Source organism: Luteimonas endophytica, from assembly GCF_029887875.1.
GTDB classification, from domain to species: Bacteria; Pseudomonadota; Gammaproteobacteria; order Xanthomonadales; family Xanthomonadaceae; genus Luteimonas; species Luteimonas endophytica.
This window is the reverse complement of record NZ_JARXRM010000043.1, coordinates 200,181-257,851: the sequence shown is the minus strand read 5'-3', so window position 1 is coordinate 257,851 and position 57,671 is coordinate 200,181. Positions and strand designations below refer to the sequence as shown.

At 63.9% G+C, this 57,671-nt stretch carries 42 protein-coding genes, 1 tRNA gene and 1 pseudogene; 14 read left to right on the top strand and 30 right to left on the bottom strand.

All coding sequences use genetic code 11. From position 1 onward, the window contains the following. Positions 1-276: 276 nt before the first annotated feature. The 9 genes and pseudogenes from QFW77_RS14640 to QFW77_RS14600 all read right to left on the bottom strand — a co-directional run bounded on the left by QFW77_RS14640 (position 277) and on the right by QFW77_RS14600 (position 11,300). A complete protein-coding gene (locus QFW77_RS14640) occupies positions 277-1,329 on the bottom strand; it encodes a hypothetical protein (protein ID WP_280575513.1) in 1,053 nt (350 codons plus the stop codon). A gap of 158 nt (positions 1,330-1,487) precedes the next feature. Further along, entirely contained in the window at positions 1,488-1,664 is a 177-nt protein-coding gene (locus QFW77_RS14635; protein WP_280575512.1) for a JAB domain-containing protein, read from the bottom strand. A 12-nt stretch (positions 1,665-1,676) separates the two neighbouring features. After that, positions 1,677-2,669 (bottom strand): hypothetical protein, encoded by a 993-nt coding sequence (locus QFW77_RS14630; protein WP_280575511.1) that lies wholly within the window; start codon positions 2,667-2,669, stop codon positions 1,677-1,679. Positions 2,670-2,731: 62 nt separating this feature from the next. Then, positions 2,732-4,039 (bottom strand): S8 family serine peptidase, encoded by a 1,308-nt coding sequence (locus QFW77_RS14625; protein WP_280575509.1) that lies wholly within the window; start codon positions 4,037-4,039, stop codon positions 2,732-2,734. A 364-nt stretch (positions 4,040-4,403) separates the two neighbouring features. Beyond that, positions 4,404-6,200 carry an ATP-dependent nuclease gene (locus QFW77_RS14620; RefSeq protein ID WP_280575508.1) on the bottom strand — a complete coding sequence of 599 codons (1,797 nt, stop codon included), beginning with the start codon at positions 6,198-6,200 and terminating at the stop codon, positions 4,404-4,406. Between the two features lie 21 nt (positions 6,201-6,221). Next, positions 6,222-8,867 carry a DEAD/DEAH box helicase gene (locus QFW77_RS14615; protein ID WP_280575507.1) on the bottom strand — a complete coding sequence of 882 codons (2,646 nt, stop codon included), beginning with the start codon at positions 8,865-8,867 and terminating at the stop codon, positions 6,222-6,224. 2 nt (positions 8,868-8,869) lie between these two features. Continuing rightward, positions 8,870-10,411 (bottom strand): site-specific DNA-methyltransferase, encoded by a 1,542-nt coding sequence (locus tag QFW77_RS14610; RefSeq protein WP_280575506.1) that lies wholly within the window; start codon positions 10,409-10,411, stop codon positions 8,870-8,872. An 80-nt stretch (positions 10,412-10,491) separates the two neighbouring features. Continuing rightward, a pseudogene (gene radC / locus QFW77_RS14605) lies at positions 10,492-10,890 on the bottom strand (RadC family protein); the annotation flags it as partial. A 278-nt stretch (positions 10,891-11,168) separates the two neighbouring features. Then, a complete protein-coding gene (locus QFW77_RS14600) occupies positions 11,169-11,300 on the bottom strand; it encodes a hypothetical protein (RefSeq protein WP_280575504.1) in 132 nt (43 codons plus the stop codon). Positions 11,301-11,839: 539 nt separating this feature from the next. Between QFW77_RS14600 and QFW77_RS14595 the strand changes: the two genes are divergently transcribed. The 5 genes from QFW77_RS14595 (at position 11,840) to QFW77_RS14575 (ending at position 17,045) form a co-directional block, all read left to right on the top strand. Then, complete coding sequence (locus QFW77_RS14595) at positions 11,840-13,231, top strand: site-specific integrase (protein ID WP_280575503.1); 1,392 nt, start codon at positions 11,840-11,842, stop codon at positions 13,229-13,231. Between the two features lie 122 nt (positions 13,232-13,353). After that, the gene (locus QFW77_RS14590; protein WP_280575502.1) at positions 13,354-13,953 is read left to right on the top strand and encodes a hypothetical protein; all 600 of its coding nucleotides are present in this window, start codon (positions 13,354-13,356) and stop codon (positions 13,951-13,953) included. Further along, a complete protein-coding gene (locus QFW77_RS14585) occupies positions 13,943-15,301 on the top strand; it encodes a 7-cyano-7-deazaguanine synthase (protein ID WP_280575501.1) in 1,359 nt (452 codons plus the stop codon). The genes QFW77_RS14590 and QFW77_RS14585 overlap by 11 nt, the downstream gene beginning before the upstream one ends. Beyond that, on the top strand, positions 15,298-16,494 hold the full coding sequence (locus QFW77_RS14580) for an ImmA/IrrE family metallo-endopeptidase (RefSeq protein WP_280575500.1): 1,197 nt from the start codon (positions 15,298-15,300) through the stop codon (positions 16,492-16,494). Before QFW77_RS14585 ends, QFW77_RS14580 begins: the two co-directional genes overlap by 4 nt. Before the next feature lie 152 nt (positions 16,495-16,646). Beyond that, entirely contained in the window at positions 16,647-17,045 is a 399-nt protein-coding gene (locus QFW77_RS14575; protein ID WP_280575499.1) for a hypothetical protein, read from the top strand. Positions 17,046-17,076: 31 nt separating this feature from the next. Here QFW77_RS14575 and QFW77_RS14570 read toward each other — a convergent pair whose 3' ends face one another. Then, positions 17,077-17,883 (bottom strand): hypothetical protein, encoded by an 807-nt coding sequence (locus QFW77_RS14570; protein ID WP_280575497.1) that lies wholly within the window; start codon positions 17,881-17,883, stop codon positions 17,077-17,079. A 68-nt stretch (positions 17,884-17,951) separates the two neighbouring features. After that, entirely contained in the window at positions 17,952-23,540 is a 5,589-nt protein-coding gene (locus QFW77_RS14565; RefSeq protein WP_280575496.1) for a DUF3320 domain-containing protein, read from the bottom strand. A 127-nt stretch (positions 23,541-23,667) separates the two neighbouring features. Here QFW77_RS14565 and QFW77_RS14560 point away from each other — a divergent pair, with 127 nt between their 5' ends. The 5 genes from QFW77_RS14560 (at position 23,668) to QFW77_RS14540 (ending at position 31,382) form a co-directional block, all read left to right on the top strand. Further along, positions 23,668-24,426, top strand: coding sequence for an abortive infection family protein (locus QFW77_RS14560; RefSeq protein WP_280575495.1), 759 nt, complete (start codon positions 23,668-23,670; stop codon positions 24,424-24,426). A 59-nt stretch (positions 24,427-24,485) separates the two neighbouring features. Next, a complete protein-coding gene (locus tag QFW77_RS14555; RefSeq protein WP_280575494.1) occupies positions 24,486-26,051 on the top strand; it encodes a DUF4365 domain-containing protein in 1,566 nt (521 codons plus the stop codon). Positions 26,052-26,328: 277 nt separating this feature from the next. Beyond that, a complete protein-coding gene (locus tag QFW77_RS14550; RefSeq protein WP_331487961.1) occupies positions 26,329-29,277 on the top strand; it encodes a UvrD-helicase domain-containing protein in 2,949 nt (982 codons plus the stop codon). Positions 29,278-29,597: 320 nt separating this feature from the next. Next, positions 29,598-30,578, top strand: coding sequence for a hypothetical protein (locus tag QFW77_RS14545; RefSeq protein ID WP_280575493.1), 981 nt, complete (start codon positions 29,598-29,600; stop codon positions 30,576-30,578). A gap of 126 nt (positions 30,579-30,704) precedes the next feature. Continuing rightward, positions 30,705-31,382 carry a DUF6988 family protein gene (locus tag QFW77_RS14540; protein WP_280575492.1) on the top strand — a complete coding sequence of 226 codons (678 nt, stop codon included), beginning with the start codon at positions 30,705-30,707 and terminating at the stop codon, positions 31,380-31,382. Positions 31,383-31,455: 73 nt separating this feature from the next. Here QFW77_RS14540 and QFW77_RS14535 read toward each other — a convergent pair whose 3' ends face one another. The 4 genes from QFW77_RS14535 to QFW77_RS14520 form a co-directional block, all read right to left on the bottom strand. Beyond that, entirely contained in the window at positions 31,456-32,643 is a 1,188-nt protein-coding gene (locus QFW77_RS14535) for a phospholipase D-like domain-containing protein (RefSeq protein WP_280575491.1), read from the bottom strand. Between the two features lie 26 nt (positions 32,644-32,669). Then, the gene (locus QFW77_RS14530) at positions 32,670-33,230 is read right to left on the bottom strand and encodes a helix-turn-helix transcriptional regulator (RefSeq protein ID WP_280575490.1); all 561 of its coding nucleotides are present in this window, start codon (positions 33,228-33,230) and stop codon (positions 32,670-32,672) included. Positions 33,231-33,589: 359 nt separating this feature from the next. After that, positions 33,590-34,606 carry a hypothetical protein gene (locus QFW77_RS14525; protein WP_280575489.1) on the bottom strand — a complete coding sequence of 339 codons (1,017 nt, stop codon included), beginning with the start codon at positions 34,604-34,606 and terminating at the stop codon, positions 33,590-33,592. Between the two features lie 18 nt (positions 34,607-34,624). Beyond that, entirely contained in the window at positions 34,625-36,118 is a 1,494-nt protein-coding gene (locus QFW77_RS14520) for a site-specific integrase (RefSeq protein ID WP_280575488.1), read from the bottom strand. Positions 36,119-36,262: 144 nt separating this feature from the next. On the opposite strand from QFW77_RS14520, the gene mutS reads away from it, so the two are divergent. The 3 genes from mutS to katG all read left to right on the top strand — a co-directional run bounded on the left by mutS (position 36,263) and on the right by katG (position 44,657). Further along, positions 36,263-38,887, top strand: a complete 2,625-nt coding sequence (mutS, locus tag QFW77_RS14515; protein WP_280575486.1) for a DNA mismatch repair protein MutS — start codon at positions 36,263-36,265, stop codon at positions 38,885-38,887. 50 nt (positions 38,888-38,937) lie between these two features. Beyond that, on the top strand, positions 38,938-42,249 hold the full coding sequence (locus QFW77_RS14510) for an AAA family ATPase (RefSeq protein WP_280575484.1): 3,312 nt from the start codon (positions 38,938-38,940) through the stop codon (positions 42,247-42,249). A 140-nt stretch (positions 42,250-42,389) separates the two neighbouring features. Then, a complete protein-coding gene (katG, locus tag QFW77_RS14505; protein WP_280575483.1) occupies positions 42,390-44,657 on the top strand; it encodes a catalase/peroxidase HPI in 2,268 nt (755 codons plus the stop codon). A gap of 165 nt (positions 44,658-44,822) precedes the next feature. On the opposite strand, the gene QFW77_RS14500 is transcribed toward katG, so the two are convergent. The 10 genes from QFW77_RS14500 to ffh form a co-directional block, all read right to left on the bottom strand. Further along, positions 44,823-45,221 carry an RNA-binding S4 domain-containing protein gene (locus QFW77_RS14500; protein WP_280575482.1) on the bottom strand — a complete coding sequence of 133 codons (399 nt, stop codon included), beginning with the start codon at positions 45,219-45,221 and terminating at the stop codon, positions 44,823-44,825. 18 nt (positions 45,222-45,239) lie between these two features. Further along, positions 45,240-45,524 (bottom strand): hypothetical protein, encoded by a 285-nt coding sequence (locus QFW77_RS14495; protein ID WP_280575481.1) that lies wholly within the window; start codon positions 45,522-45,524, stop codon positions 45,240-45,242. Positions 45,525-45,679: 155 nt separating this feature from the next. Further along, positions 45,680-46,135: a 50S ribosomal protein L19 gene (gene rplS / locus QFW77_RS14490; protein WP_280575480.1), complete on the bottom strand. Its 456-nt coding sequence runs from the start codon at positions 46,133-46,135 to the stop codon at positions 45,680-45,682. A gap of 114 nt (positions 46,136-46,249) precedes the next feature. Continuing rightward, positions 46,250-47,023 (bottom strand): tRNA (guanosine(37)-N1)-methyltransferase TrmD, encoded by a 774-nt coding sequence (gene trmD, locus QFW77_RS14485; RefSeq protein WP_280575479.1) that lies wholly within the window; start codon positions 47,021-47,023, stop codon positions 46,250-46,252. Positions 47,024-47,156: 133 nt separating this feature from the next. After that, positions 47,157-47,672, bottom strand: coding sequence for a ribosome maturation factor RimM (gene rimM, locus QFW77_RS14480; RefSeq protein WP_280575478.1), 516 nt, complete (start codon positions 47,670-47,672; stop codon positions 47,157-47,159). A 35-nt stretch (positions 47,673-47,707) separates the two neighbouring features. Further along, positions 47,708-47,974 carry a 30S ribosomal protein S16 gene (rpsP, locus tag QFW77_RS14475; protein ID WP_180677000.1) on the bottom strand — a complete coding sequence of 89 codons (267 nt, stop codon included), beginning with the start codon at positions 47,972-47,974 and terminating at the stop codon, positions 47,708-47,710. 97 nt (positions 47,975-48,071) lie between these two features. Further along, on the bottom strand, positions 48,072-49,100 hold the full coding sequence (locus QFW77_RS14470; protein ID WP_280575477.1) for a M48 family metallopeptidase: 1,029 nt from the start codon (positions 49,098-49,100) through the stop codon (positions 48,072-48,074). A 2-nt stretch (positions 49,101-49,102) separates the two neighbouring features. Further along, positions 49,103-50,218, bottom strand: coding sequence for a YjgN family protein (locus QFW77_RS14465; RefSeq protein ID WP_280575476.1), 1,116 nt, complete (start codon positions 50,216-50,218; stop codon positions 49,103-49,105). Positions 50,219-50,361: 143 nt separating this feature from the next. Then, positions 50,362-51,162: an aminotransferase class IV gene (locus tag QFW77_RS14460; RefSeq protein ID WP_280575474.1), complete on the bottom strand. Its 801-nt coding sequence runs from the start codon at positions 51,160-51,162 to the stop codon at positions 50,362-50,364. 20 nt (positions 51,163-51,182) lie between these two features. Next, positions 51,183-52,553: a signal recognition particle protein gene (ffh, locus tag QFW77_RS14455; protein ID WP_280575473.1), complete on the bottom strand. Its 1,371-nt coding sequence runs from the start codon at positions 52,551-52,553 to the stop codon at positions 51,183-51,185. A 264-nt stretch (positions 52,554-52,817) separates the two neighbouring features. Between ffh and QFW77_RS14450 the strand changes: the two genes are divergently transcribed. Beyond that, positions 52,818-53,606, top strand: a complete 789-nt coding sequence (locus QFW77_RS14450; RefSeq protein WP_280575472.1) for a cytochrome C assembly family protein — start codon at positions 52,818-52,820, stop codon at positions 53,604-53,606. A 228-nt stretch (positions 53,607-53,834) separates the two neighbouring features. Here the strand turns inward: QFW77_RS14450 and radA are convergent, their stop codons facing one another. The 5 genes from radA to ispH all read right to left on the bottom strand — a co-directional run bounded on the left by radA (position 53,835) and on the right by ispH (position 57,299). Then, positions 53,835-55,247 carry a DNA repair protein RadA gene (radA, locus tag QFW77_RS14445; protein ID WP_280575471.1) on the bottom strand — a complete coding sequence of 471 codons (1,413 nt, stop codon included), beginning with the start codon at positions 55,245-55,247 and terminating at the stop codon, positions 53,835-53,837. A gap of 156 nt (positions 55,248-55,403) precedes the next feature. Next, positions 55,404-55,700, bottom strand: a complete 297-nt coding sequence (locus QFW77_RS14440) for a hypothetical protein (protein ID WP_280575470.1) — start codon at positions 55,698-55,700, stop codon at positions 55,404-55,406. A 186-nt stretch (positions 55,701-55,886) separates the two neighbouring features. Then, positions 55,887-56,150, bottom strand: coding sequence for a hypothetical protein (locus tag QFW77_RS14435; protein ID WP_280575469.1), 264 nt, complete (start codon positions 56,148-56,150; stop codon positions 55,887-55,889). 55 nt (positions 56,151-56,205) lie between these two features. Further along, a tRNA-Thr gene (locus QFW77_RS14430) sits at positions 56,206-56,281 on the bottom strand. Positions 56,282-56,348: 67 nt separating this feature from the next. Beyond that, positions 56,349-57,299, bottom strand: a complete 951-nt coding sequence (gene ispH / locus QFW77_RS14425) for a 4-hydroxy-3-methylbut-2-enyl diphosphate reductase (protein ID WP_280575468.1) — start codon at positions 57,297-57,299, stop codon at positions 56,349-56,351. Positions 57,300-57,671 lie beyond the last annotated feature (372 nt).

Genomic DNA, 57,671 nt, shown 5'->3' with positions numbered 1-57,671 from the left:
CGCCGCAGGGCAGATATGACAAGGGCCCCGGAAGGGCCCTTGGTCGCCCAGGGGGGCTGTTAGTCCCCGGACCCCCTTCACGGCGCCTCAGACATCCTGTCGATGGCGTTGTCCCGATCTGATTGTGCTGCTTGGGTGTCTGGCTAGGCGACGGACTTAGAGTGCCGATCGGCGAACGACAGCTCCATCGGAGCATCTAGGCGGCGCATGTAGGAATTTCCCCCGTAGGGGTGTCCGGGATCACGGCGGCGTTTGTCGTTCGGACGATCACCCAGTTCAATTGGCAGGGCCATCGACTTCCTCGGATACCAGATAGGAAGCCAGGTTCAGGATCGACACTGCCCGCAGGCTATTGATCTCTGTCCCGTAGTTCGGATCGATGCCATGGAGGACCGCGTGGCGGTTCAGGCCATGGAACCCAGGCGGCAACAGCTTCGTTCTGCGGGTCAGCGAGATATCGACATAGAACGCGGCCACGAAAATGGCGCGCATATCTTCCTCGGGTAGCTTCGACAACACCTCCACCAGGTTGACATCGCGGTTCCTCGAGAACAGTTGCCGCTGGGGATGTCGGTCGTGAATCACGCCATCGGCCTGGGCCAGTAGCGCCGGAATGCTCAAGGAATAGCGGCCCTCGCGGTGCGCCTGGAACGCATCTGCAATGATTGCGCGGCGCGTAGGATGCCTTGCGACCAGGGTTTGTTCGATCTCCTCCAAACGACTCTCGAAGTAGTCGATCAGCCATTGCTCTGCCTGTTGTTCCTCGCCCTCGTGGAATGCTGCGGCCAGGTCACGTCCCCAGGTGTGAGGCATCTCGGGATCTAGACACCAGCCCTGGTCCATGAGGACTGCCAGATGGGCTCGGGCCTCATCCGGCAGACCCCGTAGTTGCCTGGCGATGTCCTCGAACGTCGTAGACCACCGTCGCAGGCGTTCATCTTCCTCGGACTGAAATGCCTTGAGCCACGCCTGGGCACCACTGAAAGGTTCGAGTAGCGCCTTGACTTGCTCGCCGAGCGGGTCCCGTAGGTGTGCAACGTTGACCTGATCCTCAAAGGGTTTAAGCGCACCAGCGACCGCTCTTATCTGCTTAGCGAGCGCGTCTTGATCATGCTCATCCTTCAGCCATGCAGGCACTTGCTGGAGCGGATCCGCAAGCGCCTTTACCTGAGCCCGGAAGTCCTCTAGGGGATCCCGGCACAGGGCCGCGAGTTCCTCGTTGGCCTGCAGCAGTGGGCTTTGGAGGGACTTGAACTCACGCAAGGGGTCAACCAAGCGGGCAAGCCGCTCCATCTCCTCCAGCTGACGCTTCCAGTAATCGTCGTCCATGGCGCAATCCTAACCCGTTCAATAGTGTTAGTCGGACCACTGACGACGGCCGCTAGACTGCTCCCGTCCCTACGGGTAGCGCCACCATCCGATCGGGCTGGAGGCCCACCGCGGAGCGAAAAGCTCCGCGGCGGCACTGTGGCGGTAAAGCTGGGCCATTAGACCCAGCCTCGCGATGCCATGCTGGTGAAGCCTTCCGCGCTGATGACGATGTGATCGAGAACGCGAATGTCTACGAGGTCGAGTGCTTGCTTCAGGCGGTAACCGCCGGGCCGGCTGCCGATGGCACCAGATTGCCCGAAGGGTGTTGTGAAAGGCCGTGAGAGGCAGACCACGCCGTGCGGCTGCTACTCGTCGTCTTTCAACCCAATTTTCAACTGGAATGCTTCGCTCAAGGCCTCCGACATATCGCTGCCGCTGCTCTCCATGAACTCCGCAAAGCCTTTCAAGCCACGTGAGGGCTCACCGACCTCTCCTACCGAGAAGACCAGGGCTCGGACGGTCCGGGGCGGCATAGGCAAAACCGACGCTTCCGCCCATTGCGTATTCGTGATCGGAAAGTTCATCGAGCAGTTCGCGTCAGTCGGCGCGTTCCTTTCAATCATGCAAACATGGGAAAAGGCCTTCGTTTCCGGTGACAGCCATAGCGACCCCTCTCCATCCTGGTAGCTGATGGCTTGAATACGAAAGGTCGTGGATACAACGTAATCGCCGCTATGGTGTCTTGCTTTACGCTGCCCTAGGTGCGTAGCAACCGGAAGCACGCGGAGGTGCGTAGACTCGTCCCGCATCACGATCGCTGCCGTGAACCCGTCTTCCTCTGTGCCCGGAATACACTCTGCATGAGGGCGCCCGATTTTGTCGACATAAGACTTGCACTCTATCCGTTGCATAACCACACATGTCTGCGGGAACATTCCAGGCTCTTCTCCACTCCCCGGCGTGATTTGCTGCGAGTTTCCGACGTTGCTGGAACGGACCGGATGGTAGATTGGTGGTGTGCTGTAGCTGGCGGTGTGCTCTTCAATACGCTTCTTTAGCCTCTTGCTGATCCCGCTGGATACTCTTGAGAAGAGCCAATTAACTACGACGCCCCCTAAGGCTGTGACCAAGGGGGCAGCAGGGGGGCGAGCGGAAGTGCAGGTTGCCTGAACTGCCTGCTCAAAAGCTGTTCCTTCTACACCGACGAGCTCAACCTCGGAGTATTCCTTGAACTCCTGCACTCGAAGAACTGTAAAGGGAACACTCATAGGCTCTTCTTGTGGGCCAGCGTTTGCAGCGCCAACGACGAAAACTTGAATGGCTGTGGCACATGCAAGTGAAATTGTTGACCGGTTCATCTCCTATCCTCGTTGTCAAAGTTAGTAATGCGTTATGAGGACCACAATCGACTCTGGTATGCCTACTTCTTCAGCTCATCCAATATTCGCTGCAAGTCCGGCATGACGCCCACCCGGTCCACGGCTGGTCGATCCGTGGATGTGTTTAATTTGGCGTTGCTCAACAAAGCACGCATGTCATATGGGGCGATCAAGACCCCTCTAGCTGCTTTCGACCATGCCTGAACAAGCAATGCGGCACCCGCGACAAGTGGAGATGCCGCCGATGTTCCATTGAAGACTGCCGTGTATTCTGTTCTGCTCCTACCTAGCCAACCATCGCCGCAAGTTACGACGCTGTCACCCCAGCCGAAGCAATCAACGCGGCTTCCGTAGTTACTGAAACTACTGCGGCGGCGCGGCATGGATGAGGAGGCTGCTCCAACGAGTATCGCGCCGGAGTCGCGGAAACCGGCCGCCCCCTTGCTTAGAGGGTGCTGTCCCCTCTTGTTGGTGATCTTGTCCAGGTCGATACCACCGTTGCCTGCCGCCTCCACCACAATGACCCCGGCGTCAGACGCAGCCCGAATAGCATCGAATGCGGCGTCATAAACCTCGACTGGAACGTTGATGAAAGGCCCGTAGTCGGTTTGCGCCTCGATAAGCAGGACGTCTCCTGACTGCATCGACGCTGTTGCGCTTGCAATAGCGTCCGCAGTGTTGAAGTTTCCTTTATGATCTCGCCACTCCGATACAACACGTGTCTTGCAGCCTGGCGCAATCCCAATACATCCGCGGTCATTGTCCGTGGCGCAGATCTGCCCAAGAACAGCAGTTCCGTGGCCGTGGAACGTGTGGTTCAACCCCGATATTGTCTCGATGCTGCTTTTCTCCAGATCCTCGTGATCCAAGATCCATCCTTGTTCTAGATCCACGAAGCCGACTCCCGCGCCGTTTGTCATGGACCACGCGAAATGGGCATCGATCCCGATCTTCGCTGGATTCAAGTAGCGCTGTCTACTACTAAGCGGATCGTCCGCGGGCACGGCCGGCGGGTCATGAGGACCTGGAGCTATGTAAGCTGTTTCAACCTCAGGTAGAGCTTCAAGAGCTAACAATGCCTCTTCTATATCTACCTCTGATGGAACATCTACACTGTAGTATCGAGTCAACCTAGACTGAGCTGAAGAGATCCTTTTTTCTCCGTTGTCTTGCATCAGACCTAGCGTATGTGCGCTCGGCAGGTAGGCTTCTAGGTTCCATGGCGCGATGGGGCTTGCGGTCTTGCTGTTGAGCAAGAAGGCTGCTGCCTTCATTTGAGGAGAGACCCTCACCACTATCTTTTGTGCGTGGCGAAGATCGTGGCGGGGATCCTGGTTAGCACTGGACATCGTCCCTTCTCTCCTGGGGCGTGCTAGGGCAATGACTTTGAGCCAGGCCCGGGATCCGCCGGCTTTTCGATCTACAACGCAGCTCCGCTCTGCTAGCGGCCACGGGCTATTGTCCGGCGGTTTGCATATCTGCGTGATCGAGGCAGCCCAAGGCTCAGGTCACCCGTATCCGGCGACCAGGGGGACGTGATCGATGGCCGTAACGTAGCTCAACACGGCGCTCGTTCACTTGCTCTCATTCCTCAGCACCCACTGCCTCTTCATAGCCATCTGCACAATGGCGGACACGGGCGTGGACTGGCTGCACTTCCGACAACCAGCCGAACCGGTGATGGGCCAGAAACGCGAAGCGTGCATCCTTGGGTTATACGAGGTCATCGTATACGTTGTCGCCGGCAACCTCAGCTTCGATCAGCCATTGGACAAGCGACCGAACACCTTCTGCATCTGCACAAGCGACATCAATGCCGTCGCGCGCCATTCGCACCTGCAGGTCCATCCACGCGGATTCATCCTTTGCTGTAATTCCCAAATGAGCCTCTATCGCGCCCCGGCTCCACAACCATACGCGCTGCTGCTTAAGCTTACGAACCAGTCCCGCAACATGGGGGATGGCCTCTGCATCCGCTGCCATGATTGCGTAGGCCTCCGAAGCAGAAACCACAGCCCTCTTGGATGTCGGTAGCTGGGACTGCGGGTTCAAGGTAATACGCCCTTCCTCTCCCAATCTTGCAAGCACCGCCTTGCATGCAGCGATATCGGGATCGCCCCTTTCAATAAGCCCATACTCGGCGGCATGATTGAACGCAAAATCTAGATCCACAATGGCTACCGCAGGTAGCCCAAGCGCCTCAAGGATGTCCATTGATTTCTTGGTGTTGGAAACACCTCCGAGCGCGACAACTGCGATTGATGCTTGACCAAGCGTCTTGCCGGCAAGGGCCCTGAAAATCTCCGGTAGGAGCCGGCTCTCCGTCCTGCCTTCTGCCAACACCACACGATCTGCGAAAAGCACCTGTGCAGAATTGGTGAGACTGAAGATGTGATGCAGCTGGTGGGTGCCATCCTCAACCAACTGCTTCACCACATGCTGGAGCCGAGGTCGCGCCTTGGTTCCTTCGCCAGGACGCTTGGTCATTAACAAGGCGTTTTCGGCATCTCTGGCTAGCACCATCTGCGCAGAATGCGTGGAGAAGATGACTTGGTATCCGGCACTCGATAGCGAGCGAAGAGCCTCTCTGACCTGCTCGACGGCGAACGGATGCATGAACAGCTCTGGCTCATCGACCAGCAGAAGGGTAGCACCACCCGCGACTGCCTCCCCACGCTTCAGGTCCGCAAGATGGCGAACCATGGCCATCTGGATGGCTCGCTGGGCACCATGTCCGTAAAAACCGAATGATCGTCCAGCCCCCTCTCCTTCGTAGACCTTGACCGTCCCGGACTTGATCAGGTCGTTGAACGCGGGAACAGGAAAATCGAGTTTGATATGGATACCAGGAAATAGGTCGGAAATCTTGTGATTGATAGATTCATCAATCCGGCCTAACTCATCGAACCTTTCGCCCCCTTCTGCTGAAAGCTTCCCCAATATCGCTCCCAAATGGGGTGCAAGATCGTCCTCGTGACGCTCCTGGATGGCAGTGAGCATCGATGACAGCAGCTTTCCGATGGTGGTGGAGGTCTTGGCTTTACTTGCGTCCTCCTCAGCGTTCTCCATCGCCCCAATGCGTATGGGGTCCGGGAACAGCGCTGTAACTGCGTTGTCAATCCCGGTAGGGTTCGGCACCCAATCCCCCAGGTCTGGATCGAAAACCGTCAGTGACGAGTCACCCCCGGGGACCGCTTGTGTCCGTCGGATGCGCAGCATTCCATCGCGGACATGGGGAGAGATCTTGTTGCGATTGGCCTGGGACAGCGTCTCAAGATCATGGTCGTCAATGTCATTGAGTTCGCCAATGACTTGAACTTCCTGGTCTGGATCGTTGAAGTCGCCTACGCCCAGCTTTGCTCGGCGGACCAGCCATTGCAGTGCGGTTAGGCAATTGCTCTTACCGCAGTTGTTCAAACCGACTAGCGCGGTGAACGGCGTCAGCTGGAGTGTTGTTGACTGACACGACCTGTAGTTCGTCACTTCCAACTGTGAAAAGTAGACGGTCATCCCCTACGTCCCCCATGTTCATCAAGCAGGCTTGCCACCCACCTTGCCAGCGATCGCATCCCTGATCTGCTCTTCCACGCTGCGCCCCGCTTCATCCTGGGCCACGGCCATCAAGTAGATGCCCTGGCCATCGGAGGCGCCCTGCCAGAGATGCCCCATCTGGGCCTTGGACTTGCTGTCGTCATTGGAGACCCGGTCCCCACCCTTGTATTCGACGACAAGCAGTCGTCCATCCTTGAGACGGGCAACGAAGTCCGGATAGGTCCAGCCGGTCGCGGTGGGCAGGCGGAATTGCGAGTGATGCTTGATGTTGCGCACCCAGAAATCGATCTCTTCAATGTTGTCCAAGGCTAGGGCACAAAGAAACTCTTCGGCCAATTGGCCACTGGCACGTTTGTGCGGGAGGTCTCCAGGCACTGCGTAGTAGTGCTTCTTCCACTTATAGTTGGCAACGCAAGGCTTGCTGGAGGGATAAGCGTTGGGATCGAAGGTATAGGCGTGGTCGAAGTCGGCCAGCACTGGTGCATCGGTAGCAAACAGCGTGGTCTGGTAGTTCTTTTCGCTTGCAGCCGTTCGCGCCTTCTTGATCTGCTCGGCGAGCTTCCTGGCGATCACGAACTTGGCGCGCACCAGTTGCGCCAGATCAAAGCCGCGATCAAACAGACCTTGGACGGCCCTGCGGATCCATTCAACCAACTGGGGCTGAAGGATGTCGGGCTGACGCACGCGGCGGTCGAGGAACGCCACCAGCTCCTTATCGGTCCACTCTGCTGCCATGCCTAGGGCAAAACGCTCCTGGGCGTCGGGGTCCCGCTCCCACTTCACCTCTTCCTCGTCAACGTCAACCAGGAAGGTGCGCGACTGGTCGACATAGCGGAACGACGACAGGTCAGCGGGATGATTGAGAATCGACCATCCACTATGGTCGAGCAGAATGTCGGCACTGGCTTCCAGCACCAACGTTCCCTGTTTGAACATCAAGCGGGGGACGCGGAACTTCTCCTGCCGTTGCGCAGGCGTTTCGCGCAGTGCACTGGCGCGGACATTGTGATGGACCAGCCGCTTCTTCGCCTCATGCTGCTGGCGTTTTGGTAAGGTCTCGACAATGGCGTCTTGGGTGGCCGTGTCGATCTGCCCGACGATGGTGATCACGAACTTGTCAGTGCCAGCTTTGGGCTGGACTTCCACCTTGCCCCGATCGCCCGCGGGGATCGTGGTCAGGTTCGGCGCTTTGGGCAGCTCCAGGGTCAACTTCTGCGGCTCAAGCGCGGTGGTGCCACCCTTCAATGGCAACTCGCGAACGATGCCTCCGGCCGCCTCCACCGGATTGAAGCCCATGGCCTCAAGGTCGTCGGTCAGTTCCTGAGCGGCCACGCCGAACGAAGGACTGACTACATGAGCATAGGCCCGGTTCAACTCTGGATCATTACGCTCGCGCGCATAGGGCATGCGCAGCACCCGGCCCAGCAACTGCATGATGGCGGTGCCAGACCGCTGCTGTGTCAGCGAGCAGAGCACGTAGGCAAACGAACAGTCCCAGCCCTCCTTCAACGCATCCTTAGTGATGATGATGCGCACAGGGCAATCGGGATCGAACAAGTCCACATCATCCAGGCCCCGCTGATCGCCGGTGGCCACCACGATCTGGTCTTCGGAGACCTTCTCGTTGTCCACCAGATGCTTGTGAACTACTTCCACCGTCGCGATCTTGTCCTTGTTCTCGGCCTGGATCAGCAGGATCGGGCGCAGATAGTCCGGCGCCTCTCCAGGCGCCAGCGTTTCCAGGTAGGTCCGACGCTGCAAGGAGCTTTGCAAGCACTCTTCCCAGCCATCGATGTGCTCCTTGAGCACGACGGGCAGCTTGATCATCTGCTCAGCTTTCAGGACGCTGGCCGACACGCTGACCAAGACGTTGCTGCTGTCCATTTCTGGAGTAGCCGTCAGCTCGATAATGGCGCTGGGGGACAGTCGCTCGTAAACTTGGTAGGACAGCGCCGTGTTCGCGTTGTGCGCCTCGTCAGTGATGACCAGCGGCCGGTGAATGCGCAACAGATTGGCAAACGAGAACTTGGCCCGGTTCTTGCCCTCCTTCTGCTCCAGGCCCTCGATTGTCGGCAGCTTTATAAAGTGCGGCTCCAGGTCCTCCTTGTCAGCGTAGAAGTCCCGAATTTCGGTATCAGCCACCCTGGCCGATGCCATGGTGCCAATGATCAGGCACAGGTTGTCGGCGATATCCTGCGGCCGGATCATGCCGTTGTCGGCGATGTCGAAGATCTGCACCTTCCCCACGCCGAATTTGTCATCCAGTTCCTGCCGGTAGGGGTGGCGCGGGTTGCTAAATGCTTCCAGGGTCTGGTTCTTGATCTGCTTGGTGGGCACCAGCCAAAGCACCAGCGGATACTCACGAGCCAGCCATGCTTCGGCCACCGTCTTGATGATGTGGGCGCCCAGGATTGTCTTGCCTCCCCCAGTGGGGATGCGCAGGCAGACATAGGGCACCGACTCCAGTGACGGCACCGGCCGCTCCTGATCGTCCAGAATGGGGCGGTAGTCGGCCGCATGATCCGCCACACGGTTGAAGGCCAGCGAGGGGCCTTCTTCTTGGGTGCGCTCCAGGTAGGTCCGCAGCGACTTGATTGCTCCCTTCTGGTAATCCTTGAGTTTCATGATCAGGTCGCTTTCAGTTCATAGGGGATCTGCTTGAACACCACGCCGAGGGAAGCAAGACGTTCCTCGGACAGGCGCGTGGCCTCACCGTAGACCACCTTGGGTCCTTCATGGGCTGGTATTTCGGACAGCAACCGGAGCGTCAGCACATTGCCGCCGTCAACGCGCTTGTCGCCCAAGATCCCGTTGTAAAGCAGGTAGTAAGCAGTGCCTTCATGGATGCCAAGCAATGGGGTTTCATCCTTTTCCCGTGACCTCCGAGGCTCGCCTGTCTCGATGAACCAAACGTGGGCTGCCAGGTGCGCATAAGGAATGTCCTGGCGGATCTGGTTGTCCACGTCGAACACGGTAGGGCCCAGGCGGTAGAAGTGGAAGCCACCGCCTCCGGTCCACTTGACGGACTTGGAAATACCTCCTTGCTCCCCATCGACCACGGCTTTCAATCTCGGACAACAGAGCGTCTGCGCATGTTCTCCAAGTTCGATACCGATCCAGCGGCGCCCCATCTTGTGAGCCACGGCAGCAGTCGTGCCCGAACCCAAAAAGCTATCCAACACCAAGTCGCCGGGATCCGTAGCCAATTCCAGAATGTGCCTGATCAATCCCTCCGGCTTTGGTGTCGTGAAGGTCGTCTCCTCACCAAAGATCGCCTTTACTTCCGCTTTGGCGGTGCGATTGGATCCAACCAAACCGTGCGGGAATATCGTTTCGGGTGGGCGGCCTTGGCTGGTATCGGCATAGATCCTGTAGTTGGCGGTCCAGCCATTCCTTCCTTTGACCCAATCAATGCGATCCTTCTCCTGCTCCACCTTCTTGGGCCCCCACCGCCAACGGCCTTCACTACCGTCTGGCTTCATGGGCCACACCTCCGTTCCGTCCGGAGCAGTGAGTTTGAAAAACATGCTCGGACGCGCCTCGCGAGTGTCTTCTCCACTCCCCATCGCTCGCAGTGGCTTGGTGTAGTAGCGCCGCCCTTGGTCGTCCACCTGCTTGTAGTGGGCCAGGGCATTGGGGTCTTGAACGCGATGAAGCTTCAGGCGATCAATATCGCGTGCATAAACGAACAGATGATCATGGCGAGATGAGAACAAGGTAGAGTCCATCTTGGGACTGTCGGACTTCTCCCAAATGGCATTAGCGACGAAGTTCTTTCGACCGAGAACTTCATCTGCAACTACCTTGAAGTAGTGCGCCTCACGATCATCGAGCGTTACCCATAGCGATCCGTCGTGACGTAGCAGATCACGAAGATAGATGAGGCGCGGATACATCATCGACAGCCACTTGGCATGCTCCAAGTTGTCGTCATAGTGCTCAAACGCGCTTTTGGTGTTGTATGGCGGGTCAATGAAGATGCATTTGACCGACCCACCGTAATAGGGCAGCAGCGCCTTCAGCGCCGCCAGACTGTCGCCTTCTATCAGCAGATTTTCCGACTCCGGATCCCCATAGCCTAGCTTCGCCACCGGCTCCAGCAATCGATACGGGACAGTACTTGTTTCCTGGACATCTTGCTGGCGATCCAGCCACTCCAACCACGGCATCGCATACCCCCTTCAATCAGTCTCAAGTATGCCGCAGACGGTCCCATTTGGTGAGACTGGAACCGAAATAAAGGGCTGGGTTAGACCCAGCCCCTGGCAGCCATGGAGAGCGGGGCACCGTCGCCAACGATGAAATGGTCAAGGAGACGGATGTTTACCAGCGCCAGGCTGGCCTTCAGGCGGGCTGTCACAGCACGGTCTGCCTGACTCGGTTCAGTGCTGCCAGAAGGGTGGTTGTGGGCCAGGATGACAGCCGCGGAATTGTAGCGGAGTGCTGCCTTGACGACCTCACGCGGATGAACCTCACACCCATCTACCGTGCCCCGGAACAAGTCCTCGATGGCAATGATGCGGTGGCGCGTGTCCAGGAACGCGACGGAGAAGACCTCATGCTGTTGGCCTGCCAGGCGCATCTTCATGATGCGGCCCGCTGCTGCCGGATCCGTTAGTGCATCTCCCCGTTCGAAGCGCTTGGCCAAGATTTCCTCGGCTACTCGAAGGATGTCTTCCTCGGTGCAAGTCCTCTTGAGCTTGTAGTGCGCCAGGGTGGTCTTCTCGTTTGCCATCTTGCTTCTCCCGTCGCGCCGACTTGGCGCTTGTGGGAGCAGATGGGCGGGCCGCCTGGGCACGGATGCACCGCAGGCCGAAACACCGTGGAGGAACCCAACGGGTTTGCAACCGGGCTAGGCCCGCCACAGTGGCCCACAAGAAAGCGCCTGGAGCGATGGGAGTGATTGGCCAAAACGACACCCGGGATCTACTTCGCAGACTGCCGACGAAAGCAGCGCCAGTGGCCGAGCAACTCATGGTCTTGAGGGTCCGCGGCGAGGAACCGGATGATCTTGCGGGTGTCGCCCGCGCTGAAGAAGCAGGCCATCTCTTCAAGCATGATCTCGACGGGTTCCTCGCTCCGCCTTAGTCCCTCTATTTCCGGGGCAATCAAGGAGGAGCATCCAAGTTTGGCGGTTCACACCTCCCTGCCGTTTGTGCCCGGTCAAACCCCGTGAGCCAGCCGTCGGGCGACTGCCGGGCTCATCGGGCTTCCTTCGATCGCACATTCAAGATCGGGTCGACCCGCTTTCAACGCCTAAGAGGTCCGAAGATGCGCGCATTATAATGTGACGCGCATTCCAGATCAGAAAGAAACTTTCCGCGATATTCTGCGATGCCTAGACATCCAGAAAATGACTAATAAACACTATAGGATATTACTTGAACATACAGACGCCGCGGATGACATTTTCTTTGTATGACAGTTACTTGCCCGCGGGTCTCGCGCATAACTAGTCGGTCAAAACCGCCTCCTTTTGACCGCTCCAAACCCAACGCCTAAGGCAACGCTTTACCTGCCTTTGGCAGTCATTTTCGCGGTTGACGGTTTCTCGAGCTGGCCTATCAAAGTTGTAGTTGCCAGCCAGGAGAAAACAGATGAACCGCAAGACCACCACCGATTTAGAGCGCTATATTGACCAGCCCTTCGGGGCCCTACGTCTTGGACGAATGCGAATTGGACCAATCGAGATCCAGGACGTCGAGGTCACGGGGCGAGAGGCGGCCATTAACCTACAAGAGACAATCCACGTCCTGGTCGATCGAGCGCAGCGCCGCCGAGATCGCAAAGACGGCACCCGCCATCCCCACCCGCTGCCCATAGGGTCTCCAGCGCGCCTGCTGTCGGTCGAGGTCGCCGATTACCTTGCCGACATGCAGCGTCGCAGGCTACAGCCACATACCATCAAGGCGGCTGGACGCACCCTGCAGATCCTTACGATGGCCTGTGGCGACATTCCCGTTTCGAGGATCGACCACAAGCACGTCACCACTTTGTGGGATCTCCTGCGCTGGGCACCGCCCAATTTGACCTCCGATGCTACCTACCAAGGCATGACAGCAGAGCAGATCATTGCACTCGGCAAGAGGGCTCGTGTTGCCTGTCCGGCACGCGCTACCTTCGAGCTCCACCATCGGTTCCTGACGACCTTCTTCAACAAGCTGGTCAAGCTTCGAGTCATCGGCTTTTCGCCCATGGATGCATTCGGCGCTATGAAGCGTGATCTGGTCGAAGACCCCAACAAGCCCGAGCGCTTGTTCAGCGATGAAGATCTACAGCGCATCTTCAACCCGGAAGTCTTTGTGCCTTGGGCCATCAAGTTCCCGCACCGCTGGTGGGCTCCTATCCTGGGCCTGTATACGGGTGCGCGCATCAATGAGATCGCACAGCTGAAGGTCGCAGACATCCTGGAAGAGCGTGGCGTGTGGTGCCTGGCTATCCGCAAGACGGTGGACGAAGATCTAGCCCAAAGTAACGGCGAGAAGAGTCGCCAGCGGCTGAAAGGCAAGTCGGCGGTCCGGAAGATCCCCATCCCGCAGCCGGTGCTCGACGCTGGCCTACTGGACTTCCTCGCCGACATGCAGGAGTTCGGCCATCCGCGCCTGTTCCCACACCTGTCTGCGGGCGTGAACCGCACAACTGGAGAGTCGAATGCCCGCTACAGCCAGGGACTGCTCAACCAGTTCGGCGCCTACTTGAAGGATCTTGGTTTCCCTAAGGGCGTGGCGTTCCATGCGTTCCGGCACACGTTGGCCACCGATCTCGACAACCAGGGCGTCCCTGCAGAAGAGGTGGCATTGATCACCGGGCACTCTGTGAGCAAGAGGGTCCCAGTGCTGCAAGACACCTACTACCACCACAAGCCCAACGCGGTGCGTCTGCGCCAGGCCAAAGCGCTCGCGCACTACAAGCCTGCAGTCGAGCTGCCGGTCTACCGGCGGGGGCAGTTCGCCCCGCGGCTAACTCCGGGGGCGAAGGTGTATCCGTAGACTATCGCTCTATATGAATCAATGACTTGTGTTCGTTGTTTTACATTTTTACATAATAACAAGTCAATGACTTGACATTGCCGCCTCCCTGCCCCTAACCTAGATGGCATAGAGGAGGCGACATGGCTGAGAACGAATATCTAGATCTTGGGCACCCCAGGCGCTGGCAGCAGACCAGGGATGCGCTCGACGATCCGGCGTGCACCTCCAGCGACATCGTCTCTGTCGCGTGCGAGGACCTAGAAGGCGTATGTGAAAAGCTGCCTGGCGTCCTTCGTCGCGGTCCGTCCTTGGCTCTGCTACTGAAGCCGGTGCTCGAGTCGCCCTCTAAGGCTCAGGTAGTGCTTTCGCAGTTCACCGAGAAGGGGCTGGCTCAAGTAGTCGAGGCTGCTTGCAAGCTGGCCGGCGGGCGCGGAGTGGCCGCGGTCGCAGATGCGGCCGCCACGCGAATTATCGATCGTCTAATCGACCAGCTCGACCTTCGTGCGGGCCAGTATGATCGCTTCCGTTCCTTCGAGATGCGGCAGCAGCTTCGAGACGAGGCAGCCGAAGCTTTCAGGATCTATCGGGAGCCTTTGCGCAACATCATTGAAGCTTCGCTGCGCGATGGGCCAATCCAGCCCTACAAGCGCCGCATCCCCCTACGGCCCAAGCTCACGCCTCGTCAGGTTACCAACCTGTCGGTAGCAGCGCCGCAACGAGATCCGACTCATGCACGCTAGCTCTGAAACCATCCATGTTCGCTATGCGGACGGCTACTTGGACGTGACGGGCCCAGTATCGCAACGTCTGCAGATCACCGCCCAAGCGATGTTGCTGGAACTCATGGACCATGTGAGTAGCCGATCAGTCGATCTGCTCTGTATCGCCTCTGGGGTCTACACGCTAGACAGGATCTCTAAGCGCAAGGAAACGCTGGCAAACGAGGCTGGAATTAGAACCTTCTCGATTTGCTTCCACGTGGCCGACTGGGACTATTGGCGCCAGCCGGTAGTCATCGAGCGGATCGTGGATGTATTGCACGAGCTAACCGGGGATAACTGGATCATCGAGTTCGCTCATCATCAAAGGCCGCGACGTTCAGCCCATCAGTCGCGAATAGCTTTCCAGAACGCTCCTACGCCCTCGCGCCTAGCTCTATACAGTGGTGGCCTCGACTCGGCCGCGGGCTTGGCCAATCAGCTTCTGGCCGGGCAGCGCGATCTAATGCTGCTTACGGTTGGCCACCAAGCGAGCATCCGGAGACGCTGCAACCGACAAGTGCGGTCAATTATGAGAGCTTTGCCGGGAAGCGGTCCGCTGTATCACGCCTACTTCAGGGTCAATCTTCAGATCCCTGGTCGCATGCGTAAACAGGAGTCATCGCAGCGTGCCCGTGGCTTCTTGTTCTGCTCATCAGCTGCAGTTTTCTGCTTAGCTTTCGATATCAACGAAATCGACATCTATGAGAACGGACAGGGGGCGATCAATCTTCCCTTGAGTTCTGGCGCACTGTCTGGGCGTTTCTCCACGCGAGGGGCTCATCCCGGATTTCTTCGGAAGATGTCTCACCTGGTGTCGGACGCGTTGGAGGCCGATATTCGCTTTAACTTGCCGTTCTTGTGGCGCACGAAAGCGGAGATGGTGGCGCGCTTGGCGAGGGACCCAGCTCTCGAAACGATTGCCCAGCTCTCCCACTCTTGCGTTCACACCTCCTGGCGTGAAGCCGGCGTCAGCCATTGTGGGAAGTGCCCTGCTTGCCTTGAGCGACACCAAGCCTTCTCTTTTTCTGGTGCAAATGATCTCACCAGATACAGCTATGAACGGCTGTGGCGCTCTCAAGATCCCTTGAAGGACGACTACATGCGCTCTTACCTAGACAACGCCAAAGCATGGCAGGCTGGCGATGCTAGAACGCTTCGCCGCCTGAAGGACCATTGTGCACTCTCTGGAATTGACGAACTTCAGATTGGCCGGATTGCCGACTTGTGTCGCCAACACGCCAAGGAAGTCCTGGCCGTCTACGGCGAGCTCCCTCAATCCAGTCCCATTGTCCCGGGCTCTTCCACTGCCCTGAAGGTCGCAGCGTGAACGCCGTCATTGAAAGATTGATCTCCGCACGAAAGGCAGCTGGTGTCTCGCAAGAAGATGCTGCACGAAAGCTAGAGATGAGCCGACCGACCTACATTGCCATCGAGAAGGGCGATCGGGAGGTCAAGCCGAGAGAGCTCATTGCTCTTGCTAGCTTGTTCAAGACCACAGTCAATCATCTTGTTCGCCAACAATCGGCGCCGCCAAGGATCTCACCGCACTTGAGAGCGGAGATTGCTAAGCACCCAAACGCATCCGTGGATGAGGCGATCAACAAGCTTACGAAGTTCGTCGACGACTACCAATTCCTCTTGGAGAAAACTAACGCGCGGCAGATAGATGTATCCATTCCCGAAACTGCGAAGTCACAGATGCCCGTGGACCGACTTGCAGCGCATGCTGCTCAGGATGCCCGCAACCGACTTGGGCTTGGCGAGAGAGAACCCATAGGGAACCTACGCAAGACGTTAGATGAGGTCGGCGTCCATGTGATCGTAGACTCTCTGGATTCAAAACTCGCAGGGCTGTATTCCTTTGTCGAAGGATTTGGATACTGCATCCTAGTGAACCGCAAGCACCCAAGGGAGAGGATGCGCTGGACGGTCGCTCACGAATTTGGGCATTTCCTGCACGACCGCGACAAGCCCGGGATTGATTACTTGCAGGGCCCAGTCCGCAAGCCAACTAGCGAGCGCTTTGCGGATGCCTTCGCTGCTTGCTTCCTTATGCCCGAAGCTGGCGTCAAACGTCAGTTTGACGACGCGATGGCCCGTGCCGGGGACGTCAATGTTGGAGATGTCTGCCGCATTGCTGATTTCTATGGCGTGTCTATGATGGCTATGACGCTGCGACTCGAAGCGCTCGGCTTGGTCCGCAAGGGAACCTGGAACCTTCTAAAATCATCTGGAGTGAAAGTCAGCGACATCAAGCGCGAAGCTGGCATTGCGGAGGGGGTCAAGGTCGAAGAACTTGAAACCTACCCTGAGCGGTATATTCTACTTGCCATCCAGGCATGGACTTCTGAAGTGATCAGCACGAGTCAATTCGCGTCGCTGGTGGGGCGCTCCCCGATAGAGGCCCGAGAGCTTGCTGCAAAGCGCTCCAGCTCCGTAGTTGAATGCGGAGAGGCGCTGGAAGAAATCAGCCTGCGCTTGAGCGACTCGGTGCTCGAACGAGCACGCACCACGGAATGACGCAGCGTGTTCTAGACTGCTGCACGCTCATCAACCTCTATTGCGGGTGGGACGGCATCCACAACTTGCACCATTTCGGCGATGAGTGGTGCATAGGAGCACGGGCGCTAGCTGAAGCCAGGTATGTCAGGGCGTATGGTCGAGACGGATCGGTGGCCAGTCGCACCATCGACGCAGCACATCTGAAGCTCCACTATCCCTTGAAGGAACTCACGATCGACTCGGACGACGAGGCCGAGATGCTCATCAGGTCGGCAGCACTTCTGGACGATGGCGAAGCTGAGGGTCTGGTTCTGGCCGCATTGAGAGGTTGTTGTTTCTGCAGTGACGATGCTGTTGTCCATCGCGCCGCTCGAGATCTCGGATTGACGGTCAAGATCCTTTCTACCCCCGAGATCTTGCTGTTATGGGCTGGGAACGACGACGACCGTCTACATCAGTTGCCGGGCATAGTTGCGCGCATATCTGAACTTGCAAGGTTCACGCCCCACAAAAACAGTCAGCATTTGGCTTGGTGGAGGCGCCACTTGGCAGCTGCAAAGAACACTTGAGGCATGCTCTTCACTCTGGCCAGCTTTGTCGTTAGTCGGTCACCGGCGCGATGCCAAGCATGATCCCATAAGGCTTCTCACATTTCTTGCACTGCCAACGTGCGCCAGCTCTCACCTGGTGCTCCCAGAGCACAAAGCGCGCTTCACAGCCCACAGTTGGACAAGAAAGGTCGCACACTCTTGGTTTGAACGTGACCTCGCGGTTTTCTTGAAGGATGACGTCATACTCCGCCTTGCAGTGAAAGCATTTCGCGCGGAGCTGATAAAACTCTCGTGGCATTCTCCGCCGCACACGTGCACCGCACTCAGCACAGTCGCAGCTTGCGAACTCGCCAACAGTAAAGTTCCATATGGGCGATGACAGCGCTTTTGCCAAAGCAGCAGCCGAGTCGTTGCATCGAGCCCTCATCTTCTCGGTGCTGTGATTCTTTCCGGCCTCCATCTGCAGCATTGTCGGCATGTGAAGTATCGAGCCAACGGCATCATAGGACTGCTTTAGATCAGAAAGACCAAATACAGTCTCAGCACCCATCGCATGCATCCGCTCGGGTTGGCCGCCCGGGTAAGGCTCTTCTCCGACATGCAACGAGTAGTTTCGATCGGCGTCGGGATCAATCTCCAATAGAAGCTTCATGACCTGCCTGGGCTGCCACTTTCCCCACTCCTCTGGTGGAATTTCCTTCTTGTAAGCCTGGGCGCGATCGTATGTCAGCGCTTCCATACACAGCCGGAGTTCCAGGGCCGCGTATCGCAGCACGTCGTCGTCATCCTCGGCAAGCAAGCTTTGTGCTCGCTCAAGAGATTGGCGCGCCAGCTGCCGGTAGTTGACCTTGCTCATCTCGCATCCACCATCGTCCAAGAGCGTCGCGGATCAACCTGAAATCACGCCATCAAAACCCCGCCTCGCTAGACGTTGCTAGAAGCCAGCGTAAGGAAGTCTTGGTTGGCCTCTAAGGATCCACCCTCCAGAAGGCCGTTGACCCGATCCTCAATGAGCGCCCGGAGCTGCGCGCTTGTGCTGCGATAGCCCAGCTGTCGCGAGATGTGCAGCACCAACTCGTCAACGGTGGCCCCTAGGTTCCTCTGCACGATCGTGGTGATCGCTTTGTCGATCTCTTGTGGTGGCAGATAGTCGGGACGCCTCAGGGTGAGCGATGCCACCTCCGTGCGATCTCGGACCTTGACTTCTTGATCGGGAAGGGACAGAAAGGACGAGTGCGATCGCTCGATGATCCGCCGGCCAAGTGCCGTTGCGACGCCGGCACTGACTGCCGCCTGGATCCGGCCTCCGGCGCGCTGCAGACCCCACAGAGTCCTAACCCGGGCCACGACCTCGTCCTGGTGCACCGGGCCTTCGACTTGAACAATGTCCCGGACGATCTCAGCCATGATGCCGGCCGGCACCATATGGAGTTCATACTTGCTTCTGGGCACCTGGATCGACGCTTCTTCATAGAGAACAGCATCGGCCTCGTCATCGGCCTCCGTCAGGCCCACGTCGACGAACTCGCCGCGCTCCACTGCATAGATATCGACCGGAACCGCACGCCGTGGCTCAGGGGAGATGACTTCCTCTTCCGAGTGCTCGATTGCGTTCTTGATAGCATCCAGGAGCTTCTCCAACTCGCTTTGAGGGCGCTGAAACCAGTCTGCACTCCATATCCGATAGATCGTCCAGCCCTTGTCGCGCAGCGCAGCCTCGCGCAGGCGATCCCGGTCTCGGGCACTCCGAGAGTCTCGATACCATTCGCCATCGCACTCGACTCCCAGCACATAGCGTCCAGGCTGCTCCGGGTCTGCGATGGCGATGTCGACGAAAAGACCCGCGATACCGACGTCGGTGTGCACGTCGATGCCTTGCGATCTAAGGGCTGTCGCAACTTCTTCCTTGAACACACCTTGGCTCTGCGAGCTTTTCTCCCGCGCGATCGAGAGGTTCCCTGTTCTTGCATAGTGAAGAAACAGCTTGAACGCCGCCGTGCCACGACCCTTGGCGCGTTCAACGTCGATATCTTCATCAGTGATCGACGAGAAAATCTCGCACCGGCTCTTGGCGCGGCTGATTAGCACGTTCAAGCGCCGCTCGCCGCCGTCCTTGTTGAGGGGTCCAAAGGTCATCGTCATGTGGTTGTGCGCGTCACGCCCGTAGCCGACAGAAATGAAGATGACATCGCGCTCGTCGCCTTGGATGTTCTCCAGGCTCTTGACGAAGAATGGCTCCTCGGCCGGGCCACTGAAGAACCCTTCCGTCTCCGGGTGCTGGCGCCTCAAAAGCTCCAGGTGATCGATGATGGCGCGCCGCTGTTGAGCCGAGAACGTCGCTACGCCCAGAGACAGGTTCGGGGTCCGGCTTGCGTGCTCGATGACCGCCAGGGCAACTGCCTTGGCCTCTTCTGGATTGGTCCTGGTGTTGCCGCGGTCGTAGACGGCGTTGGGCAGATGGTTGAAGCGCAATCCAATCCCGGCCTCGCTCGTGTAGGGGCTGGGCACGATGACCAGCTTGTTCTCGTAGAACTGGCTGTTGGAGACGGCGATTAGCGACTGGTGGCGGCTGCGATAGTGCCAACGCAGCATCCGCTCAGGCAGGCCGCGAGCACGACAAAGCCCCAACACACTTTCAATGTCGGCAGCCCTAGCACCCTCCTCGTCCTTGCCCCCGTCATCGCCCAAAACCTTCTCAAAGAAGCGAGTCGGCGGAAGCTGCTTCTCGTCACCGACAATGACCAGCTGCTTGGCACGAGCGACCGAGCCAAGGGCATCCACCGGCTGCACCTGGCTCGCCTCATCGACCACGAGCATGTCGAAGTCCAGTGCCCCGGGCGGCAGGAACTGGGCGACCGACAGCGGGCTCATCATGAAAACCGGCTTGAGCAATTGAATCACCGAGGGACACCGCCCCATCAGCTCGCGGATGGGCATGTGCTTGCGACGCTTGACCATCTCGCCCATCAGAACTGCAGTTGGTCCCGTCGCGCCTCCGCGCTGGGGGATCTTGGCATGATGCGATGTCAACACTTGGTGGCGCGCCAGCTGCATGCGCTCCCAATCAAACTTTGCGAAGCGTGCGACCGTCTGCGAATGTTGGTCGCCGTCGAACTTTGATAGCTCGGGATCTCGCTCCGTCATCGCCGCCAGCACCGCTTCATAGTAGGCAAGCTGGAAGGTGCCGATAGCCGCTGCAGCAGGGACCTCCCCCGTGGCCAGCCGTTTGACCAGATCAGATAGGCCTTTTTCCTCCGCTTGTTTAGCACGGCCGACGTAGGCGACCCACTGCGGCAAGCCTTCTGGATTTGCCCTCCACTGCTCGAGGAGTGTGGCCACCGCGGCAAGAGGCGCGTCAGCCGGTCGCGCAGGCACTTCGCTATTTCCTTCAAAGTGCAAGTTATCGAAGATGCCGGCCAGGCTTCGTGCCAGCTGCTTGCCAGCCTCCTCTAGCCCCTTCGCCTCATCGCGCCAGTCCGCTGGGTCATCCACGGAGGCCGCGAGGAACCTAAGCTCCTCGTTCTTATACATCCAGGCTGCAATGGCGTTGAGCGCCTCGATATCCGTGTCGATGCCGGCCCACTGAGGACCAAAAGCAGCTTCACCTCGCCACTGGATCAACTCGAACTTGCGCAACTCCTTTTGTGCCCTGGTGACACGAGAGATGTGGTCCAGAGCACCCTGCACGTCCAGATCTCCCCGGCCGAGTAGCAGCGCACATTGGTCGGCGGCAGCACTCCAGGTAGCGGCCTTCGTTTGCACATCGGTCAGGGGCACCCGCTTGGCGATGGTCTCCTCGCCCCAAGGCTGACGCCCCGACGCGATCAGGAGCTCGCTGAGGGGCAGCAAGTCCGCCTTGAGCTCATCAATAAATGGGCGAATTCGCTTCGCCAACTCAGCAGCCAGGGTCCGGTCGGCAACGTCTGCAAGGCGCTCCCGAACGCCAGCTCCCAATGGGCGGAGTGAGCGCATCCAGGAGACCACGCCCCGCAGGAAAGCGGTCTCCGAGCGCTCGCGCTGCCACTCGCTGCCAAAGGCCTCAGTTCCCTCACGGTCGCGGAAGGCGATCTTGCGCTGGGCAGCCTGGGCACTTGTGAGCTCATCCAGGCGGGTGAGCACCTCGTCAGCCGGCATCTTGGGGGAGACAAGCTGCGCACGCACCTGGCGGTTGGCTTGGCGCCACTTGCCGTTGAAGAACCGCAACCAGCTTCCGCTCAGCGCGGCCAGATGCCCCCGGGCCTCGTCGAGCTCCTGGTCCCATGCAGCGTCACGGAAGACCCCGGTAAGGTTGGTCTTGGCTCGCTGGACCTGCTCGACCGACTCGATTAGCTCCTCGATCGTATCGACACCGCGTTCCCAGATACTCGCGATCAGTGCATCCCGCCCGATTTGGGGCACGGTGGCCGCCCGCTCGCCCAGAACAGCCAAGTGCATGACGCTTTCGAGCGAAAGCTTCTCCCGCTCGCCCAGCAGCTGTGCTAGACGGGTCGCGTCCGGTAGCAGGCGATTCAAGGTGGATTGCAGGGCCGCCAGCCTGGAGACCTCATCCGCGAGCTTGAAGCCCGCGTCCAGCTCCCCCAGGGTGCTACGGGTCTCGCTCCAGTCTCCATCAAGCGCAGATGGCTCGGAGACCTCGATCGCTTTGGCGCGGTGCGCCTGAGCAACGCTCAGCTGCTCAACTAGGTTATCTACTGCGCCCATCTCTCCCCAGACATCGGCAACGAGCGCATCTGAGCCGATTGCAGGAGCGCCCATCAATGCTTCGGCGCGCTTGATGGCGCGGCTAATGTCATCGAATTGCTTTAGTGGCGAAAGTTCAAGCACCTCCATCACGGCGTCTGCCCCAGCTCGCCACGCACCCAACTCTCTGGCCACAGCGGCCACCGATTGCAGCACGCGCGTCCGATCGTTTGGCGTCATCCCACGAATGCCAACTCCAGTCCACGGATGCTGCGCCGGCAGTCCCATCCCCCCGATGCGCTCGGCAAGATCCCGGAGCAGATCTTCCCTACTGGAGACCTCGTGTGGCACCCATTTGGTGGGGCCCTCTAGCTTCACCTGACGGGTGGTGTGGCCCTCACGGCGCAACCTAACCAGGTGGCCAAAGACCTGGTATGGGGTCAGCCCGGTGTTACCCAGTTCGCGATGCAGACGCTCGGCATGCGCGTTGAGTTCGTCGCGAGCGTCGGTTAGTTGCTCGACGACTGGCTGCCCATCTTGCACAGATGGCCGGCCCAACTCCCAGGTTCTGCGCAGCTCCTCAAGGAGGATGCGCTTGTTGGCTTTGTTGCTATGGAGCTCCAGGCACGCGTCACCGATGCCGATGTTGTCCAAGCGCCGCTTGACGACTTCCAGCGCGGCCATCTTCTCGGCGACGAACAGCACCCGCTTCCCGTCTGCAATCGCGGTTGCGATGATGTTGGCGATCGTCTGGGATTTTCCTGTCCCCGGCGGACCTTGAACAAGAACACTGTTGCCAGCTTGCACGTCATAGACGACCAACGACTGGGAGCTGTCGCAGTCGACAACATGCATCATCTGCTTTGGAGACATGATGGCGTCAATATTGACGTCATCGTCGGATAGCGATGCCCCGGGGAAGCCGTCGGAAACCACCCCTCGCAGCGTGGGAATAGATTCAAACCCACCTAGTGTCTGCCACTGCTCCGGGTCCAGGTCGCGATACATCATGAACTTCGCAAACGAGAACAAGCCAAGCACCGCGTGATCGGCCACGACGCCCCAGTTGGGCCGCTCCCGGACCAGCTCGCCAACTTGCTCGAAGTAGCTATCGACATCCAGCGCTTCGAAATCGCCGATGTCGGGAAGCTTCATCCCGAATTGACGATGTAGATACAGCTGTAGCGACAGGTTCGACTCGATGTCGTCGCCCGACCAGCGCAGGTGGAACTTCTCTCCAGCGTTGCTGCGTTCCAAACGGACCGGCACCAGGATTAGCGGCGCGAAGCGATCATCGTTGGGAGTTGTCGGCGCTCTCCACTTCAGGAAGCCCACTGCCAGGAAGAGCACGTTCACGCCCTGCTCTTCTTCCAGTGTCTTGGAGTCGATATACAAATCCAGCAGGCGCTTCTGCAGACCTGCCGAGGTCATCCGGGTTTGGAGGTGCCCGTCCCAATGAGTAGCAACACGGCCCCTCTCATCAAGCTCGACTTCGGGCTGTTCCACAAGCTCAGGATCGGGCGCATCTTCTTGATCCGCTTCGATCGCCGCCGAGAAGTCTTCAGTGGGTGGCCCCGCCTCCACCGGGTCGGGCCGGCCTGGCGCGAAGGTGAAGCGCTTCCCATCGATGACCAGGGTCTGGTAGATGGCCTTCGCCAGCTCGTCGACCACCTCGACGATCTTGGCGCGGCCAGAGCGTGGCGTATGCAGGAGCCGATTTCGCGTCGATAGATCCAGCAGCTCAAGCCTGGCTTGCTCGATCTTCTCCTGCAGCGAACCTGCAGCGCGGAAAGGCGACGCCTCTGACGTCACCGCGGATGTTGCCTCCGGCATTTCTCACCCCCTTGGGCGCGTCCTCGCAGCCCGGGCTTGGCTCACGCGCCGCCCCCGGCAGTATAGTGCAGCTAACGGTCGTCGGATTCCAACCAGGCCAGGGGGCCGCCGCCAGGCGGAATGCGGGATGAAAGGGCTCAAGACCAGCGAGATCCACTGGGTCGTCAATTCCTACATCGGTGTTTCCGAGGGCTACCTTGGGGACTTCAGCTACCGCACACACCGGGAGTTCTACCCCGCTCACTGCGACCTGGAGATCGACGCAGACAGCTCTCCTGGCAGAACCACCCGCGAGAAGTTCCTAGCAATCCTGAGTTCCGCCCAGCCCCGGGACCAAGCGGCGATCCTGCGAGGGATTGCCCACAAGTATCCAGTTGGTAGCGATAGGCTTCGGACGGAAGAGAGCTACAAGACGCTCCTGAGCTTGGCCAAGCGCTGCACTGAGTCGGCCGCTGTTGACACTCCCACGCCGGCGCTGGCGAGTGAGCTCGTCCATCATGCCCTTCAGGATGCGGCTACTCTCCTGGAGCAGCGTGGCCCGGTGAGTGCACTCGATCGTGTGCATACCGCTCTACATGCCTACTTGAAGGCGGCATGCTTACGTTGCGGTATTGAGACAGTCGAACAGGCCACGATGACGAGCCTCCTCAAGCAACTCCGCCAGCAGCACCCGTGCTTCCAGGATGGCGGGCAGCATAACGAGGCTGTTGCGCGCATCTTGCAGTCCCTGAGCAACGTCGTGGACTCTCTAAACCCCCTGCGCAACCAAGGAAGCCTGGCACATCCAAACAGCCGGCTCGCCACTCACGATGAAGCGGTGCTCGCGATCAATGCCACCCGCACCGTGATCCAGTATCTGGATGCAAAGCTGTCTAAGGAGCCCTAGCAGGTATAACTAGATTGATACGAAGCTCCTCTCCCTGCCCGGACAATGACCCACCACCCATGGCCCCGAACTTCCCAGAGAACCAACAGACTGGCGCCGTCACCGAGGATGAGGTCAGCCTTCTATTCATGAAGTGGGGCTGGACGGTCGGTCGCGACCGGCTCGATACAGGCTACGACCTCTGCGTTGAGCCAGAGACTTCCCACTACGGGGGCGCTCGCTTCCTTGTGCAAGTGAAAGGGACCACGCAGAAGAGAAAATCAGCGAGTCTTGTGGCTCCAGTGGGCAGAGCAAGATTGCGCCAATACGTGCGAAACCCGCACCCCGTCTTTTTGGTTCGCGCGACACCAGACGGCCATCTCTACTGGATCCATGTCCAACAATGGGCCAAAACGAATTCGCATCGCCTCTCAGGTGAAGGAGTTGCTCATGTCCGCATGAGTTCAGATTACACCCTAGCCGACCGTGACCAGTTCGAGGTTTATCTTCAACAGGTCCTATCACCGCCTAGCTCGCGTCCCGGGGCCCTGGGGACCTTGGCGGAAGAACGTGCGAACTATCTAAACGCGCTTGACCCCAGACTGCGCGTCCGGGTGAACGTTCGAGATGGGGCGGAAGAACACCGCCTCTTTGCAAACTCAGAGAACGTAGAAGCTCACTTTTCATTCCAACCTAGAGCGCTGCCGGAGAACCTCTCCCGCCTAGACGAAGCGCTGAACTTTGGACTTCCGCGAAGCATCCAGGTCGACAACTTCCAGATGAGCGGGTCTCCAATGTATACCGCACTTGGGGTCGATCGCCCCCATACCGGCACGCTTACTATCGAAGCAGAGCCTCGGCCCGCGTGGGTGCGCATCTATCCGGGGCGAGAATACTCAATTACGGCGCAGGAGCTCGCACTTCCAGCCGACTTCTATCTCGGGCGAACTGGAATCGCAGTCTCGAACGAGGCGCGCAACAATGTATTTCGAATCGATGTGCGTCTCGAAGCATTGAACGGCGGTCTGGCTGGTGGATCAACGCTCTTCATCTGCGAGAAAAGACTAACCGCCGCGCCAATCCAACAGTTCAAGGAACTCGGTGACGCGAGCGAGTGGGCCGACCAAGCGTATCAACAGAAAATGATGTTCTTCGAGCTCGCCGTCGATGGCAAAAGAAGTAGGCTGTGGCCACAGGAAGTAAGCAACGAGATGTTGGGCTGGCTGCACCACATCAAACTGTTGGCTCGGATCCACGCCATAGCAAGATTTTTGAACCTGGACTATAGCCTTCCGTTCGGCTATCAGATCAGTCAAGAAGAGGCCAATGAGATCGAGTTCGCCTATGAGCTTTTGCGAGGCCATCGCGTTTCTGGCGGAAGTGTTTCAATTCTGATTGAGGATGCCGCTTCTCTGGCTCCTAGCAAGACTCCGCAAGGACTAGTGGCTACGACAAACATCGTCATGACGTTGTCTGGGCAGGATTTCGGAATTCTTCCGGTCGAGATCGACATGCCAGGCTACGTCATCGAGCGAATCCCTGATACAAACAACTTTCGCGTCCACCATCCCGAGGCTGCGGATGCCTGGGTCATCTATAAGCCGGATGCACCAATGGACGGACTCATTCGCCGGAAGCCCGCCTAGCCTTCTCGCCGATCCAGAGGCATGAGATGCTACGCAAGCATAGCCGCCTCAACGTCGCGGCTTCGATTGGTTGGCAAGGATGACGATCACCTATCCCATGGCCTGGGCCCCCTCTCGTCCAGGCAAGGTTCTCACCCGATCAAGCAGTTGGCGCTTTGCGCTAACTGGGAGCACCTTCACCCTTCAACGCCCTGGGGAGCCAATCGTTACGGGGCACCTGGTTGACCTGAGTCAGATAGGTCTAGTTCAGGGCAACTTTTGGACGTCATGTCGGTTCGTGCTCGCCGATGATCGTGAGCTCGTGCTCGACGGCATACCTAATGCGCGCGCAGTGCATATGCAGGACGCCGTCGAGCGAGCCACCGCTCGCGCGATCAACGCATCGCTATCGCCGAAGTTCTTAGCGCTCTTCACTGAGTGGTTCGAAAAATCTCGAGACCTGGTAGCGCCGAGCTCTTCCCAGTGGGCGGATACCTCGAAAGTGCTTGCCGCGCTCGCGGCCAATGGACCTCCTCCCTCCCCTATTGCGGGCAAGTCGCTTCATCAGGTCTTGTCCCACCAGTCCTTCACACCTCCGCCTCATATCGATGAGGAACTGCTAAGGGGCTTGAGAAGCCCGGAGGAAGCACTCCTCGCTCAACTGGAGCGAGCGGATCGAGCCCTATTCTCGGTCAAGCTTAGGCAGTGGGCGCTTGAAGCCGAGGCAGAAGCCACCTCCGAAGGAACACGCTGGTGGTCTCAGTCGGCAAGCAAGCGGGCACTGCAGCGCTGCCCGGCGCCGCACCACCCGGTGTATGGATGGATGGACGTCGAAGAAGCAGACGGCGCCAAGTCGCCCCTTGAGTTCCTCGCCATCCAAAGAGGCCGCTTCAACGCTAGCCACTGTGAGCAGGTGCAGCAGGAGCTCAATCACTTCTTCGCCACAGTGGAGAAGAGCCCGCTGACCCCAGAGCAGATCGACGCCGTGGTCTGCTTTGACGACCATGAGCTAGTGATCGCCGCGGCAGGGTCTGGCAAGACGTCGACGATGGTTGCCAAGGCCGGCTATGCCCTACAGCGCGGGATCTGCGCCCCGGAGCAGATCCTGCTTCTTGCATTCAACACCGATGCCTCCACGGAGCTCGACGAGCGCGTCAAGGCAAGGCTTTCCCTTACGCCCGGTATCGATAAGGTCACGGCCAAGACGTTCCACTCCTTTGGCAAGGAAGTCATACGCCTTGCGACGGGGAAGAAGCCCACCCTCGCTCCCTGGATGGAGCATTCGGGACAGGACGTCCACCAGATGGTCGACATTGCTGAGACGCTTTGCGCCAGCGATGCGGAATTTGCTTCTGCCTGGGAGTCCTTTCGACTGGTGTTTGCGCAGGACATCGGACGCTGGGATCTGCCGGACGAACCCGAAGACTGGGACAGTGCGACTGGCACGCGGGGCTATCGAACTGCGCAAGGCGAGGTCGTCAAGAGCAAGGAAGAGCGCACCATCGCAGACTGGCTCTTCTACCACGGCATCAACTACAGCTACGAGACGCCCTATAAGCATCCTACGGCTGACATCGACCATCGGCAGTATCTGCCCGACTTCTATTTCCCAGACATTGATCTTTACTATGAGCATTTCGCACTGGATGCTCGAGGCAAGGCGCCGAAGCACTTCGAGGCTGGCTACGAGGCCAGCGCAAAATGGAAGCGGGAGCTACATGTCCGCAATGGCACACAGCTGATTGAAACGACCTCGCACGAGCTTCGCAGTGGCGTTGCACTCAACAAGCTCATCACCATCTTGAGAGAACGCGGCCTAAAGCCGCACCTCGACCCGACGCGCAGACCCGACCAAAAGCCCCAGATCGAAGGCCGAGCGCTCGCCCGCTCCTTTCGAACCTTTCAGCAGCATGCCAAAGCGAACCGGCTTACCTATGCGGACCTGGAACAGGCCATTGAGCGCCAGGGAAAGCATGGGTTCGAAGCACGGCTGCGACTGTATCTGACGATCTATCGGCGCCTCGCCGATGAGTGGGAGCGGCGACTCAACGCCGGCGGCTACATTGACTTCGACGACATGCTCAACCAAGCCGCAGATCTGTTGGAGGCCGGCAAGTTCGACAGCCCTTACCTGGTCGTGCTGGCCGACGAGTTCCAGGATAGCTCTAACTCGCGCGCACGCCTGCTTCGCGGATTGATACGGTCGGCCAAAGGCGCCTCTCACCTTTGTGTGGTGGGGGACGATTGGCAAGCAATCAACCGCTTTGCAGGGGCCGATATCTCCATCATGTCGCACTTCGAGCAGTGGTTCGCGGAGCCGGAGCGACGCATGCTGACTACGACGTTCCGTTGCCCGCAAGATCTTTGCGACGCCAGTAGCGAGTTCGTGTGCGCAAACCGAGCGCAGATCTCCAAGAAGGTGCGCACGACAAACCAGCGGACGGGGCCCTCGATCCTGGTGTTCTCAGCCGAGACAAAGGATCAGCTTCCTACGCTGGTCTATGAAAAGCTGAAAGAACTGGTTCGGCGGCTCAGTCAGCCCGGAAGCTGGCCCTTGGATCGCAAGCCAACGATCATGTTGCTCAATCGCTATCGGCAGCGCGACCGGCCGGCTGGTCTAAGCCACTGGGCGGCTGAGTTCTCTCCCTGGATCGATCTCTCCTATGACACAGTCCACAAGTCCAAGGGCCTAGAGGCCGACTACGTCTTTCTGCTGAACCTGGTCGAGGGAACGATGGGGTTCCCATGCAAGATCGAGGACGACCCGGTGCTGGCATTGGCCATGCCAGAGACGGATCCGTTTCCCTTTGCTGAGGAACGCCGGCTCTTTTACGTGGCTCTGACACGAGCCCGCCAGGAGGCATGGCTGTTCACCACCAAGACGACTCCGTCGCAGTTCCTGGTTGAGCTGCACAAGCGAGGCAAGCTAGCGACACCAGAGGACGAGGGTAGCTGGGAGATGCCCAAGCCTTGCCCTACGTGTGGAAAGGGCATCGTCGTGGTCAAAGATGGGCCCTACGGTGCCTTTCACAGCTGCAGCCGTTTCCCGAGATGCGACTTTAAAGAGGGCCTGAAGCCTAACCAGGCGGGCGCACGGCCATGCCCCCAGTGCAAGGAAGGCCGGGTCGTGAGAAAAACGGGAAAGTTCGGGCCGTTCCTGGGGTGCAGTCGCTACAAGCAAGGCTGCCGATGGAGGGAGAGCCTTCCTGGTCGCCCGAAGGGACGCGGCGGGCGGGCGCGGCGGTAGAGCCCCTCGACCACTCCCGCAGCCACCCTGGTTTCACACCTAGCTGCAGAACGCCTAAGGACTCCGGCGCGCCATCATCGGCTATCCGGAGGTCGAAGCGCTCGCAGCTGCGCACGCCCCACCCTAGAAGGGCAAGCAGACGAGCCAACCGGACAACTGACTGTTTACAGGACTTGCGCTGTGCTGCCCCAAATCCGGCGCGCTGCGCCAGCCCACGCAGCGGTCCAGCTCGCTGGCTGGCCGCCATTCGCCAAAGCTAGGCGCGGGCATCGTTCGCCCACCGTAGACTCCGAGCCAAAGGACAGGGACAACGAGGGGCTATGCAGATTCGAAACACCACTCCCGCGAGCTGCTTTGGGCTGGCCGGGTGCGACGAGAATGCAGGCACGGCTGCGCTGGGCTGGTGCCTATCTCATGTGCCAGCCCTGCGGCGCGAGGTTCTGCAGGCCCTGGGATGCAACCCCGCGTTGGATGTAGTGGTAGCAAGTCAGGTGTTTGCGGAAGACCGGGGGTTCACCGACTTGGAGTTGACCTCGGGCACGACGCTCCATGCCATATTCGAGGCCAAGCTCGGCTGGCTGGTGCCCACACTAGGCCAGCTGGAGCGCTACGTGCCGCGTTTGCTGAAATCCCCCACCCAAGCCAAGGCACTGGTCTCCGTCAGCGCGGCCGATCAGCAGTGGGCGCGGCGCCACCTGCCTACCGATTTGGCCGGTGTGCCGGTGGCTCACTTTTCCTGGTCGGACCTACAGGCTATGGCCCACCGGGCACTCGACAATACCCGCAGCCCCGTCGACCGGACTTGGCTCACCCAGCTGTCTTATCATCTTCAGGAATACGTTATGACTTCAAACGTGTTCGATTCGCGAGCCTACGTTGTCTCGCTTGCCCGCTCGCGCGTCCAGCCGTCCGACCCGCTGACCTGGATCGACGTCGTGGTGAAGCAAGGGAAATACTTCCACCCGGTGGGCGGAAGTGGGCGGAGCGGATGGCCAGTGATCCCACCCTCCTACATCGGCTTTCGCTACTTGTCCGAGTTCCGCAGCGTCCATTTCATCGAACATGTGGATGTTACGGACCACCTGCAGAACGTCGACCCCCGGTGGCCCACGACTAACTCGCCACACTTCGTCTACACCCTGGGGCCTGCCATGGTCCCCGCATTACCGCTGGGGTTGGGGACCATCTATCCGAATATGCGCAATTGGGTTGCACTGGACCTGCTGCTCAGCGGGATAGCCAAGGACTACAAAGATGCTATTGACCGCATGCGAAAGCGCGTTCAGCAGCAGGGCGGCTAACAACTAGACGTTGGCAGGCACCCAATCAACATCGCGCCTCGCGGCGCTATGGTCGTCTGGCTAAGCGAAGGAAAGTTGGCAATCACCTGCATTGCTGGAGATATAGCGTCGTGCTATATGCCAGTTATGAACAGCAACCCGATTCTCGATCACGCGAAACAAGTCCAAGCGCTTCAAGTCCGACTGGCCGAATTGGCCATGCAAGTGCCGATGCCTCCCGAAGCAGCTCCGGATCGTCATCACATCGGCTATCAGGAGTTCGGTCTCGCCTTCCACCACGCGCTGTCTATTGTGTCGCTGGTGAACCACCACGAGACAGAACTGGCCGCCAGCGCTTTCGCACTGGTGCGACCCATGTATGAAACCCTGCAGCGCGGCTGGTGGTTCACCTTGTGCGCCAGCGATGCACAGGCGGCGCGATTGATAGACGATGACGCCTTTGTTGGCGGGTCGCTCACTCAGGTCGCCGCCGCTATCGATGTCCAACCGCCTTTCCAGAACACCGAATTTTTCTCTCGCTTCGCGCAAGAAGAATGGAATCTATATCATTCCTTCACTCACGGCGGCCGCGCGGCTTTAGCGGTGTATGGCCACAGGCCGAACTTGGACCCCGACTTTGATCCTGGCACGATCGTTGCCCTGCTCGACAACGCTGCACGCATGTCAGCGGTCGCCGCGTTGGGCATGTGTTGGGTGTGCGGTCACTACGAGCCCGCCCGGGTCGATCCCATCTACCGGCAGGTCGTAGCCATTGCCCCCGATCTCGATCTGGCTAGGCCCAGCCCTCCTGCCGCCGGCACGTAGTCTAGGGCTGCTGCTCACTCGTCCTCTATGTTTAAGACCAGGATGCGGCAGAACAAGACTGGCACGGCTAGAGTCAGACCTTTTCATACAGCGCTGCGTCCAGCAGCGCAGCCCGACGGTTCCAAATCGCGGCTTCTTCTTCATTGGAAGGCCTGATCGATCGATGCCACTCCGTGCCCCACACCACGGCGAGCAGATCGAGATAGTCTTTCGGTGTGCGGATCACCCGCCCACCAAGCAGGGTGGTCAACTGTGGCCCGCTGCCGTTGTTGACCGAAACGAACAGGTCTGGTCGCTTGACGGCGAGGAGCCTCGTCGCGACCCCAAGTTTCACGCCCTTGAGCGATGTTAGGTGCTCAAGAATGTTAGTCACGAGAGCGGGCTGAACTCGCCCATTGAGGGGGAGCCGATCCAATGCAACTCCTATCTTCTCTGGGGATTGATAAACGATCTGCTTGGCGTAACGCGCTGCCCCCATAGCGCCGATTAGCCCACTGGATTGGCTACCGATCCCAATTAGCATGCTGCGTTGATTGCGGGTCAGCTCGGCGAACGGTTTTCGTTCCCGGAAGATTTCTCTGGCTCGATCCAGCTCAACGAAGTATGAAGGGTAATCTCCTCGGACATTCAACCTGACCCCTGACGAAAGCGATCGTCTCTCCTGCGCTTCGATCACTGCGACGTAGGTTTGCCAGGGCATGTCGAGACTTGTCATGGAAACGAGTTCCAGCCTCGCTTGCGGAACGATGATTGTGCGGTGGCGTGCGGCCCGCCAAGCCACTGTGTAGTCATCGAGCCAACGCTTATCAAGAACCTTGCCGCGGTCATACTGTTGATCTATCAGGTGGCGCAGCTGCTGAAATTGCTCATCCGATCTTCGCCCATCGAGCTGCACGCACACTTCAGTGTTCTTTGTGAACGCTGCCGTCGTGAAGTTGGCCGAGCCAACGATCGCTCGAGCCTCATCTCGGCGCACTCCAAGGATCACCTTCGGATGGAATGTTCCTATCGAACCGATGATCAAACGCAGACGATCAGGCTTCTCGTTCAACTTGCTTAGCACCCACGGCTCTGTCTGAGCGAACTGGGTGCCAATAACTGCCCGCTGCACCTTGTCCAGATCTAGTGCACGCCAGTGATCCGCCCTGCCCTCCTGGGAGCTCGCCCAAGCAAACGCCATCCAGATCTCTTCGGACCAGTCGACTAGATCCTCCAGTGCGGCGAGGAGGATCTGAGGAGCAACAATGATGCGCGTTATCAAATGACTGCTCCTAGTCTGGCCCGACTTTAAGGCCGCACCGGCGGCGCGTTCTTCTCAGACACCTCTCCGGTATCATGTTCCATGATGTCGCGTTGCAAGGCAGCAGCCGTGGTCTGCACTATTTCACCGCAGATTGCCTCGAACACCTCTTGGTATCCCCGTCGAAGATCTACTGAGCTCCAGGCCCGCAACAAAGCTTCGTCCAACCGCAGGAAGACCACAGCGTCTGCGTCCAAGGTATCAAGCACTGCCTCGGCGCTTCCCAGATCCATAAGATGTCCAACCAGCCTGCTGTCTTCCATGACCCAGGGTGCGTCCAAGGCCAAATCGCTGAAGCTCCTGAACTCGGTAGCGAAGGCGACCAAGCTCTCCCGCCATGCGTCCAGATCAGCCTTTCGGTAACGTGTGTGGCGGTTGGTGGCCCCAAGTCCAGAGATGTCCGGGTTCTTCTCTCGCTTGGGCCCTACCCCAGCATCGATCGCCCGCTTGAGGGTCCGCGTGCTCCGACCCGTGTAGATGGCCGCCTCGGAAGCGGTGAATGCGGTGTCCGGCGGGCGCTGGGCCAAACGAACTCTGACCTCGTCCAATTGTTCGTTCGTTAAACGCATCCGGCCTCGCCTTTTTCTTTGCTCCACAAGCGTTCTCGTTTGACAGCTTCTCATTCTGAGCTAGGTTGAGCCGCCGAGCACGTGGATTGCTTCATGCTAGATCGAGACCCCATCAACTGTCGGGCCGACGCGCATCGCATCTGGCTGACCGCTTACCTATGTGCATTGCAGACTATGGGGCCTGAGTGTGCAGAGGCTAGAGCTCATGACGCTGTCGAAAGATACTCTAGAGTGTGGCACTCGTTCCTTTCACCGCCTACGATTGGCCGCAACGCGATCATGGAGATCATCTCGGACTTTGAGGCGGATCTCGCCAGACCTGATCCTTCCGATAGACGTCAAACGGGCCGTCGTGGTCGCGGCCGATTGGGGGCAGCCCCACCCTCGACGTCCACGTTTGCATCCGGGTCGGCACGCAAGTGAGTATCTTTACTAATCCTGCGAGCGTTTTCGTGCAGAGCGCCCTGCCTCCTGGATGAATCAACAATCGCTGCGAATTCCCGCTTTACACGCCCCTGATCCGTGGACATTTCCGCCTCTTGGCGCGGAAAGAATATGTTTTCGAGTTGCGATGTATCAGTGATGTGTTGAAAAAACTCTCCTTCAGCCGACATCACGACAGCATTTATTCTCTCGCTCACCTTTCCCTGGCTGGCGAAGAGCGCCTGGAGATACTGCTTGAACTCGTCCAACTCTAGGCCCAAGTGAGACCAGAACATCTCACCACCAGGCGCGGTCCGCACCAAGGCGGCCCTCTGCTCGCCCACAAGAGTCAACTCCGTCATTGGAGCGAAAAAGACGTTTGCCGTTGAGAGATCGCCAGCAAATTGTCCGTCTGCAACTAGGCCCAGTTGATAAGCATTGACGATGGCATTGCTTGCCGCTTGAGTCCGACGAAGGTTCCCAAGCTTTTCCCGAATTGTTGCTAGCAAATACGGATCCACAGTAATGTTGCCCCGCCGCGGCCTTCCCTGCGTTGTCGGCGACCAATAGATGAAATGGTGGCAGCGGAGCGACTGGTGCAAAGTGCGGGGCAGATGTGGAGGCATCTTTGCGGTGCCATAGAGAAGCATGGCCTTTCTGGCTGAGCGAAAGGCGAGCTTTGATTTCCTACTCCCCCTCTTCTTATTCCACTCTTCTTTGATTTTGAAGCGATCCGCCTTGATCTCGAAGAAAAACAACCGGCCTTTTATACGTAGCGCGGCATCTGCGCCACTTCTCTCCAGCCCCCCGGAAATTGGAAGGTATGGTTCGGGGAAGGCTGCAGGAAGCCGAAGCTTCCACTGCATATCTCGCAGCGCAATAACGATTGACGCCTCCCATAGACGCGCATATCGATCCTTGATCGGTTTCATGACTGCTCCAGTAGCTTCCTAGACAGGCAGTGCAGCCACCGCAACATACGGCGCTGACCGAAGCATAGCGCTCTCCACTCTCGTCAACTCCTCCAATAGTCTGTCTTCATCCACCCTGGAATACCGCCCCGTCACATCACGCAGATCGCGATGGTTGAGCAGCCTCTTCACCACTGCGTATGACGTCATCTCTTCGGCCACAGTCGCAAAGGTGCGCCTCAGGTCGTGAGTGCGCAACTCCTGGATCCCGCCATTCTTCTTGAGCCCTTCTAGGATTGCCTTGCTGTCCAGGTAATGTCCTTGGGTCGCCTTGCTGCTGCGTGCAGGGAACACCCAAGGCGAAGCGGCCTCCTGCGAAGCCTCCTCCCGTAGCACCAGGATCCGTCTGGCTGCCGGTGCGAGTGGCAGGGTGTGGGTAGTCCCATTCTTGGTATCGAAGAACGAGACCCAACCCGCCTCCAGATCCACCCAGGAGCACACGCTCGCTTCCTCCTTCGTGATCCGATGGCGCCACCGCAGGGGAGCAGCCTCGCCTCTGCGGGTGCCCCACAGCAGCGTCAAAAACAGGTAGTCACACGCCGTGCGGTGGTTGGGGACCTTCCGCTTTTCCCATAGTGCCTCCAAGAAGCGCCCCAGCGACCCATCACGTAGCTGTAGCGGGTTCCGGGCGCCCGTGGCCTCGTAGTGTTCCTCCAGCTGCTTCTTGGTTCGATAGCGCCCCTCATCGCGCAGAACCTGGAACGGGTTGGTTTGTAGCGATGGCGCGCGTCCGGCGTTGGCAGCGATCCGGCGCTCCCGGGTCATGCAGTAGTCAACCGCCCTACTCGCCCAGCGGAAGGTCAGTTCGGCGGTCGTGATGGTGGGACGCTCATAGGCCTTCGTGTCCGGGTTGGCTCTCTTGGTGCCCGTCACCAGGGCCCGTTTGCCGCGGGCGAGCGTGTCGAACGCTTCCAGGATCCGCTTCTCGGTGACCAGGTCGCCGACCTTCTGGTTTGCCAGGTCGACTCCCGGCCTACCCAACCGCCGGAGCGCCTGCTCGAGGCCGCGCAAGCTGCTGTCCTTGGCCGGCTGAGCACGCTCGACTAGGTGCTTGCGATACAGGGCTATGCACTCAGCGACCGTCATGCTGGCAACGTGGATTTCGCCCTTGGAGACCTCGCGTGCTTCGGCAGGCGTGCGGCCGGTGTTCCGCATCGCTTCCAGGGCTGCCTTGGCGTCCTCCCTGGCCTTAGCCAGCGGGATGTCCCTGCAGTTGCCGATCGTGGCCTTCATGACCCGGGCACCGACCCGCCGCTGAAGGATGTAGCTCATGCTGGTGCGATTGACCGCCACCCCGAAGCCAACCGGGGCGTCTCGGTGGGCGTCGAAGACGACATAGCGCTTCTGTTCGGCATTCGGGGCAAACTTGACGATCTTGCCCGTAGCTCCGATCACTGGGATGCGGGCAATCGAGAGCTGCTCCTTGACCATGGTGGCAGTGAGGGCCACCCTCCGGGACTGCTTTCCTTCCATGTGTAGCTCCGCGATTAAGACGCTAAACCGGAATCTACCGTAACGCGGACCACTGGAGCTACGTGGACGTGTCTCTACTTGGCTTCACCTGTCCATACTTGTCCGCACTCCACAGAACGCGAAGTTCATAAATCATTGAATCAGATGCAGAAAAGCCAGAAGCCCAGCTCGGACAAAGGCCAAGTTGAGCATACGCCCCTAATGAAGCAGTTCTTCGCCGCCAAGGCGGAGCACCCGGACGTGCTGCTGTTCTTCCGCATGGGCGACTTCTACGAGCTGTTCTACGACGACGCGCGCAGGGCGGCGCGGCTGCTCGACATCGTCCTGACCCAGCGCGGCGCCTCCGGCGGCGCGCCGATCCCGATGGCCGGGGTGCCGCACCACGCCGCCGAGGGCTACCTGGCGCGGCTGGTGGCGCTGGGCGAGTCGGTGGCGATCTGCGAGCAGATCGGCGACCCCGCCGCCAGCAAGGGCCTGGTCGAGCGCAAGGTGGTGCGCATCGTCACCCCCGGCACGGTGACCGACGAGGCCCTGCTGGACGAGCGCCGCGACACCCTGCTGCTGGCGCTGGCGCGTTCGAAGCAGGGCTATGGCCTGGCCTGGGCGGACCTGGCTGGGGGGCGCTTCCTGGTCAACGAGGTGAGCAACGACGACCAGCTGGAGGCCGAGCTCTCGCGGCTGGAGCCGGCCGAGCTTCTGCTTCCCGACGAAGAGGGCTGGCCCGCCTTCCTGGCCGCGCGCAGCGGCCTGCGCCGCCGTGCGCCTTGGCTGTTCGACGCCGACACCGGCCGCCGCCAGCTGCTGCAGTTCTTCGGCCTGCACGACCTGTCCGGCTTCGGCCTGGAGGGCCGGCCGCTGGCGGTCGCCGCCGCTGCCGCCCTGCTCGGCTACGTCGAGGAAACCCAGAAGCAGCGCCTGCCGCACCTGACCTCGGTCGCGGTGGAGACCAGCGACGGCGCGATCGCGATGAACGCCGCCACCCGCCGCCACCTGGAACTCGACACCCGGGTCGACGGCGACACCCGCAACACCCTGCTCGGGGTGCTCGACAGCACCATCACTCCGATGGGCGGACGCCTGCTGCGACGCTGGCTGCACCGCCCGCTGCGCGACCGCAAGGTGCTGGGCGAACGGCACCATGCGGTCGCCACCTTCGTCGACCGCGGCGCCGACACCGGACTGCGCGAACACTTCCGAGGCATCGGCGATCTCGAGCGGATCCTTTCGCGCATCGCGCTGCGCTCGGCGCGGCCGCGCGACCTGTCGACCCTGCGCGACGGCCTGGCGATGCTGCCGGAGCTGCGCGCGCTGCTGGCGCCGCTGGATTCGCCCCGGCTGCAGGCCCTGGCGGACAGCCTGGGCGAGCACGCCGCCGAGGCGCATCTGCTGGCCACCGCGCTGGTGGAGCAGCCGCCGGTGCTGGCGCGCGACGGCGGCGTATTCGCAGACGGCCACGATGCGGAGCTAGACGAACTGCGCGCGCTGAGCGCCAACGCGGACGGGTTCCTGGTGTCCCTCGAGGCGCGCGAGCGCGAGGCCAGCGGCATTCCCACTCTCAAACTCGGCTACAACCGCGTCCACGGGTACTACATCGAGATCAGCAAGGTCCACGCGGGCAAGGCGCCCGAGCGCTACACGCGGCGCCAGACGCTGGCCAACGCCGAGCGCTACATCACCGCCGAACTCAAGGAATTCGAGGACAAGGTGCTCTCGGCCCGCGAGCGCGCGCTGGCCCGCGAGCGGCTGCTCTACGAACAGCTGCTCGATGCGCTGGGCGCGCGCCTGGAACCGCTGCGGCGCTGTGCCGCGGCGCTCAGCGAGCTCGACGTGCTGGCCGCGTTCGCCGAGCGCGCGCAGGCGCTGGACTGGTCGCGGCCGGAGCTGTCGGCCGACCCCGGCCTGCGCATCGAGCGCGGCCGCCACCCGGTGGTGGAGGCGGTGCGCGACGAGCCGTTCGAGCCGAACGACCTGGTGCTGGACTGCGCCCCCGACCACGTCGGTCGCCGCATGCTGGTCATCACCGGTCCGAACATGGGCGGCAAGAGCACCTACATGCGCCAGAACGCGCTGATCGTGCTGCTTGCGCACATCGGCAGCTTCGTGCCCGCGGCGCGCGCGGCGATCGGGCCGATCGACCGCATCCTGACCCGCATAGGCGCCGGCGACGACCTGGCCAAGGGCCAGTCGACCTTCATGGTCGAGATGGCCGAGACCAGTTACATCCTTCACCACGCCACCGAGCAGTCACTGGTGCTGATGGACGAGATCGGCCGCGGCACGTCGACCTACGACGGGCTGGCGCTGGCCGAGGCCTGCGCCCGCCACCTGGCGCAGGCCAACCGCAGCTACACCCTGTTCGCCACCCATTATTTCGAGCTGACCGCGCTGGCCGCGCCCGGCAGCGGCATCGCCAACGTGCACCTGGACGCGGTGGAACACCGCGACCAGGCAGGCGCCGAGACGCTGGTGTTCATGCACGCGGTCAAGGACGGCCCCGCCGACCGCAGCTTCGGGCTGCAGGTGGCGGCGCTGGCCGGGCTGCCGAAGGCGGTGGTGGCCGACGCCCGCGGCCGCCTCGCAGAACTGGAGCAGCGCGGCCGCGAAACCCAGGCCGCGGCGATGCGCCCGCAGGCGCTGGACGCACCGCAGCAGATCGGCCTGTTCGCGCCGGCCTCGGCGGCGCTGGACGCGCTGGCCGGCATCGATCCCGACGAGTTGACGCCGAAGCAGGCGCTCGAGGCGCTGTACCGCCTCAAGGCCCTGGCCTGAGCCGGCGCGACCTCGTCTAGACTTGCCCGCGGGCATCGCGGGGAAAGTCCATGGAATTTCTGCTCTTCGCCGTCGGCGTGGGCGCGGGGGCGTTGGCCACGTTCGCGTGGCTCCGGCGCCCCCGTGCAGCGGATGGCGGCACGCGCCCGGGCATGGCGACGCCCGGCCCCGATCCGTCGGCGACGCCTCCGGAGGCGTCCCAGGCACCCGCCGAGGCCGAGGATCGGGTGCAGGCCCTCAAACGCGCGATCGAAGCCGACGACGAAGCGATCCAGCGGCCCGCCGACCTGCAGCAGCTGGAGCCGTTCAACGCGGGTGTCGCCCTGCTGGCCGGCGCAGGCTTCAGCGCCGGACGCGTGCTCGAATGCCTCGCCGGTCCGGGTTACGTGCTGCCGTCGATGGCCGGCGCCGCGCTGCGCCAGCGCGACGATATCGACCCGCGCGCCGTCGCCGCATCGATCCCGCAGCTGGGCGCCTATGCCCTGCATTTCGTACTCGACTACCTTCAGACGCTGGCCGACGCCTCGACGCTGCCCGAGGTCGCGATGGCCGCGCGCGAGTGGTGGTGGGACTACGGCGGGATCCGCGACGATCTTCGCCGCTACCTGCGCCGTGCGGCCGCGTTGCCGGCGGGCGGCGCCGCGCCCTCCGTGCCCTCGGATGCGGAAGAGCCGCGGCTCGAGGAGATCAAGACCACGCTCGAGCGCTTCCGCGAGCCGGTGCTGCAGCCATCGATCGACGCGGTCACCGCCGCGCTGGCCGCGCACCGCGAGCGCCGCGTCCTCGGCGGTATCGGCCGGCTGGGTGCGCGTGCGCCGGCGGCGCCCCGCTTCGAGCACGATGCGCTGCGCGAAGCGATCGACGAGCTGCATGCGCGCTTCAGCGAGCCGGCTCCCCGCCCGCAGCTGCTCGCCGGCGAGCCGGGGGTCGGCAAGTCCGTCCTGCTGGATCTGCTGTGCACGCGTCTGCAACAGGACGGCTGGCTGGTGTTCGAGGCGTCCGCGGCCGACGTGCTGGCAGGGCAGAAATACATTGGAGAGCTCGAGGGGCGGCTGCGCGGCATGCTCGAGGTGCTGCAGCGCCCGCGCGCGCTGTGGCGGGTGCCCGACTTCTTCGATCTGCTGCACAAGGGCAGCCACGCCAACGATCCGCGCGGAATCCTCGACCTGCTGCTTCCCGCGATCGAGCGCGGCGAACTGCTGCTGGCCGGCGAGATCACGCCCCGGCAGCAGGCGCAGCTGCTGCTCTCGCGGCCGGCGGTGGCGAGGCTGTTCGACGTTCACCCGCTGGCCCCGGCCAGCGAGGCGGCGCTGGCCGACATCGCCGGGCAGTGGGCGCGGTCCGCGCGGGCGCTCTGCGGGCAGGACGCGATCGATGCCGGCGCGCTGGCCGAGGCGCTGCGCATCGCCGCGCAGTATTTCCCGGACCAGCACGAACCCGGGCGCAGCCTGCGCCTGCTCGACGACGCGCTCGCACTGGCGCGCCAGCAGGAACCACCGGCGCTGCCGATCGACGGCAACACGCTGCTGCTCGCGGTCGGCCAGCGCAGCGGCATGCCGATGGAGGTGATCGACCAGCGCCAGCGGCTCTCGCTCGACGGCCTGCGCGAGTTCTTCCGCAGGCGCGTGGTCGGCCAGGACGAGGCCGTCGAATGCCTCGTGGACCGCATCGCCATGCTCAAGGCCGGCCTCACCGACAGCCGCCGCCCGATCGGGGTGTTCCTGTTCGCCGGCCCCACCGGCACCGGCAAGACCGAGCTGGCCAAGGCGCTGGGCGAGCTCCTGTTCGGCAGCGACGAGCGGCTGCTCAGGCTGGACATGAGCGAGTTCCAGGCGCCCGACTCGGCCCACCGCCTGACCGCCGGCGGCCGCGGCGAACAGGGCGGCGCGCGCTCGCTGGTTTCGCGAATCCGCGAGCAGCCGTTCTCGGTGGTGCTGCTGGACGAGTTCGAGAAGGCGCACCCGAACGTCTGGGACCTGTTCCTGCAGGTGTTCGACGATGGGCGCCTGGGCGACCAGCACGGCAACACCGCCGATTTCCGCCACAGCATCATCATCCTCACCAGCAACGTCGGCTCCACCATCGCCCGCGGCGCCGGGCCCGGCTTCACCGCCAGCACCGGCGGTTACTCGCGCAGCGCAGTGGAGAAGGCGCTCTACGAAACATTCCGCCGCGAGTTCCTCAACCGGCTCGACCGGGTAGTCCTGTTCCGCCCTCTCGACCGCGCGGCGATGCGCGGCATTCTGCACAAGGAACTCGCGCGCGCCCTGGAGCGCCGCGGCCTGCGCAGCCGCGACTGGGCGGTGGAATGGGAGCCGTCCGCGATCGAGTTCCTGCTCGACCGCGGCTTCACCCCGGATCTCGGCGCGCGGCCGCTGCGCCGCGCGATCGAGGATCACCTGCTGGCACCGCTGGCGCGCAGCATCGTCGAGCACCGCGCTCCGGAGGGCGGGCAGTTCCTGTTCGTGCGCGGCGCCGGCGACCGGCTGGACGTGGAGTTCATCGATCCCGACGCCTCCGCCGCCCAGGCACCGCCGCCCGCTCCGGCGGCGGACCTGCGCACGCTGGTGGACGCGGCCCAGGACGCGCCGCTGCCTGCCGCCGCCCTGGAACCGCACGTCGAGGCGCTGGCGGCCCGCCTCTCGGCGGAGCCGTGGGCCGCCGCCCGCGAAGCGGACTTCGCAGCGATGAACGATGCCGGTTTCTGGGCCGATCCGGGCCGGTTCGGGGTGCTCGACCGGATCGAGCGGCGCGACCGCATCGAAACCGCCCTCGCCGGCGCGGCGCGCATGCTCGAGCGGCTGCGCCGTGGCGCCGAAGGCACGCTTCCGGCGCGGCTGGCGCAGCTGCTGTTCCTGCTGGAGTTCGCAGTCGAGGACCTCGAGCAGGGGCGCCCGCAGGATGCCGAACTCGCCTTGGGTGCGAGCGACGCGGAGCTCGCGCGCCGGGCCCCGACAATCCGCCGGTGGTGGCAGCGCCTGCTGGGCATGTACCTGGGCTGGGGGGAGCGGCGCGGCATGCAGATCGAGGTCGTCGAGCAGGATGCGCAGCGCTGCCGTGCGCGGCTTGCGGTCTCCGGGTTCGCTGCCTACCGGCTACTCGCGGCGGAGGCCGGCCTGCACGTGCTGGAGATCGACGACGAGCGCGGCGGCACCGAGCGTCTGGCGGTGCAGGTGACGGTGACGCCGGCCAGCCCCGGTGGTGCGGATGGGGCGCCGGAGGATCCACTGGCGGCCGCCCCGCCGCCGATCTGCCGCCGCTACCGGGGCGAACCCGCGCCGCTGGTCCGGGACAACAGGCGCGGCTGGCGCAGCGGCCGGCTCGATCGCGTGCTGGCGGGCGATTTCGACATCATGCGCTAGGGGCCGGTGATCGCGTCGTAGACCCGGATCGATAGCCTCCAACTATTCTCTCTTTCGCTTAATTCGATTTCATCTATTTATCGCGGAGGCGTAGGGTGGGGCTTCATCCCCCGCACCACCACCCAGGGAGCGCTCCAGCGATGTCCAGCGAAGCCAAGTGCCCGTTCCATCACGCCACCGCCGGCGGCGGCACCACCAATCGCGAGTGGTGGCCCACCCAGCTGCGGCTGGACCTGCTGAGCCAGCATTCGAACCGCTCCAACCCCCTCGGCGAAGGCTTCGATTACGCCGAGGCGTTCGCCAAGCTCGACTACCACGCGCTGAAGAAGGACCTGCGCGATCTGATGACCGATTCGCAGGAGTGGTGGCCGGCGGACTTCGGCCACTACGGCGGCCTGTTCGTACGCATGGCCTGGCACAGCGCCGGTACCTACCGCATCGGCGACGGCCGCGGCGGCGGCGGCCGCGGCCAGCAGCGCTTCGCCCCGCTCAACAGCTGGCCGGACAACGTCAGCCTGGACAAGGCGCGCCGGCTGCTCTGGCCGATCAAGCGCAAGTACGGCCAGGCGATTTCCTGGGCCGACCTGATCATCCTCACCGGCAACGTCGCGCTGGAGACGATGGGCTTTCGCACCTTCGGCTTCGGCGCCGGCCGCGAGGACACCTGGGAACCGGACCTGGACGTGTACTGGGGCCGCGAGACCACCTGGCTCGGCGGCGACGTGCGCTATGCGCATGGCTCCGAGGGCGTCGACAAGCCCGCCGACGAGGGCGTGCTGGTGTCGGACGACGACGCCGACGGCGACGTGCATACGCGCAGGCTCGAGAATCCGCTGGCCGCGGTGCAGATGGGGCTGATCTACGTGAACCCGGAAGGGCCGGACGGCAACCCCGATCCGCTGCTGGCCGCGAAGGACATCCGCGACACCTTCGGGCGGATGGCCATGGACGACGAGGAGACCGTGGCGCTGATCGCCGGCGGCCACAGCTTCGGCAAGACCCACGGCGCCGGCCCGGCCGACAACGTCGGCGCCGAGCCGGAAGCCGCGGAGATCGAGATGCAGGGCCTGGGCTGGTTCAACCGCTACGGCACCGGCAAGGGCGGCGACACCATCACTTCCGGCCTGGAGGTCACCTGGACCCAGACCCCGGCGCTGTGGAGCAACAAGTTCTTCGAGAACCTGTTCGGCTTCGAATGGGAGCTGGAGAAGTCCCCGGCCGGCGCGCACCAGTGGGTGGCGAAGGGCGCGCCCGAGGGCATCCCCGATGCGCACGACCCCGGCAGGAAGCACCGCCCGCGCATGCTCACCACCGACCTGTCGCTGCGCTTCGACCCGATCTACGGGCCGATCTCGAAACGCTTCCTGGAGAACCCGCAGGCGTTCGCCGAGGCCTTCGCCCGCGCCTGGTTCAAGCTGACCCACCGCGACATGGGCCCGCGCTCGCGCTACCTCGGCCCGGAAGTGCCGAAAGAAGAGCTGATCTGGCAGGACCCGGTCCCGGCCGTCGACCATCCCCTGGTCGGGGATGCGGAGATCGCCGCGCTCAAGCGGAAGATCGCCGATTCCGGCCTGTCGGTGGCCGAACTGGTCTCCACCGCCTGGGCCTCGGCCTCCACCTTCCGCGGCGGCGACAAGCGCGGCGGCGCCAACGGTGCGCGCATCCGCCTGGCGCCGCAGAAGGACTGGGAGGTCAACCAGCCCGAACGGCTGGCCAGGACGCTCAAGACGCTGGAGCGCATCCAGATGGAGTTCAACCTGGACGCCGAAGGCGGCCGGAAGATCTCGCTGGCCGACCTGATCGTGCTGGCCGGTGGCGTCGGCGTGGAGCAGGCGGCGAAGGCCGCCGGCTTCGAGGTCGAGGTGCCGTTCCATCCCGGCCGCACCGATGCCCGCCAGGACCAGACCGATGTCGAGTCGTTCGCGGTGATGGAGCCGTTCGCCGACGGCTTCCGCAACTACGCCAGGGGCGCGTCGGCGGTCCCGGCCGAACATCTGTTGGTGGACCGCGCCCAGTTGCTGACCCTGACCGCGCCGGAGATGACCGCCCTGGTCGGCGGGCTGCGCGTGCTCGGCGCCAACCACGGCGGGTCGACGGACGGCGTGTTCACCGACCGCCCGGGAACGCTGAGCAACGACTTCTTCCGCAACCTGCTCGACATGGGCACCGAGTGGAAGGCGACGTCGAAGGCGGCGGATCGTTTCGAGGGCCGGGCCCGTGGCGACGGCGCGAAGAAGTGGACCGCAAGCCGGGTCGACCTGGTGTTCGGCTCCAACTCGGTGCTGCGCGCCCTGGCCGAGGTCTACGCCAGCGACGACGGCCAGGCGAAGCTGGTGGGCGATTTCGTCGCCGCCTGGGCCAAGGTGATGGCGCTGGATCGCTTCGACCTCGCCACCGGTTCGCCGTAGCGCGGCCCATGGCCGCGTAGGGCGCGGGTTCCTCCGGCCGGTTGGCTGGGGAATCCGGGCACGGCCGACCACGCCGGCCTTCGCGTGCATGGCACGCTCCTACAGGCATGGCACGCTCCAACAGGGGCGCGGCGGGCTCCTGCGGGGCGCCGCCGCGGCGGCGAGCTAGGTCGCGTCGATGTCGCCGAGGGCGCGGATCAGCCGGCGCGCGCGCTTGTCGGGTTTGCCCTCCGGCGGCCGGTAGCCGGCGCGGCCGGCGCGCAGTTCCGCCAACCGCGCTTCGCGCGCGGCGCACGAGGCGTCGCTCTCGGCATACAGCGCACGGGCGACCGGGGCCGGGCCGCGCGTGTCGGAGATGCCGAGCACCTCGATCTCGAAGGTTTCCTCGCCGCGCGCGATGCGCAGCCTGTCGCCGACGCGGACCGCGCGCGCCGGCTTGGCGCGCTGGCCGCCGATATCGACCTTGCCGGTCTCCACCGCCTGCTTGGCCAGGCTGCGGGTCCTGAAGAATCTTGCGGCCCAGAGCCACAGATCCAGGCGCACGCTTTCACCAGCCGGAGTCATGCCATCGACGCCGGGTTTTCAGTCATCGCCGGTGCGACGGCGGAAGTCGATCTCGTCCGCTGCACCATCGTCCCGGCTCGACCAGATCGTGGCCTCCTCCGGGCGGCAGCGCGGATCCACCAGGTCGCGCACGCCGGTGCGCGCGTCGTCGACCGCCTGGCTGGTATGGCACTCCGGCCGGTCGCTCAGGCGCACCGTGGCGTCGTTGCCGCGCCCACCGCTGGCGCAGCCCGCCAACGCGGCAGAGGCCGCCAGCACCATCAAACCCGACCGTACCGTCGAACCCAATCCGATCGTCTTCATGCCCTGCTCCTCGCCTGGTTCAGCGCATGCTATTGCAGCAGCACCCTGCGCCGAAACAACGGGAGATGAACGCGTTCCTGCGGCGCCGTGCGGCGGATGCGGCGCCAACGCGAACGGCCGCCCGGAGGCGGCCGTTGGTCGAGAACCCGAGCGGATTATTCGGCGGCGGGCGCCGGCGAAGCGGCGGCGGCGGCCGCCGCCTCGCGCAGGTCGGCATTGGCCTTCGCGGTCTTGGCCTTGGCGCGGGCCGAGAGATCTTCCTTGATGCGCGCCTTCTTGCCCTCCAGGCCACGCAGGTAGTACAGCTTGCCGGCGCGCACCGCGCCGCGGCGCTTGACCTCGACCGACTCGATCGTGGCGCTGTGGGTCTGGAACACCCGCTCGACGCCGAAACCGTGGGAGATCTTGCGAACCGTGAAGGAGGAATTGAGGCCGGCGTTCTTCTTGGCGATGACCACGCCCTCGTAGGCCTGCACGCGCTCGCGGTTGCCTTCCTTGACCTTGACGTTGACGACGACGGTGTCGCCGGGGCTGAAATCGGGCAGCTGGCGCAGCACCTGCTCTTTCTCGAAATCCTGCAGCAGGGTGTTCAGGGAGGGCTTGGTGGTCATGGTCTTGGCCTGTTGGTGTCGTTGTAGGCGTGGTGCACGTGGACGCACGCTCATGGCATGGATGGAACGGCAAGCCGCGTATTGTAGCGGCAATTTCCCTTGCGCGGCTAGTAGTTAGCTCTGCCCGTCCGGTTCGCCGGTCGGGGTGCCCGGATCCGCCAGCAGGGCGCGGTCGGCGGCGGACAACCCGGCACGGTCGAGCAGGTCGGGGCGGCGCGCACGGGTGCGCAGCAGCGCCTGGCGGCGGCGCCAGCGCGCGATGTCCGCGTGGTTGCCGGACAGCAGCACTTCGGGCACGTCCCCCAAGGGGTGGCTGACCGGGCGGGTGTAGTGCGGGCAGTCGAGCAGTCCGGGGCCGCCGCCGGCCTCGGCCCCGAAACTGTCCTGGGCGGCCGAATCGGCGTCGTTGAGGGCGCCGGCCTGCAGCCGCGCCACCGCGTCGATCACCACCGCGGCCGGCAGCTCGCCGCCGGACAGGACGTAGTCGCCGATCGACACCTCGTCGTCCACCTCGGCGGCGACCAGGCGCTCGTCGACGCCCTCGTAGCGGCCGCACAGCAGCAGCAGCCGCTCGCGGCCCGCCAGCTCGCGGACCAGCGCCTGGTCCAGCCGGCGCCCTTGCGGGCTGAGGTAGACGACCCGCGCGGGGGCCGGGTCGGCGGCCCGGGCCGCGGCGATCGCCGCGCGCAGCGGCTCGATCATCATCACCATGCCGGGGCCGCCGCCGAACGGGCGATCGTCCACCCGGCGGTAGTTGCCCTCGGCGTAGTCGCGCGGGTTCCAGCCGTGGAGCGACAGCAGCCCGCGTTCCCGCGCGCGCCCGACCACGCCGAAGCCGGCGCAGGCGGCGACGAACTCGGGAAACAGGCTGATGACGTCGATGCGCATGGGGCGGGAATCGGGAATCGGGAATCGGAATGGTACGGCCGCGTACCGTGGCGCGTGGCCCGCTCCGCCATGTCGGCGCCGCAGCCCGGATCAGCGGAGCGCACTCCACGCTGCAGAAATCTCGCTTCGAGGGCTAGAAATCCGGGTCCCAGTCGGCCACGACCAGGCCGGCGTCGAAGTCGATCGCGCGGATGCAGTCCGGCGTGACGAACGGGATCATCCGTTCGCGATCGCCGTCGCGGGCCACCAGCACGTCGTTGGCACCGGTGGAGAACAGATAGGCCACCCGACCGAGCGGCACGCCGTCCGGGGTTTCCACGCGCAGTCCTTCCAGATCCACCCAGTAGTACTCGCCGGGCCTGGGCGGCGGCAGCGCCGAGCGCGCCACGAACAGTTCGGCGCCGCGCATCGCCTCGGCGGCGTCGCGGTCTTCGACCTCGGGCAGCCGCGCCACGATGCCCTTGGCGGTCTGGCGGCCGGAGACGCCCGGCAGCTCCCGCTCCTGCCCGCGCGGGTCGCGCAGGATCAGCGGCCGATACTGGAGAATGCGCTCCGGCGGGTCGGTGAACGACTCGAGCTTGAGCTCGCCGCGCACGCCGAAGGCGCCGTGGATCCTGCCCAGCAGGATGCGACGTCCGGGATCGTTCATCTGGGCTTGGCCGTGCGCCAGGCGCGGCCCGGGGCTCAGGCCGCGGCCTGGCCCTGCTGCGCCTTGGCCGCTTCCCTGTACAGGTTGCGGACCTTGTCGGTCATCTGCGCGCCCTGCCCGACCCAGTGGTCGACACGGGCGGTATCGAGCACCACGCGCTGCTCGGCGCCGGAGGCGACCGGGTTGTAGTAGCCAACGCGCTCGATGTTGCGGCCATCGCGCGCGCTGCGCGAATCGGTGACGATGATGTGGTAGAACGGACGCTTCTTGGCGCCGCCACGGGTCAGGCGGATCTTGACCATCTCGGTTTTCCTGTGTTGCCCAGTCGCCAGATCGGCGAGGTAATCCGGGAATTGTACGCCATCGGCCCGGCCGGGGGAATCCGCCCGCGCCTCGGCCCTACTCCCCGGGACCGCGGCCCGCCCGCTCGGCGGCTTCGATCCGCTCCACGGTCGGCGGATGCGTGGACAGGTACCCCACCGCCCCGGCAGGCGCGGCATCGTCGCCGGCGAGCCGGCGCATGATCCGGCCGAAGGCCCGCGGGGAAATCCCCCGCCTGCCCAGCAGCCCCAGGGCGTAGGCGTCGGCCTCGCGCTCGTGCCCCCTGGAGTAGCCGCTGGTGAGCAGCACCGTGGGCAGGGCCACGGCCAGCGACGAGCCGGAGACATCGCCGAAGGCCAGCCCGACCACCAGCAGCACCGAGGAACTCTCGATCGCCTGGCGCATGCCGTGGCGATGGACATGGTGCCCGGCCTCGTGCGCCAGCACGGCCAGGATCTCGTCGTCGTCGGCCGCCAGTTCGACCAGTTCGTCGGTGAGGTAGATCCTGCCATCCGGCAGCGCCAGGGCGTTCGCGCCCAGGCCCGGTGCGCGGGCGAAGTGCAGGCGCATGTCCGCCTGCCTCGGCTCGCCTTGCACGAGTTGCCCGAACCGCCGACGCAGGGCGCTGCGGCGCGCCGCCGGCAGCCGGCTCGGCGCCAGGTGGCCGCGCTCCAGCAGCGTCACGGCCTGGCGGCTGACCTCGGCCTCGACCGCCACCGGCATCGCTACGGCGATCCGTTCCGCCGCCCAGGGCACCCCCAGGCGCAGAAACGCGAACGCGAACAGCGCCGCGGCCGCGGCGGCGCCCAGGATCGCCAGCCGGCGCCGCTCGAGCCAGTCGGCGACCGCCTCGATCCCACCGGCCGGGCGGCGGAACCACTGCGCCAGCTCCGGCGAGTCCGGACACTCGATCTGGCCGTGGCCGGCGCGGCGCAGCACCCGCGGCGTGGCTCCCAGCCGCGCGCCCACTTCGATCTCGGCCATCGGCCAGAAGGTCTCCGCACCGTCGGCGAGATCGACGATCCGAAGCCGGTCGTCACCGGCCCGCTCCAGCCTCACCCTCCGGGCGCGGGTCGAACGGCCGTCGAGCCATTGGCCGCCGAGCACGTTCAGATCCCCAGCTCGACGCCGTAGTCGAGGGCGTCGGACAGCTCCGCGCCGATCGCGCCGCGTTCGGCGTCCACCTCGGCGAGGAAGTCCTCGATCCCGCCGCTCACCACCACCGCGAAGCACGCGGCGCGGTAGCGTGCCAGCCGGATCATCGCCCACGGGGTCGCCAGGCCGAGGGTGCACAGCACCGCCACCAGGTTGCTGGCGTAGAGCCACATCACCCAGCGCGCGCTCAGGGTGGATTCGAAGCGGTGCTGGCCCAGCCGGGTGCTGTTCCAGAGCAGGTTGGCGTAGCGGACCCGCAGGTACACCATCACGCCGAACATGCCCAGGTAGGCGAGCAGGAACGTCGATGTCGCCGCCAGCGCGGTCGCGGCCGGCGGCTCGCCGGTCGGGGCGCCGCCCGTCGCGGCGGCCAGCGCGATGACCGCCCCGGCCGCCAGCAGCAGCAGGCACATGCCGCCCACCGCGGCCACCAGCGCGATCACGTAGGGGACGTAGTACGGTCCGGAGTCGGCAGCGAAGCGGAACGCGCTGGTACCGAATCGGTGCCCGGAGACGAGGTACTCGTGCTGCCTGCGCTTCATCAGCGGATACAGCAGGCTGAGCGTGACCGCCGAAAGCACCGGCCAGCCCATGAACGGGCCATAGGCCTGCAGCCCGCTGTGCACGAAGCGGAAGCGCAGCCCGCGCCAGGCGGAATAGTGCGCCCGGAACCGCGTGGCCATGAACACGATCAGCGGCATGCAGGCGAACACCGCCAACAGCAGCAGGAAGTAGAGCACCGGCAGGAACTGGAGACTCAGGCCGAGCGCGATGACCACCGCGTAGGCGACCAGGCGGCCCTTGAGGATGCGGATCGGATCGGCCAGATATTCGAACGCCGAACCGGCGATGCTGGTATTGCCGTAGAAATAACGTTCGGTACGGACCTTGGCCCACGCCGAGTAGATGCCGAGCGTCACGATCGACAGCAGCAGGTTGACGATCCAGATGCCGAAGAACTCGCCGGCGCGGCCATCGAAGCGTGGCCGGTAACGTACCTCCTCCGGCGCCGGAGCGGGCGCGGGCGCGGAGTCGCCGCCGTCGGGCGGCGCCGTGGTCTGGTCGAGCATGTCGTTCCCCCTGTCCCTGCCGCGACGAGAGCCGCGGCGTTCCCTGTCATGCCGGTCCCCGCGATTGCCTCGGGCATCGCTCCGGCGCGAGCCCGAACCTTACCCGATCCCGCGGGCGGCCGGCAGCGCCCGCTGGCGGCGCCTCACAGCGGCTGCCATGGTTGTCGCTCCATCACCTCGCGGGGCAGCCGCGCCGCGTCGGCGCCGGCCGGGAACCGCACCTGGTCGATGGCGCCGATCGCCTGCACCCCGCGCGCGTTGCAGGCGAAGGCGCCGCGGAAGCCGGCCAGCTCGCGCAGTCCCACCGGGCGCGTGGCCTGCGGCACGCCGGCCGCGGCCAGCCCGGCCTGCAGCAGGCGCTCGGCGATGCCGCGCAGAGCCGGGCCCCGGGGCCAGATCACGCCCTCGGCTTCGAGGAAGCCGAGGTTCCAAAGCGTCCCCTCCAGCACCGTGCCCTGATCGTCGACGAACAGGGCATCGTCGAGGCCTTCCCGCAGCGCCAGCCGGCGGTGGAGGAACAGCGCGAAGGTGCCGACGTGCTTGAGGTGCGGCGCGGCGCGGACATGACGGCAGCTGCGCACGCGCAGCGCCGTCGCGTCCGGCTCGCGCGCCGGGGACACGGCATCCAGCACCTGCACGGAGGCATCGCCGGTCTCGCGCTGCAGCGGGTCGGCGCCGGTGAGGAACACGGTGCTGCGCAGGGTGCAGTCCGCGGCCCCCGCCGCGGCCAGCGCGCCGCGCCAGCCCGAGCGCAGGCGTTCCGGATCCAGGTCCCGGCCGAACAGTTCGCGCGTCGCCTCGCGCAACCGCGCCAGGTGCAGGTCCAGCCCCTGGACCGCGCCGGCGCGCACCTGCATGGTGGTGAAGTGGCCGTAGTTGGTCAGCGCCAGCGCCTGCAGCGCGGCGGCCGGCGCCGGGCGCCCGTCGCTCCAGGCCGTGGTCATCGCGACGGCCCTGGGCCCGCTCAGCGGAATGGCATGCCGCCGCCGCGGCCGCCCATCATCCCCTGCAGCCCGCGCATCATGCCCTTCATGCCGCCGCGGGCCATCTTGCCCATCATCTTCTCCATCTGCTGGTACTGCTTCATCAGGCGGTTGACGTCGGCGGGGGTGGTGCCGGAGCCGCGCGCGATGCGCGCCCGGCGCGAGCCGTTGAGCAGCCCCGGGTTGCGCCGCTCCTTCTTGGTCATCGAATTGATGATGGCGATCATCCGCGGCACTTCCTTGCCGGTGACCTGTTGCTTCATGTGCTCGGGGACCTGGCCGATGCCGGGCAGCTTGTCCATCAGCCCGGCGATGCCGCCCATGTTCTGCATCTGGTCGAGCTGCTCGCGCATGTCGTTGAGGTCGAACTTCTTGCCCTTGGCGACCTTCTCGGCGAGCCTCGAAGCCTTGTCCTTGTCGACCTGCTGCTCGACCTGCTCGACCAGCGACAGCACGTCGCCCATGTCGAGAATGCGGCTGGCCACGCGGTCCGGGTGGAACACGTCCAGGCCGTCGACCTTTTCCCCGGTGCCGATGAACTTGATCGGCCGGCCGGTGATGTAGCGCACGCTCAGCGCCGCGCCGCCGCGGGCGTCGCCGTCGGTCTTGGTCAGCACCACGCCGGTCAGCGGCAGCGCCTCGCTGAAGGCCTTGGCGGTGTTGGCGGCATCCTGACCGGTCATCGCGTCGACCACGAACAGCGTCTCGACCGGCGCGACCGCGGCGTGCAGCGCCTTGATCTCGGCCATCATCGCCTCGTCGATGGCGAGCCGGCCGGCGGTATCGACGATCAGCACGTCCACGTAGGAGCGGCGCGCGTCGTCGATCGCGGCGCGGACGATGTCGACCGGCTGCTGCGACGCGTCCGAGGCGAAGAACGCCACGTCGACCTGGGCGGCCAGGGTCCTGAGCTGCTCGATCGCGGCCGGGCGGTACACGTCCGCGCTGACCACCATCACCTTCTTCTTGCGACGCTCCTTGAGGTGCTTGGCGAGCTTGCCGACCGTGGTGGTCTTGCCCGCGCCCTGCAGGCCGGCCATCAGGATCACCGCCGGCGCCGGCACGTTGAGATCGAGCTCGGTGGCCTGCGCGCCCATCACCGCGGTGAGTTCGTCGCGCACCACCTTGATCAGCGCCTGCCCGGGGGTCAGCGACTTCAGCACCTCCTGGCCGACCGCGCGCACCTTGATGCGCTCGATCAGGGCCTGCACCACCGGCAGCGCCACGTCGGCCTCGAGCAGGGCGATGCGCACCTCGCGGGTGGCCTCGCGGATGTTCTCCTCGGTCAGGCGGCCGCGCCCGCGCAGGCGCTCCATGGTGCCGGACAGGCGCTGGGTCAGGGACTCGAACATGCTCGGTCGCAACGGTAGGGCGGTCGCCGATTATAGCGTGCGGCCCTCCGTGCCCCGCCGCGGTCGGGCCGTGCCGTCAGCGCGTCTCTACAAGCAGGCGCCCTTCCACCCGGCCGGGCCACCGGCACCCCGAGCCGGCGAACCATCCAGCCGTGCAGCACGCCGCGGGGTGGCCTGAAGACCAGCGATCCGCGCGTCGCGGACCCGCCCCGCCGGTGCGTTCCGGCCCATGTGGGCGGACCCGGCATGTGCGACACTCTGCCGATGACAATCGTTCTCATCGCCGCCGTCCTGTATCTGCTGGCCTCGGCACTGCTGGTGCGCACGGTGATGCGCGACGCGCGCCCGGCGATGGCCGCCTGGGCGGCGCCGGCGGCGGCGGCGGTGCTGGCGCATGCCGCGGTGCACCTGCGGGACTGGCATGCGATCGGCGGCGCGGACCTGCACTTCTTCGCGGCGCTGTCGCTGGTCGGCCTGGGGATGGCGGCGCTGACCCTGCTCTATGCCACCCGCGGCCATACCGCGGCGCTGGGCGTGCTGGTCTTTCCGATCGCCGCGGCCACAGTAGCGATCCATGCCGGCGCCGGCACCGCCAGCGCGGAAGGACTCGACTGGCGGCTGCAATTGCACGCCTGGTTCGCGCTGCTCGCCTACGCCACGCTCGCGGTCGCGGCGCTGCTGGCGCTGCTGCTGTGGGCGCAGGAGCGGGCGCTGCGCCGCCGCGAGTTCCATCGCTGGCTGCACGCCCTGCCGCCGCTGACCGAACTCGAGTCGCTGCTGTTTCGCACCGTGGCCGCGGGCTTCGTAATGCTCAGCGCGACCCTGCTGACCGGCATGCTGTTCGTCCACGACCTGCTGGCCCAGCACCTGATCCACAAGACCCTGCTCAGCGTGCTGTCGTGGCTGGTGTTCGGTGCGCTGCTGGTCGGGCGCTGGCGCTACGGCTGGCGCGGCAACCGCGCGATCGGCTGGACCCTGACCGCGATGGCGCTGCTGGTGCTGGCGTTCTTCGGCAGCAAGTTCGTCCTGGAGCTGTTGCTGCAGCGGGGCTGATCCCGGCGGGATCCTCCCCGCGTGCGCCGCCTTGCACCGTGCGGGCCTCCGCGGCGATGGGCCGCGCCTCCGCACCGCGAGCACCGGACGACGACGGCAGCCGCATCCCGGCAGGCGCGTGCCATGCACGCGAAAGCCCGCGCCGCCGGCCGAGACGGAGACCACCGCCAACCCGGCCGGAGCCTTCCGCGGCCTTCGCGGCCGTGGGCCGTTCCTACGGAAGCTGGGCTAGGCGGAACTGGTGTGCTCGAGGGCTTCGGACAGGCGCTCGACGGCGATGACCTCGAGACCCTTGAAGGCACCGGACTTCGGCGCGTTCGCCTTGGGCACGATGGCGCGGCGGAAGCCGTGGGTGGCGGCCTCGCGCAGCCGCTCCTCGCCGTTGGGGACCGGGCGGATCTCGCCGGACAGGCCGACCTCGCCGAAGGCGACGGTCTTCTCCGGCAGCGGCCGGTCGTGCAGCGAGGACAGCACCGCCAGCAGCACCGGCAGGTCGGCGGCGGTCTCCTGCACGCGGATCCCGCCGACCACGTTCACGAACACGTCCTGGTCGCCGACGACGATGCCGCCATGGCGGTGCAGCACCGCCAGCAGCATCGCCAGCCGGTTCTGCTCCAGGCCCACCGCCACCCGGCGCGGGTTCGACAGCGGCGAGGCATCCACCAGCGCCTGCACCTCGACCAGCAGCGGGCGCGTGCCCTCGCGGGTGACCATCACGCAGCTGCCCGGCTGTGGGGTGCTGCCGCCGGAGAGGAAGATCGCCGACGGGTTCGGCACCTCCTTCAGGCCCTTGTCGCCCATCGCGAACACGCCGAGTTCGTTGACCGCGCCGAAGCGGTTCTTGAACGCGCGCAGCACCCGGAAACGGCTGCCGCTCTCGCCCTCGAAGTACAGCACCGCGTCGACCATGTGCTCGAGCACCCGCGGCCCGGCGATGCCGCCCTCCTTGGTGACGTGGCCGACCAGGAACACCGCGGTGCCGGTTTCCTTGGCGTAGCGGACCAGGCGCGCGGCGCTCTCGCGCACCTGGCTGACCGAGCCGGGGGCCGCGGTCAGCGATTCGGTCCACAGGGTCTGCACCGAGTCGGCGACGATCAGCCGCGGCCGCGCCGCCGCGGCGTGCTCGAGGATGGTCTCGATACCGGTCTCGGCCAGGGCCTGCAGGCCGTCGAGCGGCAGGTCCAGCCGCGCCGCGCGCCCCGCCACCTGCGCCAGCGACTCCTCGCCGGTGACGTACAGGCTGGGCAGCGTGGCTGCCATCCGCGCCACCGCCTGCAGCAGCAGTGTGGACTTGCCGATGCCGGGGTCGCCGCCGACCAGCACCACCGCGCCCTCTACCAGCCCCCCGCCGAGCACCCGATCGAGTTCGCCGATGCCCGTGGACACCCGCGCGTCCTCGCCGTGGCGAACGTCCTTGAGCGCGGTGACCCTGGGCGCGTCGAGCTTGCCGGCCCAGCCGCCGCGGCGCGACGCCGGCCCGGCCTTGCCCGCCGCCGCCGGCTCGATCACGAATTCGCTCAGGGTGTTCCAGGCGCCGCATTCGCCGCACTGGCCCTGCCATTTGCCGTGGTCGGCGCCGCATTCGGAGCAGACGTAGGCGGTGCGGGCCCTGGACGGGGGCTTGGCGGCGGGTCTGGCCATGCGCGGGTACCGGCGGAAAAGGACCACAGGGTAGCGGGCGGCGGTCGCGCGATGCGAGACCGCGGCCGGCCGCTCGCGGTCAGCGCTCGCGGCACGGCGCTGGGCGACCGCTGCGTGGCGATGCGCCGCGGCGGACGGCCTCTGCGCCGGCCGCGCTCAGGCCGCCTCGGTGCGCTGCGCCGGATCGACCACGGTCGGCGTCTGCAGGCGGGGCGCCAGCAGCAGCGCGGCGAAGTCGGTGTCCGGGAGGATGCTGTAGCCGCAGGCGTCGAGGTCGCGGCGCACCGCGCGCCATCCGGGCAGCTTCGCGGCCGCGCCGACATCCTGGGTCCAGCCGTGGCGCAGCCCGCCGAGCGCCGCGACCAGTTCCGCGGCGAGGCGGGTACCGGCGGCGGCGACCAGATAGCCGTCGCCGTCGGCGGTCAGGTAGATGTCGATGCGTTCGCGGTTCATGCCTTAGGGTCGCGGCCGGGGTGCCGCATGATGCCCGCGCCTTCGCGTACACCCGGTGAAACGCGGATGTCGGATCGATGAATCCATGACCGGGGTCGCGCGAACGGCGGAACACGACCCCCGGCCGGGCCGGAACCCGCTTCGCCGGATGCGGCGGGCAGCGCCGGTGCGGCCGGCGGGCTTCGCTCAGGCGGCGGCGTCGTCCAGGCCGGCGCTGCGTTCCCTGCGGATGCGCTCGGCCTGGGCGTCGGCAGCGGCGCGGTGCTGCAGGGACTTGCACATCTCCACGCCTGCCACCGTCAGGGTGAGCTCGCCGTCGCCTTTCTCGGCAAGGCCGCTTTCGACGAGCCGCTTGACCACTTCGGTATCGCCTTCGACCAGATCGGCACGCTGGTCGATGCGGACCAGGACTTCGAGCAGGGCGAGGTCTTCGAGCGCAATCGGTTCCAACTGCATCACCTCACGACCGCTTCGGGCCACCGGCGGCAACCGCCGGTCCTGGATCTGGTGCCGGAAATAGGATTCGAACCTACGACCTACGCATTACGAATGCGCCGCTCTACCAACTGAGCTATTCCGGCATTGGGTTCCGGGACCGCGCCGCACGACGGCGGGAGCCCGGGGAGGCGCATTCTAGCGGGTCGGCGATCAGTCGACCAGCTGGACCCGCAGCTCCCTGGGCAGGGCGAAGACCATGTTTTCCGGCTCGCCGTTCAGCTCGCGGACCCCTCCGGCGCCCAGCTCGTGCAGGCGCTGCAGCACTCCCTGAACCAGCACGTCCGGGGCCGAGGCGCCGGCGGTGACGCCGACGTGGCGGCGCCCGGCCAGCCATGCCGGGTCGATCTCGCTGGCTCCGTCGACGAGGTGGGCTTCGACGCCGTCGCGCTCGGCCAGCTCGCGCAGGCGGTTGGAGTTGGAACTGTTGGGCGAGCCGACCACCAGCACCAGGTCGCACTGCCGCGCCAGCTGGCGTACCGCGTCCTGGCGGTTCTGGGTGGCGTAGCAGATGTCGTCGTTCTTCGGCCCCTGCATGGCGGGAAACCTGGCCCGCAGCGCGGCGATGATGTCGCGGGTGTCGTCCACCGAGAGCGTGGTCTGGGTGGTGTAGGCGAGGTTGTCCGGCTGGCCGGGCGCCAGCGCGGCCACGTCGTCCAGATCCTCCACCAGATAGATCGCGCCCGAACCGGCCTCGCGCCGCCACTGCCCCATCGTGCCTTCGACCTCGGGATGGCCGGCGTGGCCGATCAGCACCACGTCGCGTCCGGCACGGCAATGCCGCGACACCTCCAGGTGCACCTTGGTCACCAGCGGGCAGGTGGCGTCGAAGACCTTCAGGCCACGGCGCTCCGCCTCGCTGCGCACCGCCTGCGAGACCCCGTGGGCGCTGAAGATCACCGTGGCGCCGTCCGGCACCTCGTGCAGCTCCTCGACGAAAACCGCGCCGCGGCGGCGCAGGTCCTCGACCACGTAGCGGTTGTGCACCACCTCGTGGCGGACGTAGATCGGCGCGCCCAGGGTTTCCAGTGCGCGCTTGACGATCTCGATCGCGCGATCGACGCCGGCGCAGAAGCCGCGGGGGTTGGCAAGGACGATGTCCATGGGCGCGATTCTACCGCGCGCCGGCGCAACGCCGGCCGAACCGGTGGCGCGCCGTCAGCCGCGGCGCGGCCGGCCGCCCCCGCGCAGCGCACGCACCAGCGCGACCGCCATCGCCGCCAGCATCAGCGCCGCGGCCCAGAACACCGGCCCCTGCTCGACCCCGATGGGGACCAGGAAGCAGGGCAGGCTGGCGGCGAGCGCGATGGCGCCGGCCAACCGCAACCGGTGCCGGCGGGCCACGGGCGGCGGGTCGCGCGGCGGCATCGCGGCGGCGAGCAGCCACCAGCCCGCCACCAGCAGGACGATTCCGAGGGCGATCATCAGGCGCCCTCCCCGGCCCGCGCCGTCGCGGCGCGCGGTGCGGGCGGCGCC

What these genes read in the sequence shown, in the direction of transcription:
- QFW77_RS14540 (WP_280575492.1), top strand. Translation starts at nt 30,705, where the DNA reads ATGAACAGCAACCCGATTCTCGATCACGCGAAACAAGTCCAAGCGCTT.
- QFW77_RS14610 (WP_280575506.1), bottom strand. Translation starts at nt 10,411, where the DNA reads ATGCCGTGGTTGGAGTGGCTGGATCGCCAGCAAGATGTCCAGGAAACA.
- QFW77_RS14640 (WP_280575513.1), bottom strand. Translation starts at nt 1,329, where the DNA reads ATGGACGACGATTACTGGAAGCGTCAGCTGGAGGAGATGGAGCGGCTT.
- ffh (WP_280575473.1), bottom strand. Translation starts at nt 52,553, where the DNA reads ATGTTCGAGTCCCTGACCCAGCGCCTGTCCGGCACCATGGAGCGCCTG.
- trmD (WP_280575479.1), bottom strand. Translation starts at nt 47,023, where the DNA reads ATGCGCATCGACGTCATCAGCCTGTTTCCCGAGTTCGTCGCCGCCTGC.
- QFW77_RS14615 (WP_280575507.1), bottom strand. Translation starts at nt 8,867, where the DNA reads ATGAAACTCAAGGATTACCAGAAGGGAGCAATCAAGTCGCTGCGGACC.
- QFW77_RS14465 (WP_280575476.1), bottom strand. Translation starts at nt 50,218, where the DNA reads ATGCTCGACCAGACCACGGCGCCGCCCGACGGCGGCGACTCCGCGCCC.
- QFW77_RS14440 (WP_280575470.1), bottom strand. Translation starts at nt 55,700, where the DNA reads ATGAACCGCGAACGCATCGACATCTACCTGACCGCCGACGGCGACGGC.
- QFW77_RS14560 (WP_280575495.1), top strand. Translation starts at nt 23,668, where the DNA reads ATGAAAGGGCTCAAGACCAGCGAGATCCACTGGGTCGTCAATTCCTAC.
- QFW77_RS14495 (WP_280575481.1), bottom strand. Translation starts at nt 45,524, where the DNA reads ATGAAGACGATCGGATTGGGTTCGACGGTACGGTCGGGTTTGATGGTG.
- QFW77_RS14520 (WP_280575488.1), bottom strand. Translation starts at nt 36,118, where the DNA reads ATGGAAGGAAAGCAGTCCCGGAGGGTGGCCCTCACTGCCACCATGGTC.
- QFW77_RS14625 (WP_280575509.1), bottom strand. Translation starts at nt 4,039, where the DNA reads ATGTCCAGTGCTAACCAGGATCCCCGCCACGATCTTCGCCACGCACAA.
- QFW77_RS14590 (WP_280575502.1), top strand. Translation starts at nt 13,354, where the DNA reads ATGGCTGAGAACGAATATCTAGATCTTGGGCACCCCAGGCGCTGGCAG.
- QFW77_RS14595 (WP_280575503.1), top strand. Translation starts at nt 11,840, where the DNA reads ATGAACCGCAAGACCACCACCGATTTAGAGCGCTATATTGACCAGCCC.
- mutS (WP_280575486.1), top strand. Translation starts at nt 36,263, where the DNA reads ATGCAGAAAAGCCAGAAGCCCAGCTCGGACAAAGGCCAAGTTGAGCAT.
- QFW77_RS14545 (WP_280575493.1), top strand. Translation starts at nt 29,598, where the DNA reads ATGCAGATTCGAAACACCACTCCCGCGAGCTGCTTTGGGCTGGCCGGG.
- ispH (WP_280575468.1), bottom strand. Translation starts at nt 57,299, where the DNA reads ATGGACATCGTCCTTGCCAACCCCCGCGGCTTCTGCGCCGGCGTCGAT.
- QFW77_RS14460 (WP_280575474.1), bottom strand. Translation starts at nt 51,162, where the DNA reads ATGACCACGGCCTGGAGCGACGGGCGCCCGGCGCCGGCCGCCGCGCTG.
- radA (WP_280575471.1), bottom strand. Translation starts at nt 55,247, where the DNA reads ATGGCCAGACCCGCCGCCAAGCCCCCGTCCAGGGCCCGCACCGCCTAC.
- QFW77_RS14510 (WP_280575484.1), top strand. Translation starts at nt 38,938, where the DNA reads ATGGAATTTCTGCTCTTCGCCGTCGGCGTGGGCGCGGGGGCGTTGGCC.
- QFW77_RS14565 (WP_280575496.1), bottom strand. Translation starts at nt 23,540, where the DNA reads ATGCCGGAGGCAACATCCGCGGTGACGTCAGAGGCGTCGCCTTTCCGC.
- QFW77_RS14450 (WP_280575472.1), top strand. Translation starts at nt 52,818, where the DNA reads ATGACAATCGTTCTCATCGCCGCCGTCCTGTATCTGCTGGCCTCGGCA.
- rpsP (WP_180677000.1), bottom strand. Translation starts at nt 47,974, where the DNA reads ATGGTCAAGATCCGCCTGACCCGTGGCGGCGCCAAGAAGCGTCCGTTC.
- QFW77_RS14570 (WP_280575497.1), bottom strand. Translation starts at nt 17,883, where the DNA reads ATGAGCAAGGTCAACTACCGGCAGCTGGCGCGCCAATCTCTTGAGCGA.
- QFW77_RS14620 (WP_280575508.1), bottom strand. Translation starts at nt 6,200, where the DNA reads ATGACCGTCTACTTTTCACAGTTGGAAGTGACGAACTACAGGTCGTGT.
- rimM (WP_280575478.1), bottom strand. Translation starts at nt 47,672, where the DNA reads ATGAACGATCCCGGACGTCGCATCCTGCTGGGCAGGATCCACGGCGCC.
- katG (WP_280575483.1), top strand. Translation starts at nt 42,390, where the DNA reads ATGTCCAGCGAAGCCAAGTGCCCGTTCCATCACGCCACCGCCGGCGGC.
- QFW77_RS14585 (WP_280575501.1), top strand. Translation starts at nt 13,943, where the DNA reads ATGCACGCTAGCTCTGAAACCATCCATGTTCGCTATGCGGACGGCTAC.
- QFW77_RS14525 (WP_280575489.1), bottom strand. Translation starts at nt 34,606, where the DNA reads ATGAAACCGATCAAGGATCGATATGCGCGTCTATGGGAGGCGTCAATC.
- QFW77_RS14555 (WP_280575494.1), top strand. Translation starts at nt 24,486, where the DNA reads ATGGCCCCGAACTTCCCAGAGAACCAACAGACTGGCGCCGTCACCGAG.
- QFW77_RS14500 (WP_280575482.1), bottom strand. Translation starts at nt 45,221, where the DNA reads ATGACTCCGGCTGGTGAAAGCGTGCGCCTGGATCTGTGGCTCTGGGCC.
- rplS (WP_280575480.1), bottom strand. Translation starts at nt 46,135, where the DNA reads ATGACCACCAAGCCCTCCCTGAACACCCTGCTGCAGGATTTCGAGAAA.
- QFW77_RS14630 (WP_280575511.1), bottom strand. Translation starts at nt 2,669, where the DNA reads ATGAACCGGTCAACAATTTCACTTGCATGTGCCACAGCCATTCAAGTT.
- QFW77_RS14600 (WP_280575504.1), bottom strand. Translation starts at nt 11,300, where the DNA reads ATGCTTGAAGAGATGGCCTGCTTCTTCAGCGCGGGCGACACCCGCAAG.